Origin of the sequence: Pseudomonas sp. PB103 (genome assembly GCF_009764635.1) — a bacterium.
Classification (GTDB): Bacteria; Pseudomonadota; Gammaproteobacteria; order Pseudomonadales; family Pseudomonadaceae; genus Aquipseudomonas.
In genome coordinates this window covers 1-57,671 of record NZ_RWIL01000040.1, presented here as the reverse complement: position 1 = coordinate 57,671, position 57,671 = coordinate 1, and the positions used below count along the sequence as shown (strand labels likewise).

Below are 57,671 nucleotides of genomic sequence, written 5' to 3'. Positions count from 1 at the left end.
CCATCGGCTTGCTCACGGCGACGCTCAAGAAACACCGACAAGGTCATGCCCGGCGCTAGCGCCGGCACTTCGCAGAACACCTCTTCCCCGGCATTGAGCAGCAAACCCTGCAAACGGGCGGTCAGACTTTCCATGTTCAGCGGTTTGGTCAGATACGCCGTCGGCGCCAACGGAATGGCTTCGCGCACACTGGCGCTGTCATTGCGACTGCTCATCAGAATGAACGGCAGCGGCGGATTGCGTTTGCGCTGGCGCACGCTGCGCAGCACGTTCAAACCATCGACGCCGGGCAGCTCCCAATCGACGATAGCCAAGTCATACGGAATTTCGCTGAGCATCGACATGGCTTGCTGCCCATCGGCACACAGATCCAGCCGCGCATCACAACGCACGTTCAGCAATACTTGTTTGAGCAGGTCGCGCGACCACGGGTCAGCCTCGGCAATCAACACTCGCGGTACGGCGGGTAATTCAACGGCAGTCATGCGCGCTCTCCCTTGCAATGCCTGAACCTTAGCCAATGCTGGCCATTCGATACAGTGCTAAAGCGCTCGATGTGTTTCAAGGGGCGTAAAAAAACCCGCCGAAGCGGGTTTTTTGTCGATCAGGTCACACGGGGAGATCAGAGCTCGGAGAAGCACTCTTCGATGATCGCCAGACCTTTGTCCAGTTGCTCGTCCGGCGAAGTCAGCGGTACCAGTACGCGCAGAACGTTGCCGTAGGTGCCGCAGGACAGCAGGATCAGACCCTTGTCGCGCGCCTTGGCCACAACCGATGCCACAGCAGCAGCATTTGGCTTGTGGCTGTCGCCGTTTTCGAACAGCTCGACGGCGATCATCGCGCCCAGCGCACGTACTTCACCGATCACCGGGTACTTGGCCTGGATAGCCTTCAGACCAGTGACCAGACGCTCGCCGACTGCCTTGCAGCGATCCAGCAGGTTTTCTTCTTCGAACACTTCCATCACTGCCAGCGCAGCGGCGCAAGCGATCGGGCTACCGGCGTAGGTGCCACCGAGGCCGCCTGGAGCAATGGCGTCCATGTATTCGGCCTTGCCGCAGACACCGGCCAGCGGGAAGCCGCCCGCGATGGATTTGGCGAAGGTGGTCAGGTCGGCAGCAACGCCCATCTGTTCCATGGCGAAGAAAGTACCGGTGCGGCCAGCGCCGGTCTGTACTTCGTCAGCGATCAACAGGATGCCGTGCTGGTCGCACAGAGCGCGCAGGCGCTTCATGAATTCCTTCGGCGCGACGTAGAAACCACCTTCACCCTGTACAGGCTCGATGATGATCGCGGCGATGTCTTTCGGCTCGGCGTCGTTCTTGAAGATGCGTTCGATGGAAGCGATCGAGTCGTCGATGCTCACGCCGTGCAGTTCGTTCGGGTACAGCGCGCGGAAGATGCCGCCTGGCATCAGACCCATGCCGGCCGAGTAAGGCACGACTTTACCGGTCAGGCCCAAGGTCATCATGGTGCGACCGTGGTAAGCGCCGGTGAAGGCGATCACGCCGGCACGGCCAGTGGCGGCACGGGCAATTTTCACGGCGTTTTCGACGGCTTCGGAACCGGTAGTGACCAACAGGGTTTTCTTGGCGAAATCACCCGGGATCTTCGCGTTGATTTTTTCGCACACTTCTACGTACGGTTCGTAAGCCAGAACCTGGAAGCAAGTGTGGGTCAGCTTGTTCAGCTGTTCGGTCACGGCGGCGATGATTTTCGGGTGCACGTGGCCGGTGTTCAGTACAGCGATACCGCCGGCGAAGTCGATGAACTCACGACCTTCAACGTCAGTCACGGTAGCGTTTTTTGCCGACTCAGCGAAGATCGGGTGAATCTGGCCAACACCACGTGGAACAGCTGCGGTACGGCGGGCCATCAGTTCAGCGTTAGTCTTGCTCATTACAGTCCTCATTCGCCGCTCATCGGGCGGCGTGGTTCAAGGATTAAGCGGGAGGAAGCGACGGTGGCAGCATGCGATGATCGACTGCCACAGCGTTCCCGGCCGCAGAGAAAATTCCGGTTTTGAAACGACGCAAAGGGACAGCGCTCTCGTGCCCTTTGCGTTTGCAGCGATCCCTTTCTCGGCTTTAGATGCCCAGGCAGAGGTATTTGATTTCCAGGTAATCTTCGATGCCGTACTTGGAGCCTTCACGGCCCAGGCCCGAGGCCTTGATGCCGCCGAACGGCGCGACTTCGTTGGAGATCAGCCCGGTGTTGACGCCAACCATGCCGTATTCCAGCGCTTCAGCGACACGGAACACACGACCGAGGTCGCGCGCATAGAAGTACGAAGCCAGACCGAACTCGGTGTCGTTGGACATCGCGATCACTTCGGCTTCGTCTTTGAAGCGGAACAGCGGTGCCAGCGGGCCGAAGGTTTCTTCCTTGGCCACGGCAGCGTTTTTCGGCACGTTGGTGAGGATGGTCGGCTCGAAGAAGTTGCCTTCCATCGCCTTGCCGCCAGCCAGCACTGTGGCGCCTTTGGATACGGCGTCAGCAATGTGTTCTTTGACCTTGGCCACGGCTTTTTCGTCGATCAGCGGGCCAGTGGTGGTGCCGTCTTCCAGACCGTTGCCGATCTTCAGTTTGGCCACAGCCACTTTCAGCTTCTCGGCGAACGCGTCGTAGACCGAATCCTGAATGTACAGACGGTTGGCGCAGACGCAGGTCTGGCCGTTGTTGCGGTATTTGGAAATGATCGCGCCTTCGACGGCCTTATCCAGGTCCGCGTCGTCGAACACGATGAACGGCGCGTTGCCGCCCAGTTCCAGCGAGACTTTCTTGATGTCCTTGGCGCATTCAGCCATCAGCTGACGACCGATTTCGGTCGAACCGGTGAAGGACAGTTTGCGCACGATCGGGTTGCTGGTCAGCTCGCTGCCGATGTCGCCGGCGCTGCCGGACACCACGCTGAACACGCCAGCAGGAATGCCCGCACGCTGAGCCAGTTCGGCCAGGGCGAAAGCGGAAAACGGGGTTTGCGAAGCCGGCTTGAGCACCATCGTGCAACCGGCGGCCAGTGCCGGGCCGGCTTTACGGGTGATCATCGCGGCCGGGAAGTTCCACGGGGTGATCGCGGCGGTCACGCCGATTGGCTGCTTGATCACGATCAAGCGCTTGTCAGGCTGATGGCCTGGAATCACGTCGCCGTAGATGCGCTTGGCTTCTTCGGCGAACCACTCGATGAACGAAGCGGCGTAAACGATTTCGCCCTTGGCTTCGGCCAGCGGCTTGCCCTGCTCAAGGGTCATCAGGCGCGCGAGGTCGTCCTGGTTCTCGATCATCAGTTCGAACCAGCGACGCAGCTTGCCGGCACGCTCTTTGGCGGTCAGCGCACGCCAGGCTGGCAGCGCCTTGTCGGCCGCTTCAATGGCACGGCGGGTTTCGGCGGCGCCCATCTTTGGCACGGTACCGAGGATTTCGCCGGTGGCCGGGTTATTGACCTTGATCGTCTGACCGTTGTCCGCATCAACCCAAGCGCCATCAATAAAGGCTTGCTGGCGGAACAACTGGGTGTCTTTAAGCTGCATGTCGGCTTTCCTTAACAGCACCGCGGCCTGCGCGGAGCAAATTATGATTGTAGAAAGGCGCCTCGCAAGGCTGCCGTCAGGGAAATCAGTGACCGGGTGTGGCGCATCAAACGTGGACGTTTCGAACCACCAGCGCTGCAACACCCAGCCTAAGAGCGTTTGAAATCTCAAACGGATCGTAGGATCAAAGGGGGTAAAGGACAATAGGTCGTTCGAAAAAAAGAACAAAAACGCCGCGTTTGTGGAAATTTTCAGATCAACGAGCAAAAAGCCCTCGCGGCAACAGAACCATAGATCAGTCCCGTGAAAGCGCCAAGCGAGGGTTTTGCAGGACGTTACAGCTTTAAGGAATACAGTGATTTCAGCGGACACGCGCCCTGACAAACCCCAGCATGGACGCCCCGAGCCGACCTAGGTATGATGTCGCCCGCTGCACCAGTAGCTCAGCTGGATAGAGTACTGCCCTCCGAAGGCAGGGGTCGTGGGTTCGAATCCCGCCTGGTGCACCATTGATTTAAACGAGAAAGCCCCGGACTGTGATGGTCCGGGGCTTTTTTGTGGGCGATTGCATTTCAAGTTTACTGAGGCTCACGACCTACAGCTTCAAACAATCGGGCAAGATCTCGCGCACTGTGCAAAACCCGCTCTATCTGAACGTCTCCCTCCACGATCGAGTAAAAAATCAAATAACGAGCGTGAGTGATCATTTTCAGACCCTTGGCGCAATCCTCTCGCGAAATGCCTTGATTAGGCTGAGTGATCAAGTAATCACCACCGTACGCGTAACTCGCCAACGAAAGAACGTGCATGCCGGGGATTATCACGAGCGATAAAGCGGGCAATCTGCTGCAAATCCTCCCGTGAAAGCGCGGAAAAAAACAACTGCCTCATAAATGATTTTGCTCAGCTTCAACATCATCTATAAGCGCATCAAGCTCATCGAATACAGTGTCAGCGGCTATGGCCGGACGGGGATCATTGCGGCTTGCCGCAATCGCCTCGCGTAACTCGGCAGCTCGAAGGCGATCCAGCAACTCCTGATAAGTCGCATGCGCCAACAAATAGGCAGCGGGACGATTATGATTGAGAACGGCAATAGGTTCTGAGCCCGCCTGCTCAATCACCGTACTCGGGCTCCGTTTCAGTTCGGTAATACTTACCGAACGACTAGCAAGCAACTGCTCCATGGCGGCTCCAAAAGGTACATAAAAAAGTACTTTATAGTGCCCTTTTTAGAGAAGGGGGGGTCAATGCTTATGAATCTGCGTAAAGAAATCAGGACAGCGAGTGTGTTTACAAATTAAAGCCAGAGTCTGCCAGAGCGGTGCTACTCCGTCGTCCAGTCAAACTCATCATATTCATCGTCATCTTCTTCCCCCTCAACCTCCTCAAAAACCTCGTCTTCCTCAACGACATCTTCTTCCGGCTGGTTCAGCAGAAATTCCTTACGTGCTTCAGTAATCGCGCGGCGCATCTCTTCGCCCTTTTCCGGGCAGTTGAGGAGTTGGGCGATGCGGTCAATTTTCGATGCCACGTTGTCCTCCAGCGTATTGGCAATGGCCCGATAGTGCGCGTTTTTGCGGGGCAATGCCAAATGGCTGAGGGTTCAGGGGGTCATTTTTTCTGCAACTGTTCGAGTCGCGCGTCGAGGTCGGCGTTCGGGTAACGTTTGTGCAGGTTGTTGAACAGGCTGTCGGCCGCTTGCGACTGGCCGGATTCGCGCAGGCGCAGGACTTCGCGCAATTGTGCGTCGAGGCCATTGGCCGGTGCGGCGGCGCGCTTGCTCAGTTTGGCTTCATCGGCGCTGATCGCCTGGCTTTGCATCGGCGCGGCCATTTCCGCCATGGGTGCAGGAGCGGACATGGCGCCAGCCGGTGCGCTCATGGCTTCGGGCGCTTGTTTGCGCGCCAGTGGCGCCGGAGCTGGGGGAGCGTAGTCGAATTGCGGCTGCGGTTCGGGCGTGCGTTGCACCAGCGACAACATCAGCGCGACGCCGACCAGGCTGGCGAACGCGACTTGCCAGCGCGGCTGGCGGCAGGCGTCGAGCCAGCGTTGCCACAGGCCCGGCTTTGGCGTTGGAGTTTCGCCGCGTGCGGCATTGAGAATGTACGCATCGAGGTGCGCTGGCGGTTCAGCGTTGTGCTGTTCGCGCACATGTTTGATCAGCGGATCTTCGGGTGTCTGGCGGGCGTCAGTCATGTCAGTACCTCCTCGGCCAGCAGCCGACGCAGTTTTTGCTGGGCGTAGCGCAAGCGGCTTTTGACGGTTTCCAGCGGTGTGTCGGTGAGGCTGGCGATTTGTGCCAGGTCGAGGTCGCCGTGGGCGCGCAGCAGAAACACTTCGCGCTGGTCGGCCGGCAGGGTTTGCAGGGCGCTGTCCAGGCGCTGGCTGTCGCGGCTGAGGCTGAGCAATTGTGCAGGATCGTTGGTGTCGTCGCTGACCGCGTGGGCCTGCTCGTCGTAACTGTCGTGCAGCGGTTGTTGGGCGCCATGCTTGCGCCAGTGATCGATCAGACGATTGCGGGCAATCTGGAACAGCCACGTACGAAAAGTCGCCCTCCCTTGTGGCTGACTGCTGCTGCGAATCAGGCTCAACCAAGTCTCCTGAAATACTTCGTCAGCGAGTTCGGCTTTGCCGCTCAAGCCGAGCAGAAACCGGTACAAACCCTGACGATGACGGGCGTACAAAATCTCGAACGCCGCGCCGTCGCCCTCGCGATAACGCGCCAGCAGCGCTTCATCGCTGCTGGCGGTTGGGCTGTCTGCCGAGGCAAACAACTGGCTGATGAAACCCTTCAGACGACTCACTATTCAATCCGTCGCTCAGTGGGCAACGCATTCGCGACGGTCGAGGCGCGCAAGCTCTGCGCCAGTTCCACCAGTTGCACGAACTCGTTACGCAAGCCAAAGCGATCATCGCCCCGCGCGCCACGGGCCAGTGTTTCGGTGTCCTTCAGGCTGAAGTCGCCGGTGTAGCGGCCATCCTTGAGTTGCTGGGAAAACGCTGCGACCGCCGCGGCAAAACGCAGGTCTTCACTGGCGGTTACGACTTGATCAGAAATCGGCCGCTCGATCAGCAGACTTTTCCCACCGTCAGGCTGTTGATAACGCACACGCATCATCGCCAATTCTCCGTTTTTGCCGGAAACAACCGGGGCAGATTTACCGTAGCGCAGCGGCTCCAGCCACCCTTTTTCGCCCGCAGGGACAATTTCGTACAGCGCGGTCACCGTGTGCCCTGCGCCGATCTCGCCGGCATCGACTTTGTCATTGCTGAAATCCTCACGCTTCAAGGCACGATTTTCGTAGCCGAGCAGGCGATATTCACTGACCTGCGCAGGGTTGAACTCCACCTGCAACTTGACGTTTTTCGCCACCACGGCGAGGGTCGAGCCGAGTTGATCGACCAACACCTTGCGCGCCTCACGCAGGTTGTCGATGTAGGCGTAATTGCCATCGCCGGCATCGGCCAGTTGTTCCATCAAGTGTTCATTGTAGTTATCCACACCAAAACCCAGGGTGGTCAGGGAGATCCCGGTTTTGCGTTTATCCACAGCCATTTGCTTGAGGCTGTCGAAGTCGCTGACCCCGACGTTGAAATCACCGTCGGTGGCCAGCAGGATGCGGTTGATGCCCTTGGGGATAAAGGCTTGCTGGGCCATTTGATAAGCCAACTCGATGCCGGAGGCCCCAGCGGTCGAGCCGCCGGCGGTCAATTGCTCGATGGCTGTACGAATTTTGGCTTTCTCGCGTCCGGAAGTTGGCTCCAGTACCACCCTCGACTCACCGGCATACACCACCAGCGACACGCGATCCTGGTCGCGCAATTGATCGACCAGTAACTTCAGCGTGCTTTTGACCATCGGCAGTCCTTCGCGGCGATCCATCGAGCCGGAGACGTCGACCAGAAACACCAGGTTGGCCGGGGCCAGTTGCGCCACGGCCTGGTCGGAGGCTTTGATGCCGATGCGCAGCAGACGCGTGTGCGGGTTCCACGGTGACGCGGCCAGCTCAGTGGTCACGCCGAAGGGCGAGCCATCGCTGGGCAATGCGTAATCGTAGGGAAAGTAATTGACCATCTCCTCCAGGCGCACCGCGCCTTCCGGCGGCAGCCGCCCTTGATTGAGCAGGCGGCGCACGTTGGCGTAGGCACCGGTGTCGACGTCGGCACTGAAGGTTGAAACCGGCGTTTCGGCAACGCTGTGGATCGGGTTGTCAGCGAGTGTTTGATACTGCTCGCGCGACTCGTCGCGATAGCCCTGTGGATAACTGTCGGCGGCGGGCATCGCCGCGAAACTGGCGATCGGTGCCGGACGCGCCGAGCGCTTGGCCATCGAGCCTGCGGCCATGACCGCTTCGTGTTGAACCTGAGCTTCTTCAGGTTGCGCCGGTGCTGGCACGGCGGCCGACTCCGGATGCGAGGAAACGCCACAGCCACCGAGGGCCAGCAAAACACCGACCGCAAGGGGGCGCAGGAAAGGCAGAGGAAGGGACATGGGGGCTGACCTCGGGATGAAATTGAGCATTCATCCACTGAGACGGCCAGCCCTTGCGGTTCGGGTTAACTCTGCTGAAAAAATTTTCGCGGATTTTTCAGAACAGATTGAACGGCACATTCGCCACCAGCCGGAACTCGTCGTAGCTGCCGTCAATCTGCCCGCCACTGGCCCGATGGTTGTAGACAATGCTGCGCAACACGGTGTTTTTCAGGCTGCCGGACTGCACGACGTAGGCGACCATCAAGCCGTTTTCATTGTGTTTGGCGCCATCCAGCCCGCGCACGTTGTAGCCGGTGTTGTGGCCGTCGCGGTCGCCGCTGTAATGCGTGCCGTCGATGCCCCAGCCCTTGGCGTGCCAGAGGCTGGCGGTCAGGCCCGGCACGCCATAGCTGGCCAGGTCGAGGTCGTAGCGCAACTGCCAGGATTTTTCGTTGGGGCCGTTGTAGTCCGAGTACAGCGAGTTGGCCATGTAGTTGCCCGTGGACTCCCACACATAGTCAAAGTATTCGTCGCCGAACACTTGTTGCCACGCTGCGGTCAGGCCATGGGCACCGTGGGCGGCCGTCACCGCCAGGCTGTAGGCGTCGTTGTCGATGAAACCCAGGCGCTGTTCACCCTGATCGCGGGTGCGGTAATAGTTGAAACTGGTTTTCAGCGCCAGGTCTGCGCGATTGCCGACCAGATGCGTCGCGCCCAGATAATATTGTTGCCACATGTCTTCGAAGCGCGAGCCATAGGCGCTGAGTGTCAGCCCGGCCGGGGCTGTCGCCGTGCCGCCGGCGTAGCTGATGCGCGAGCCACTGTAGGCGCGATTACCGAACGTCGTGGTCAGCCGTTCGCTACCGCTGCCGGTGCGCGGGATGGCGCGTTCGAAGCTGCCCGCTTGCAGCGCCAGCCAGTCGAGTTCGTTGCTGTTGACCGCAACGCCTTGAAAGGTCGACGGCAAGGCGCGGTTGTCCTTGTAGCGCAGGATCGGGTTTTCCGTGAGCATCCGGCCGGCCTTGAGTTCGGTGCTCGAAACGCGCAGCTTCAGATCCCCCACGCCCAGGCGGCTCCAGGTCGGCACGGCGTCGCCATCACTGTCGACCAGCACACGATCGCCACCGTTGGCCACTGCACCATGGCCGCGCTCCAGCGTGACCGCGCTGAACAATGCCGCATCAATCCCTACGCCCAGCCAACCCTGGGTGTAGCCGGAGCTGTAATTGAGCATGCCGGTCTGCACCCAGGTGATGCGCTCGCGGGTCGGCTCGGCGACGCCGTTTTTCTTGATCACCAGGTGCGTGCTGCGCTGGGTGTGCTGATTGGAATAGTAGTGGCGCAAGTTGAGGTTCAGGTGGCTGCCGTCCAGCAGCCCCGTGGCCTGATCCTGCGCAGTGACCGCTTCGGCGGCCCAGCCGGGCGGAGCAACCGCCAGCATCGCGACCATCGCGCGAAGTGCATGTGATTTCATCGGAACGCCTGCAAAAAGAAGGTGCACCGCCGCAAGCGCCAGAGGCTTGCGCGGTGTACCACAACCATCGGGATTCAGCGGGGTGGCGCGGACGGCCAGTGTTTGATCGGACCGCGCCAGTTTTCATAGGCCTTGGCGCACTTCAGCAACCACTGATCGGAGAAGCGTGGGGCAATCATCTGCAGGCCGATCGGCATGCCCTCAGACGTGAAACCACAGTTGATCGACAGGGCCGGTTGCTCGCCCATGTTCCACGGCACCGTGAACACGATGTGTTCGAAAGGCTGGCGCGGATCGTTGCCCGGCGAAGGCCATTCGGCCGGGAAACTGCTGACCTGATTGGTCGGTGACAACACCAGATCGAGATCCTCGAACACCGCCGCGCAGCGTCGGCGAATCTCGAACGTCTGGTTGAAACCTTCGACCGCTTGCACCGCGCTCATCTTCGCCGCCGGCGCCGCCCAATCCTCGATGTATGGCAAGACTTTGGCGCGTTGCTCCGTGCTCAGGGCTTGCAGTTGCGACAACTGCCGGGCCCGCCAGAAATCATCGAGGCCGTCGAGCAAACGGCGATCCATCACCGGTCCGATCAACTCCACGTGCGCACCATTGGCCTCGAACAGCCGTGCAGCCTGCCGCACCGCCTCACACACTTCGTTGTCGGGCTGGAAGCCGCAACCGGGGTCGAGCATCAAGCCGATTTTCAAGCCCTGCATCGACGGTGCTTGCAGATTCCACTCCAGCGCCTGCGGGGCGAGGCTGGTCGCATCGCGAGCGTCCGGTTGCGCCAGATACCCCATCATCAAGGCGCAGTCATCCACCGTGCGGGTCATCGGCCCGGCACAGCGGCCGGTGTAATACGGGTCTATCGGAATTCGCCCCAGCGTTGGCTTGAACCCTACCAGGCCACACCAGCCCGCCGGCAGCCGTACCGATCCGCCGATGTCGGTACCGACATGCAGCGGGCCATAACCGGCTGCCGCCGCTGCTGCCGCACCGGAACTCGAACCGCCCGGGTTGCAGCGGATGTCCCAGGGGTTGCGTGTGATGCCATGAAAGCTCGACAGTCCCGACGACAGCATGCCGAAGTCCGGCACCGTGGTTTTGCCGAGGATGATTGCCCCGCTCTCGCGCATGCGGGCGGCCGGCGGCGCGTCTGCGGTTGCCGCAATCAGGCTGCTGGCGCGCGAGCCTTGAGGAATGCAGTCGCCTTGGGTGGCGATCAGTTCCTTGAGTGTCACCGGCACACCATCGAGCCAGCCGCGCGGCGCGCCTTTGCTCCAGCGCTCGCTCGACGCCCGCGCCTGCTCGCGCACACGCTGCGGATTGAACGCATACAGCGCACCGATGCTCGGCTCCCACCGTTCGATGTGGGCCAGCAGGTGATCGTAATACTCCAGCGGAGACAACTCGCGACTGGCGAACAGGGCCAGCAGTTGGGTCGCCGGTAATTCGTGTAATTCCATCATCCAGTAGCCATCCGTGCCAAGTCCAAGGTGCGCACTCTGCATCGTTTGCCTCAACGCTCCGCGACCATTGCCGACGCGGTCTGGGCAGGCTCACGCCCGCCAAACCAGGTCGCACAGCCGACACCCACCGCGCCCATCACCACGCAGTACGCCACGCACACCCAAGGGCTCCATGGCATCAACGCGATCAGCAGCAACGGCGTGGTACTCGCCCACAGGGCATAGGCAATGTTGTAGGTAAAGGAAATGCCCGACACGCGGATGTGCGCCGGAAACAGGCTGACCATCACTGACGGTATTGCGCCGACCACACCACAGCTCAAGCCCGCCAACGCGTACGCCAGCCCCAGCCAGTTGCCGCCGCTGATCAGGCAGCCATAAAGCACGGCAATGCCCATCGGCAGCAGCACGCTGTACAGCTTGACCGTGCGCCAGGCGCCGATGCGGTCAACAATCAGGCCGGCAATCACGCAGCCGATGTTGAGAAAGACGATGCCCAGGCTGCTCAGGCCAAAGGTATGGCTGGGGGTCATGCCAAAACTCTTTTGCATGACGGTCGGGGTGATCACCACCAACACCACCACGGCCGAGGTCAGTACACAGGTCAAAATGAACGCCGGCAGCAACATCCCGCGGTGTTCACGCAGCACGGTGCGCAACGGCAGTTCGGCATCGGCATCACGGCGTGCCTGCAAGGCCATGAACACTGGCGTTTCGCTCAACCAGCGACGCAACCACACGCCGATCACACCGAACAATCCGCCGAGCAGGAACGGCAGGCGCCAGGCGTAATCGAGAATTTCCGCCGGGGTAAACAGTTGCGCCAGCAGGGTCGCGGTCAGCGCCCCCAGCAAATAGCCGAAGGTCAGACCGGCCTGGAGAAAACCCAAGGCGTAACCGCGATGCCCGGCAGGTGCATGCTCGGCGACGAACACCCAGGCACTCGGCACTTCGCCCCCCACCGCAGCGCCTTGCAGCACGCGCAAGAGCAGCAGCAACAGCGGGGCGAAATAACCGATGTGTTCGTAGGTCGGCATGATGCCGATCAGCAGGCACGGCAACGCCATCATCAGAATGCTCAGGCTGAACACGCGCTTGCGACCCAACTGATCGGCGAAGTGCGCCATCAGGATCCCGCCCAGCGGCCGCGCCAGATAACCGGTGACAAAAATGCCGAAGCTTTGCAGCAGCCTCAGCCATTCCGGCATCTCTGGCGGAAAGAACAGCTGGCTTAAGGTCAGGGCAAAAAACACGAAGATGATGAAGTCGTAGATTTCCAGCGCGCCACCGAGCGCAGCGAGGCCCAGGGTCTTGTAGTCAGACCTGGAAAACTGGTGGGGCCGCGAGCCATTTAGGGCAGTCATGGGCGAACTCTGAATAGACGAATTGGAGAGCGGCGGCGGCTGGCGAAGTCTGTAGGAAATCTGCCCACTGGTGCGCCACCCGATCAATTTCAGCAGCGCGATATCGTCCATGCAAAAGCGTCGTCGGACAACCAAACCCGAGCTCTGTGCTGCTTTTTAGTCGAAATCTGTACATTGAGTTTTCGTTCGATTAAACAATAATCAGGGCCTCCCTAACTCCCTGAATATCTGGCCAATCATGGAAGAAATTACCCGTAACTTCGTCGATTTTGCTAATCCAGACATAGAATCCATTGCCATCATCCGGGGCCGCGTCCTACAAGCTTTGCAGCAATATTTGCTGGAGCGCGACTTCAAACAGTTGATGCCGATCCTGATGTCGCCGATCACCGATCCGCTGAACCACGCGGTGTATCCGGCCGAGATCCAGTACGAAGAACGACGCCTGAAACTGACGGCGAGCATGATCTTCCACAAGCAGCTGGCATTGACCGCCAAGGGTCACGAAAAGATCTTTATCGTGGCGCCGAACATTCGCCTGGAAAAAGCCGAGATCAAGGATTCCGAAAACCACTTGCTGGAGTTTTCGCAGTTCGATTTCGAGATCCGCGACGGCGACATGCACCAGGTCATGGCCCTGATCGAAGGCCTGATCAAGCACGTGTTCAGCGAAGTCAGCCAACACTGCGCCGCCGAACTGGCGCAGCTCGGCCGGCAACTGCCGCACTTCGCCACAGCCTTCCCGATCTACAGCTCCGACGCGTTGCGCGCCGAGCATGGTGACGACTTCGAGAAGATCATGTCGGCGCAAGCGCACACGCCGTTCTTCGTCACCAACTACCGCCGCGAATTCTACGATCGCGAAACCCCGGGCAAGCGCGGCACCTACAACAACTATGACCTGATCTATCCCGATGGCTACGGCGAAGCCCTGTCGGGCGCCGAGCGCGAATTCGAATACGAACAGATCGTCTACCGCATGAACGAACTGTCGATGGACCTTGAGCCGTTCGCCAACTACCTGGAAGTCGCCCGTCGCGGCTTGCTGCACCCAAGCGCCGGTGGCGGCCTGGGCATCGAGCGTCTGCTCAAGTTCATCTGCGGCAAACGCCGCATCCGCGACGTCGCGCTGTTCGACCGCACCGTCGGTACCAGCTTCCTGTTCTGACCCGCACTGATTGCCCACGCCTGCTCCCGCTCCGGCGGCGGCAGGCTGTGCCATGGAGAAACACAATGTCTGCACCACTGCGCATTCACTGGTGCTCACCGCTGGACAGCGGTCAGCAAAAGGCCTCGGAAAAATACAACACCGGCGCTCTCGATTTTGCCGGCATCGTCGACTTTGCCCAGGAAGCCGATGAGTTGGGCATCGACTCGCTGTTGATGGGCATCAGTTATCACATGCCCGATCCGCTGCCGATGATTGGCGCGCTGGTGCGTGAAACCGAGCGGGTCAAATTCATCCTCGCCTACCGTCCCGGCCTGGTGCCGCCGACGTTGTTCACGCAGATCGTCAACACGGTTTCGTGGATGTCCGACAAGCGCATTTCGCTCAACCTGGTGGCCGGCATTTCGCCGGACGAGCAAGCTTATTACGGCGACTTCGTGGCCCACGACGGACGCTATGAACGCACCGGCGAATTCCTCGACATCCTGCATCGGTTCTGGAACGGCGAATCGCCGCTGACCTATCACGGCGCGCACTACCGCATCGAAAAAGCCCAGTTGGGCCTGCCGTTCAAAGACGCTGAGCGCCCGCGTATTTACCTCAGCGGCGCTTCGGACATCGCCCAACAGATTGCCATTAAACACAGCGATTGCTGGCTGCGTTACGGCGATACGCCTGAAGGTATTGCCGAGGCCAGCCGCACTGTTCTGGAATCGGGCTGCTCGGTCGGCATCCGCATGCACGTACTGGCTCGCGAAACCCGCGAAGAAGCGCTGGCGGCTGTCGAAAGCATGATGGAAAACCCCGACGAACAGCATCGTGAATGGGTCCGTGAATTTGTCGGACGCTGCGATTCCGAAGCAGTGAAAACCTCGTTCCGCCTGGCAGAAAAAGCGCAGCACGACTGGTTGTCGCCGATGCTCTGGTCGGGGGCGGTGGCGTATCGCGGCGGCCCTGCGCTGTGCGTGGTCGGCAGTTATCAGGAAGTCGCCGAGTACTTGTTCGAATACAAAAAGGTCGGCGTCAGCGAGTTCATTTTCTCCGGCTGGCCAACCCGCGACGAAATGCGCCGTTTCTGCAAGTACGTGCTGCCTTACCTGCGCGAACTGGAAACGATCTGGGATCGCGATCATGCCTGAGGCCCGCGCCGATGCCCGCCATAGCGCCATCCGCTGGTTCGGCGCCGGCCTGTTGTGCGCTTTGCTGGCGGAACAGACCGTGCTGTTTGCCGTGCCGCTGATGATTTATCAACTGACCGGCAACGTGCGCTATTCCGGCGTCGCGTTTGCCCTTGAATGGCTGCCGGCACTGATTGCCTATCCGTTTGCCGGGTTATTGGCCGACCGTTTTGGCGGCCGTCTGCTGTTTCGCACGGCCAACACGGCGCGCGCGCTGAGCCTGGGCGTCACGCTGTGGATCTGCTGGTATCAGCCGCAGTGGATGATCTGGGCGTTGATCGGCAACGGCATCGTGCTTTCGGTGTTGATGGCGCCGGTGCGCATGGCGGTTGAAAAAAGCGTGCCACTGATCGCCGGTCCCGAGCGTCTCGCGCACTGTCAGTCGCTGGTGCAGAACATGGAATTGCTCGCGATGGCGCTCGGTCCGGCACTCGCCGCTGGCCTGGCGATGTACACCGACAAGCGCTGGCTGCTAGGCCTGGCGGCGGTGGCACTGTTTGCCGCGGCGCTGTTCTGGCGCGGACTGCCCACGGCGCGCACGGCGGCCAGCGGCCCGAGCAGCGTGTTCAAGGATCTGGCCCTGGGCTGGCGCCTGCTGCTCGGCAATCCACCGGTGCTGACCCTGGCCGGACTGAATTTCACCATTAACCTGGCCTTCGCCGCGGTGCTGAGCGCCAACGCGTTTGTCATCAGTGGGGTGTTCAGTGCCGCCGACGGTGTCTTTGGCCTGATGAACGCCGGGGCCGGCGCGCTCGGGCTGCTGAACTTCATTCTGGTGCCGCGTCTGCTGGCGCGCATGTCGATTTATCGACTCGGCGCGCTGGGTTTTGCCTTGCTGTGTCTGGGCCTGATCTGCATGGGCGTGGCCAACGGCGTGTTGCTGTATGCCCTGAGCTTTCTGCTGGCAATGGCTGGTTGTGCGTTGTTCAACGTGTTCAACCGTACGCAGCGCATCAAAGCGATCGACCGCGCCCACCTGGGCAAAGTCATGGGACCGTTTTACCTGGTCAACCTGCTGTCCTACCCGCTGGGCGGCCTGTTGACCGCCAGTGTCGGCCACGTCTACGGCGCGCAGGTGCTGATTCTGGTACTGGCGCTGGTGCTGACCATTCCCGGCACTTTGCTGTTCATCCTGACCACCCGGCGCTTTCAACTGGCCCTGGGTGGTCCGTCGCTCGCCATGGAGGCGTCTCAATGAAAGCCCTGCCGCACTGCGTGCTTGCCACGGTCGAGTCCGACTCGCACATGTGGAACCTGGTGTATTTGCAACTGTGGCTCGCCGAGCATGGTTTGAACGTGAAAAACCTTGGCAGCTGCACCCCGATCGACGCCGTACTCAATGCGCTCGAACAGCGCCGCACTCAACTGCTGGTGGTCAGCAGCGTCAATGGCCACGGCTACTCGCAAGGCCTGGAGCTGATTCGCCAGGTACGCCAGAAGCACCCGCACCTGCCCTGCGTGATCGGCGGCAAGTTGACCACCTCCGAGGATGAAACCCTGGCGGTTCGCCAACCGTTGATCGAGGCCGGCTACCAACAGGTGTTTGTCGGCCCCGACGCGATCGAATCCTTCAGCGGTTACCTGGCCACGCTGCATGCGCCAGCCGACGCCGAACCTGCACCCGCCGTTAGCGTGCCGTCCTGGGGCTGATCCCCACCACGGCTGACTTCGCTCAATCAAGGATATCCACGATGCACATCGTTATCGTCAACCGCTGGCCGCGCTTTCGTGATGAGCGCCGCTGGGACAACGAACTGACTCGCTACGAAGACTTCTTCGATCATCAACAACACCGCATCAGCTACGTGGTCGATGCCCCCGGCGCCGAAGGCGTGCTTGCCCCGGCGCAGCACATCGCCCATCAGGTGCAGGTCAGCGACGTCAATCAATACGAGCAGCTGCTGGGTGCGGTTCAGCAAGTCATCGAGCGGGTGGGCCCGGTCGATCAGTTGATCGCACTGTCGGAGTTCACCCTGGAAATCGCCGCGCGGGTGCGCCAGACCCTGAACATTCCAGGTGACGGGCCGGACGAAGTGGCGGTGTACCGCGACAAGGCCCGCATGAAGGAAATTCTTCAGGCCCAGGGCCTGCCGGTGCCGGCATTTGCGCGCTGCCAATCGGCGGAACAGGCCCTGCACTTTGCCCGCGAGATCGGTTTTCCGCTGATCGTCAAACCGGTCGACGGTGCCGCCAGCATGGGCGTGGAAAAGGTCGAAAACGAAGCGGCGCTGCGCAACCTGCTCGACACCCTCGACCTCTCGCGTTACGAGATCGAAGCGTTCATGCACGGCCAGACCTACCACATCGACGGCTTCGCCGATGTCGACGGCAGCGTGCCGTTTCAAGTGGTCTCGCGCTACATCAACAGTTGCCTGGATTTTGCCAAGGCGCAGCCGCTGGGTTCGGTGATTGTCCAGGCGTCGCCCCTGCGCACGCGGATCGAGGCGTTCAGCCAACAGATCCTGCGGGCGCTGAATTTGCGCTGCACCGCGTTTCACCTGGAGATTTTCGTCGAGCCGGACGACTCGCTGGTGTTCCTCGAAATCGGTGCACGGGTCGGCGGCAGTGAAGTCCCGCACCTGATCAACAAGGTCTTCGGGGTCAATCTGTACGAGCACTGGCTACGCCGCCTCGCTGGCGAGCAAGTGCCATTGCCGGCGAACGACGAAGATCCGAGTGGCGGCTGGCTGGTCATCCCCAAACCGGCACAGTTGCCCTGCCGCGTCGTGCAGGCGCAATCGCTGCGCGACACCCTGCCCAATCTATGGCGCGAGTTGCTCCCCGAACCCGGGCAGATCCTCGAAGCCGGCGGCAGCTACGACGCGCTGCACAGCGGCCGCTTCATTTTTGTCGGTGGCAGTGAAGACGCAACTGAACGCGACATCCACCACACCACCCAGACGTTCCAATTCCAGGCAGAACCGCTATGAACGCCAATACCTCCCAAGCCTGGAACGACGAGCCGTTGCTGGGTCAGCTCAATCATTACCTGCGCGCCGATGAACGCCGCGCCGTCGCAACCATTGGCGAACGCCTGATCGATGCGGCGGGTGGTCTCGAAGGGCTGACCGATTACAAACTGATGGTCGCCTACGGCGGCGGCAAGGACAGCTCCTACACCGTGGCCATGCTGCGTGCCACGCAGTTGCACCTGTCGGTGCTGCATGGCCGCACGTTCCAGTTGCGCATCGCCAACATGCGCCACGCCGGTGTGCCGGATGCGGTGATGGCAAACATCGATCGGGTCTACCGCGCCTTGCACCTGTTCAATGATCCGCGCGTGGAAATGCTGGTGGTCGATCATCAGCAGATCCGGCCGTTCGAGCGCCACCTGCCATTCCCGGACGATGTGCAGGCGATGAACCGTTTCGACGTGTTGATGAACGGCCATCGCACCGCCGGTGACGGGCGACCGACCTTCTGCAACAGCTGCAACCTGGCCGTGGCCGATTTCTATGGGCGGGCGGCATGGTGGCAGGGCGGCGTCGATGCCGTCGTCACCGGCGACTCGCGCAAGGAACAGAAGCACTATTTCACCTGGATCATGCGCCTGGCGCAGCGTTTGGGCCTGAATGTCGATGAATGCCGCCGCCAGGGTTTTCGCGGCCTGCTGCAAGCGCTGGACGGCGTGGCGCAAAGCTATTTTGTCGAGCTGTTCGGTGAAGGTTTCGATCAACAGCGTGAGGAACGACGCGTCGCGTGCGGTGATGAGCATGCTGATCCTGAGTTCGTCAGCATCTACGATCTGGTCAGCTACAAGGTTGAGGATCACTGGGAACTGATCACCGAGTTTCTCGATTTCCGCTTCGAAGAACTGGCGTTCAGTTTCACCGAATCGGACTGTGCCAACCCGATGTTGATGGCGCACTTTCGCGGCCTCAAGGCCGAGTACGTACAGGGCCGCCCTTACAACCAGGGCATTGCCGAATACCTCGAACTGGCGCAGGCATTGATGCGCAAGAAAGAGATGCCCCAGCGCCTGATCGATCTGGCCATGGCCGCGTATGCCGACGAACAGGGCATGCAGGCTCGCCGCGATCTCGCCGCACGCTTCGCCGTGCAGGCGTTCGGCCTCGATGAGGCGCAACTGGTGTGCATGCAGTTTGCCCCGTTCGTTGACCGTGGCCGTGAGCTTTCAAGCTTTCTCGGGCTGTGCCACGCACAGCACCTGGGCAACCTCGATGCCCTGCACCGGATCCTCGCCGGCGAACACAACGAGCCGGCCCTCAGCCAGTGGCTGACCGAGGTCAGTGGCTTGCCGTTGCCGGCCTTGCGCAGCCTGTACGCGCATCAACGGATCGATTTCGACAGCGACGCGACGCTGATTGCCCGGGTTCGTGCCGGCGATCCGCACAAGGGCCGAATCAGTCGCTACGACCCGGCCACCGGCGAAACCGTGGTCGAACTGGTCTCGGGACGCTGACGCATGACAGCGTTCAGCGGTGGCCATTTTCAACAATTCATCGAGCGTGCCCGCGCCCGCGACGAGCTGGTGGTGCAGCCGCGCATGGGCTTTGGCGCACTGGGCCAGATGCGCGCCGGGCTGGCCAGTGTCGCCGCCCTGCCCTGCGCGGCCATCGGCACCATCACCCTCGACAGCTACACGCGGGTCGGCGATTACCAGAGCGCGCTGCAGTGCCTCAACAGCTCGGCGCCAATGAACGGTTTCCCGATCATCAGCCACCCGATCGAAGCGGTGCGCAGCATGCTCGCCGGGCTGTATGGCGCAGACTTTCCGATCCAGATCCGCCACGGCACCGCCAAACCGCAGAATGTGTTCCAGCGCCTGGCCGCTTTGGGCCTCGACGCTACCGAAGGCGGCCCGGTGTCGTATTGCATGCCGTACAGCCGCTTGCCGCTGGCCGAGGCGGTCAGCGCCTGGGCCGAAAGTTGTCAGCTGCTGGCGGGCGCGACCGAGCATGCGCATATCGAGAGTTTTGGTGGCTGCCTGTTGGGGCAGTTGTGCCCGCCCTCTTTACTGATAGCGATGACACTGCTCGAAGCGCTGTTTTTCCGCCAGCACGGGGTTCGCGGGGTTTCGCTCAGTTATGCCCAGGGCACCTCGATGGAGCAGGATTTCGGCGCCTTGCAGGCCCTGCGCGAATTGGCCGCCGAGTATCTGGACGGCGATCACTGGCATGTCGTGGTGTATTCCTACATGGGCGTGTTTCCGACGACCAACCATGGCGCGCGGCGCTTGATTTGCGACAGCGCGCGCCTGACCCGCGCCGCCGGTTGCGAGCGGCTGATCGTCAAGACTGTCGCCGAGTCGCGGCAGATTCCGTCCGTCGAGGACAACCTCGACGCCCTGCGCATGGCCGCCGACGTGGCCGCCGGCGACCTGCCGACGATCGACGCGAGCAGCGCCGGTTACTACCAGGAAACCCTCTTCGAAGCGCGGCAACTGGTAGACACCGTGCGCAATCTGCACGCCGACATCGGCCTGGCATTGATCCAGGCGTTCGCGCGCGGCTTGCTCGACATCCCTTACTGCCTGCACCCGGACAACCCCGGCCGCGCCACCACCCGCATCGACGACAAGGGCGCGCTGCGCTGGGGCAATACCGGCAGCCTGCCGTTGCCCCGCAGCAGCGGCTGGTCGCTGAATGGCCCCGGCGTCAGCTCCAGCGAACTGTTTCAGATGTTGCATTACACGGTGAATCGTTATGACCAACCCTTGCATTGATTTAAGCCTGGCGCCGTTGATTCTGGTCGACGCCTATTCCACCGGCGCGCTGTTGGCGCGCTCACTCGCCGGGCAACGCCGCTTGCTGCATGTACGCTCGCGCGCGCACATGCCCGATGCCTTTGCGGCGAGCTGCCCGAAAGAGCTGTTTGCCGAGGACTACAGCGTCGCCGACGCAGGCCTCGATGCACTGGTCGCGACACTCGCCGCGCAACAACCGGCGGCGGTGCTGACCGGCAGTGAATTCGGCGTGGAACTGGCCGATTTGCTGGCCGCGCGGCTGGGCCTGCCCGGCAACGATCCGGCCACCTCCGCCGCGCGTCGTGACAAATCGCTGATGGCCGAGCACGTGGCGCAGGCCGGCCTGCCCGTGGCGGCGCAACTGCGCACCCGATCGATGGCTGAGGCACTGGCCTGGTTCAAGGCACGCGGCGGCACCCGCGTGGTCGCCAAGCCGCTGGACAGCGCCGGTTCCGACAACGTGTTCATCTGCGACGATGCGCGGCAATTGCAGGCGGCCGTCGAGTCGATCCTCGGTGCGACCAACCTGATGATGCTCAACAACGAAGCCCTGCTGTTGCAGGAATACCTGAGCGGCGATGAATACGTGATCAACAGCGTGAGCCATCAGGGCGAGCACTGGATCACCGACGTCTGGAAATGCTCGAAAACCTTCGCCGCCGATGGCCGCAAAATCTACGACCGCGAAGACCTGGTGCCGGCCGAAGCTGCGCAGCTGCCAGCATTGATCGAGTACGTGCAAGGCGTGCTCGATGCCTTGGGCATCGTGCACGGCCCTGCGCACACCGAACTGATTCTGACCGCCGACGGCCCGCGCCTGCTGGAAAGCGGCGCGCGGCTCTCCGGCCTGGCTTGCCCGCCCGCGCTGCAAGCCGCCACTGGCAACGATCAAGTGGCGCTGACGTGCCTGAGCTATCTCGACCCGTTGCGCCTGGCGCAATGGCCCAAGCGTTATCGGCTGCTGCAACACGCCAAGTGCCTGAACCTGATTGCCCATCGCCCGGGCCTGTTCGCGCAGAGCCAGGCGCGCCAGCGCCTGGAAAGCCTGCCGAGTTTTCATAACGTCAGGTTTCGTTTCGCCGAGGGGGCAAGGATGGCCCCCACCATTGACCTGAACAGCTCCCCGGGCGCGGTGTTTTTGCTGCACCCGTTGCTCGAACGCATCGACGCCGATTACGCCGCGTGGCGTGGATGGGAAAGGGACTGGTTGTAACCACAGACACCCCTGACAACGGGGTTTAACAAGGAAGAGAGCCATGAGCCTGCATACCCGAACCAAACGACTGAGCGTTCCTCAACTGGTCGCGATGAAGGGGCAACAGAAAATTGTCTCCCTGACTGCATACACAAGCCATATCGCCAAGTTGATGGACCCCATCGTCGACTTCATCCTGGTGGGGGATTCCACCGCCATGGTCGGTTATGGCCGCACGTCGACCCTCGACATGAGCCTGGAGGAAATCATCGCGCACACCCGCGCCGTCGTCAGCAGCACACGGCTGGCCTGTGTGATCGCCGACATGCCGTTTGGCAGCTATCAGGAATCGCCCCAGCAGGCCTATCGCAATTGTGCGCAGGTGATGGCGCGCACTGGCTGCGACGCCATCAAGCTGGAGGGTGGCGCGGTGCTCGCCGACACGGTGGAGTTCCTGGTCAAACGGGGCATCCCGGTAATGGCGCATATCGGCCTGATGCCGCAGTACGTCAACGCCATGGGCGGCTTCAAGGCCCAAGGCATGAACGAGGCTGCCGCGCTGGCGATTGAAGCCGATGCACGCGCGCACCTTGAAGCCGGTGCTTTCAGCCTGCTGCTTGAAGGGGTGGCCGAAGGGGTCGCACGCCGGGTCACCGACTTCTCGCCAATGCCGACCATTGGCATTGGCGCTTCACCGGCGTGCGACGGCCAAGTGCTGGTGACAGAGGACATGCTCGGGCTCGGTGGCGATCATGTGCCACGCTTCGTCAAACAGTACGCCGATGTCGGCGCGCTGATCACGCAGGCGTGCGAAGCGTTTGCTGCGGAAGTTCGCGACGGTACCTTCCCCGAGCCCAAGCACTGCTACGGCATCAATTGAACGTCAGGGCCTCAGCTTTCATCCTGAATGGCCTGAGTGAGCATCTTCAACGCCTGGGTAATGTCCTTGCTCCAGTCGATGGTGTAGCTCAGGCGCAGGTGATGCTGCCAGGCCCCTTGCTGGCTGAATATTTCGCCGGGAGCGATAACGATGCGTTTGGCCAACAGACGCTCGAACACCCGGCGCATGTTCACCGGCCGCGTCGCCTCGACCCAGAACGCCGCACCGCCCAGCGGCGCGACGATGCGCAACTGGCCTTCGGTGTGCTCGTGCAGCATGCCTTGCATGCGCTGCATGCGCCCGATCAACAGGCTGCGCAACATCTGCGTGTGCTGATCGATGCGTCGCGTGGTGAACAAGCGGGCAATCGCCTTCTGCCGAATCGGCGACAGGCGAAAGGCTCGCTCGAGAAAAAGACGATGCAGCTCGGGCCCCTGAAACCGGCTCAACACATAGCCATAAGGGGCTTCCGAGCCGATGATCTTGTCGAACGTCGAAAACACCACGAGGCGCTCGGGGTCGGCAAAATCACGATAACGGGTAGCGCCCGGCTCGAAACAGAACTCGCCGTAGCTGTCATTTTCAAACAGCCAGATACGCCGCTCGGCCAACCAGCGGCAGATCAGTTTTTTATCTTCGCCAGGCATCAGGCTGCCGTGGGGAATACTCACCGTCGACGACAACACGGCCAGGCTGATGGGCTCGCGCTGCAACAACAGTTGCAGCTGCGGCAAGTCGAAGCGGCCATCGTCACCCAACGGCACTTCGATCACGCGGATCTTCGCCGCATGCAACTGGCGCAAAATCGCCCAGGAACACGGCGACTCCACCAGCGCCACGGTGCCCGTCAATTGCAGGGCTTCGAGGGACAATTCCAGCACGCTGCGCAAATCGGAGCCGATATACACGTGTTCGGCACGCCAGTAGCAGCGCGTCGAACGGGTGTAGCGATCAGCCAGAACACTGCGCAGCTCGGTTTCGCCAAACGGTTGATAAAGCGGCGCATGGCTGCGTGGATATTGGCGCGTCAGCTCGCGCTCGGTCATCAGCAATGGATTTTCCAGCGACAACAACATGGCCGGGGCATCACTGCTCAGCGCCAGCATGCCGGGTTGCCGGGCACTGGCGAAAACGCTGTCGAGCAGGTTCGGCGAACCCTCGCTGACCAGTGCCGAAGGCATTGCCCGGGTGTAGTAACCGAGCTTCGGTCGGGCGTAGATCCGCCCCTGGTCTTCCAGGAGTGAATAGGCGTATTTGGTGGTGGACACCGACACGTTCAAACGCTGCGCCAGTTGACGCAGTGACGGCAGTTTCTGCTCTCCCTCGGGACTCGCGGCTTCGATCAGTTCGACGAGATAGCGGTAAACAGCCTGGTAGGCAAATGTCGAATCTTTACTTGGGTTCATGCTCAATCGCTTTAAATCCTGGTGCGTTAGGTACTGCGCTCGCCCCTCGAGGTCAAGACCACGGGGCAAACACTTGCACTCGGCCATCCATGCCAACGCTCGGACATCGTACAGATGCCAGTCGGTCTAAAAGCGTTTTCAGCAGTGGGCGTTTTCGATAGTCACACATGTGCCCGAAGATGATCGGCACGGCATTCTCCCCGGACCCGCATCGAGTGCCAGACACATGGCATCTTCGACAGTCCCGGTGACCATTTCCAGCGTTCAGGGTTAACCCGTTTGCAAAGGGTAGCGTACACCCGCATCGGCGCGAGGCGAGGAACAGACCGTCAGCACGAGCCTGCGAATGGGCCTGCAGCGCGAAGGGGGGGCGCTGGGATAGTGCTCGCTTTCAGCGGCCGACGCCAACCGTTAGCGCGCGCCCCGAACGGAGCGCGCACTTTTTTCAGCGTTTCATCAGCGGTGATAACGCCGCACGGCACTGCTGTTGCGCAGGACATGGCCTTTGATTTTTTCCATCAACTCGGCGCGGGTCAGGCCGGCGGGCAAGGCGTCCGGGGCCAGGTCCAGGGCGTAGATCTGAATGATGTAGTGGTGCGCACTGTCGCCTACCGGCGGGCAAGGCCCCATGTAATGCGTGTTGCCTTTGCTGTTGGTACCGCCGACGCCTTCCAACGCCGACTTGGCGCCGACACCTGCCGCAATCTGCCGGGTGGTGGCCTTGATGCCGTAGTGAATCCAGTGATCGACGCCCAGGCCTTTCTGCCCGTCCGGATCATGCATGACGATCGCGTAGCTCTGGGTCGCTGCAGGGCCGGCGTTCCAGCTCAGCGCCGGCGACTGGTTCTTGCCGCCGCAACCGGCGGCATCACTGGCAGCCGCTGAGGTGAACAAGCGGTTATCGGACACGCCAGGGATGCTCAGGGTGAAACGCTCCTGGGCCTGCGCCGGAAACTGCACGCAAAGGGTGACAGCGAGCGCCGCCAGCCATGGGTTGAGAGAGGTCAATCGGGTCATTCCGGGAGCACCTTGTGCAGTTGGGCCATCGTCGGCCTGCAAACTATAGCTGTACCGTTCGTGCCGTGGCAGTGGCAAATGGCTGAACCTCACACGGTGGCGCAAACTCGTAAGAGAAATGCCTGCGAGGAAGCCGAACATGTCCCTGCATCGAGTCGCCCGTGTCGCCGATGTTCCTGAAGACCGTGGTCTGCAAGTCGAAATCGCCGATTGCAAGATCGTCCTGCTGCGCACCGCCGGCCAATTGCGGGCGTTTCAAGGCGAATGCCCGCATGCCGGCGCGCCACTGGCGGAGGGCGCGTTGTGCCGTGGACGGCTGATCTGTCCATGGCATAAAGCGGCTTTTCGTGCGGAGGACGGCGCGCTGTGCGAACCGCCGGCCCTCGACAGCCTCAAGCGCTACCCGCTGGAGCTGCGCGGCGAGGAGGTCTGGGTCGACGACCAACCGCTGCCGGATCCGCACACACCGCCGGCGGACGACCCACGGACGTTCGTGATTGTCGGCGCCGGAGCGGCGGGCACGGCGTGCGCGGCAGCCCTGCGGGAGAAAGGGTTTGGTGGGCGCATCCTGATGATCGACCGCGAGCCTGCTGCCGGTTACGACCGCACGGTGCTGAGCAAATTTGTCCTCGCCGGAGAAATGTCGCCGCAGGAAACCCCAGCGCTGCGAGATGAAACTTTCTATAGAGAGCAACGTATCGAGCGCCAGCACGGTGAAGTCGTCTCACTCGACGCCACAGCAAAAACCCTGCATCTCGATGATGGCCAGACGTTGAGTTATGACGCCGCCGTGCTGGCCACGGGTGGCGAGCCCAATCCCTTGAAGCTGCCCGGCGCCGACCTGCCACAAGTGTTTTTACTGCGCTCAAAAGCCCAGGCCGAGCAGATCATGAAAGCGGCCAGCCCCGATCAGCGCGCGGTCATTATCGGCGACAGCTTCATCGCCCTCGAATGCGCCTCGGCGTTGCGCCAGCATGGTCTCGACGTCACGGTACTGGCGCGCCACGATATTCCTTTCGCGGCGCAATTCGGCGAGGCGGTGGGTAAAGCAATCCGCGCACTGCACGAAGGAAAAGGCGTGAAATTCATCACCGATCACCAAGCGACAGAGATCATCGGCGACGGCAAAGTAGAGGCCGTGCTGCTGGACAATGGCCTGCGGTTGTCGGCGGATCTGGTGTTGGCGGGGGTCGGCGTACACCCGGCCACGCAGGCGTTTGCGTCGCTGCCGAGAGAAGAAGATCAATCATTGCGCGTCGATGACGGCATGCGTGTAAGCGAAGGACTGTGGGCTATCGGCGACATCGCCACCTTCCCGTTGAACGGCCTGCCGCAACGCATCGAACACTGGCGCCTGGCCCAGCAGCACGCGCGCATCGCCGCCGCGAACATGCTCGGCGGTGAGGAACATTATCTGGACGTGCCGTTTTTCTGGACCTGGCATTTCGGCAAGAACTACGACTACCTCGGTTATGCCGAACACTGGGATGAGGTCGAATTTCTCGGCGAGCCGGAGCACCCGCCGTTTATTGGGCTGTTCGGCAGAAAGGGTGTGCTAGTCGCAGCAGTCGCCTGCGAAAAAGAACGCGCCATGGCTTTGCTCGCCGAACGCATGAAACAACCATTGCCGATGGCAGAAGCCCGAACACTGATCATCCACCTGTAGGAGCTGCCGCAGGCTGCGATCTTTTGACGTTAAAGATCAAAAGATCGCAGCCTGCGGCAGCTCCTACAGGGGTTGGATTGTTCGTGCGGTTAGCGGGGCAGAGGCTCGCGGTTGTCGTCGTCTTCGGCATGCAGAAAGATCACCCGCGGATGCTCCAGCGGTGCCAGCGGCGGTGGCAGTTCCTGCTGCTGCACTGGCCAGAAATGCGTCACCACATGGCTGATATCGCCTTCCTGATCGTTGTGAATGGTCATCACCCCGGGGGTGCGCAATTTCTGAAAGCGGTCATCGCACAGCTTGAAGCTCTTGCTCAGCCCTTCATCGTCGATCACTGGCGAAGGCAAACGGCGCTGGGCGAAGCTGCGACTTTTGCGCTGCTGGTAACGCGCCCAACTGATAAGAATCACCGCGTTGACCAACGCCACCCACAGGTAAATCTGCAAGGTACCCAGCGCATCGAACGCCGAGTTGTCGATGCGCGGCCCGCCCGCGTGCGTTTCGATCAACGGCCATAAGCCGCGAATCAGCAGAAACAACAGGCCAACCCAGGCAATGACCGTAAGGATCACGTCGACCACAACCAGGAAGGGCCGTTGGCGAGTCCGGATGATTTTCATTTGATGACCTCCTCTTCGTCGTCGCCAATCGGTTTGATACCCCGATCCGGGCTGACCCAACGCGCACGTTTCTGATGTTGGCCGAACAGCACTTTCGGGAAGCTGACCAGCGTGGTCAGCAGGCTGATAAGCCAGAACACCAATGGATACCAGACCACCCAGAACATGGTCTTGCCCAGCCCCGGCTCATAGCGCCGGTCGATGATGATGCTGACCGCGAACTGCACCAGGCAGACGAAGGCCAGCAGCAGACCGGTAAACGCCGGCGGCATCAGGTGATCCACCGCAATCGCTTCAGGCATGACCACGAATTTGCCGACGCCCCAGAAGATCACCGACAGCAGGAAGGTGAACGCCCAACCGGTCGACAGGCAGTATTCGAACAACAGCGGCCACAGGTAACGATGGCGGTACTGCCAGATGCCGCGAATGTTCTTGAACAGTACTTCGGCGCCGCCCTGAGCCCAGCGCAGACGCTGCTTCCACAGGCCGCCGAGGGTTTCCGGCATGAGAATCCAGCACAGCGCGCGCGGCTCGTAAAAAATGCTCCAGTGATCGAGTTGCAGCTTCCAGCTGATGTCGATGTCTTCGGTGATCATGTCCGGGCTCCAGTAACCGACCCGGTTCAGCGCGGTACGGCGGAACGCGACGATCACCCCGGACACGGTGAAGATCCGCCCGAACACCCGTTGCGTGCGCTTGATCAGGCCGATGATCGAGGAGAACTCGCCGACCTGTACCCGCCCGACCAGCGTCGAACGTGTACGAATCCGAGGGTTGCCGGTCACCGCGCCAAGGCGCGCGTTATCCAGCATCGGTGCGACCAGATACGCCGCCGTGTTCGGCGCCAGCAACGCGTCGCCGTCGATGCACACCAGATATTCGCTGCGCGCGGCAATCGCGCCCATGCGCAGGGCCACTGCCTTGCCCTGGTTTTCCGCCAGATGCAGCACGCGCAACCGAGGGTCTTCCTTGGCCAGTGCGTCGAGCACTTGGGCGGTGTTGTCCTTGGAGCCGTCGTTGATCGCGATGACTTCGATGTTCGGGTAATGCTGGGCCAGCGCCGCGTGGATGGTGTCGGCGGCGTTGTCCCCTTCGTTGTAGCAAGGGATCAGGATCGAAATCAGCGGCTCGCCTTCCAGCGGCGGCGGCAAGGTGTCGTCCTTCCACGGCCAATGCCGCTCCCAGTGCAGCCAGAAATACAGGCCACCGGCAATCCACAACCCGGACATGAACAACGGGTAGAAGAACACGAAGTCCATCAGGAACTGCCCGGTCACCAGGAAGATCAGCCCCAGCGGAACGCCGAGGACAATCGCCAGAACAAGCAGGGCTAACAGTCTATCCAGCATGTTATGGATTCCATTTGTTGGAGAGCGCAGGCCTTACGGTTTTCAGGTCCGGCAGGTTGTCGAGGAAGTTGTCCGGGTAGTAACCGAAACTGGTCGCGCCCTGACGCTTGAGACGGCCCATCCAGTCCGCCAGATGCGCACCGTCGATGTCGGCTTGATCCTTTTTCGTCCAGTCACGTGCCTGCAATTCGAACACTGTGCGATCCAGCGCCCCCGGGCGTTTCTTGACCGTGGCCACCAAGGCTTCGAGCCAGGGGCCGGACTCTGCCTGGGTCTGTTTCTCCATCAGCGGCATGGCCATCGGCGCCGTCCAGTCGTAGGTCGCGAGGAAGTCGTCGAGGTTCTGCGCAAACCACGCTTCACTCTGCGGATTGAGGATCGGCTCGGCGAAAATGTTGCGTGCGGTCAGCACCTGCGGACCACGAATCGCGCGGACTTTGGCGGTCAGCTCATTGGTGAAATCGATGAGGTATTTGCTCTTGAAGCGCGTCCAGCGCTGCATCGCGGCAGGATCGTCGCGCAGGGCGGCGATTGAGCTTGGCAAGCCTTGGGCGGCGTAGGTTTTCAAGGCTTCAGGGCTGGCGTCCTCGAAATCCGAGAGCACCGCATCATCGTGGTAAAGAATGCCGTCGACCGAGGTCAGGCGCGCGACGTCTTCGTAGATTTCGCCAATGATCCGCCGTACTTCCGGATCGAACGGCGACAGGCGTTTGTACTGGTCCGGGTCGACCGATGTGGTGCCGGTTTTCGGGTCCCAACGGGTGACGCGCGGCAGCTTCGAATCGAGACCGAAACTCAGCACCGGCATCCACGCGAAGACTTTCACGTGGGCACGGGTGCGCAGTTGCCAGGCGACCCGGTCGAAAATATCGGCGCGCACCGGCAAGTGGCGGTTGGGGAAGTACAGCGAATGCACCAGGCCGTCGCCCTGCGGATCGGCGAAGGCCTGCAGGAACACCGTGTTGGCGCCCATGTCAGCCATGCGCTGCACCAGCTTGCCGAGGTTGATGTCCTGTTGCGCCGGGTCCGGGTCGTAGACATTGTCCAGATCGACATGCACCACGCGCATGGTGAAATCCGACTGCACCCCGACGACACTGTTGGCGAAATGTTCGCCGTCAGGATCGGAAGCGACGAGGAAGCGCGGGCTGCTCATCAGGTTGTCGAGGGCATCGAGGCCGTCGTCCAGCGTCAGGGCCATTTCGTAGCCCTGTTCGCCGACCACGGTCAGCGAAGTACCGTCCGCCGTGCCGTAAGGCCAGACCCAGACACGCGGTTTCTTGCCGGTGACCTTGCGGATTTTCTCCGAGATGTTGTTCACGTCAGTGCGAATACGCGCCTGGAAATCGGCCTCGGATTCATAGCGTTTAGTGACGGGATCGTAGCGCCGTGTCGCGGCGGCAGGCTGCATGTTGCCTTGCGGGTTGGCCAGAATCCCTTTGTGATTGGCGTCGGTGTGCGCGGCAATTTCCACCAGACCCGATTGCGAGATTTCACGCACCTGATCCCAGGTCAGGAAGTCGGAACGCGCACGCGGCGCACCGGCAAAATCCACCGGTTGATTGAGCGGTGTGTCGATCCAGCTGCCGACCGGCGCCAGCAGCGCATGCCAGTTGTAGGCGCGCAGCACTGGCAGCACGCGGGTGTAAAAACTCGAATAGCCGTCGTCGAAGCTGAGCAGAATCGCTTTCGCCGGCAGCTCCGGGCCGCCTTTGCGCGCGGCCATGATCTGGTCGACCGTGACCGGCTTGTAGCCGTTTTCGCGCAGCCACGCGAGTTGCTCGATCATGCGTTCGGTGCGCACCGCCACCACGGCCTGATCGGGGTCGCGATCCTCGATGTCGTGATAGGCGATGCCGAGCACGTGATTTTTCGGCCACGGTTTTTCACTGGCCGCCAGCGGCCGCTCGGACGGCGGTGCGAAGGCCGGGGCTTGCTGGGCGCAGGCGCTGATCAGCAGCACTCCCAGCAGAAGGATGAAACGCGAAATCAAAGGCATCTTCAAACTCTTCTAGAAGCGGAAAGTGAGGTCGACGAGCAGACGCAGATCGGTCTCCCGATCACCGTCGTAGGGCCGGTTGATCACACTGAACAAACCGCCCACCTCGAACACGTCGTTCCAGGCATAGCGTTGCCCGTAACCGAGCAGGGCCATGCCGCCGGTGCCGTGATCACGCTGGCTGTACGTCCCCGCGCCGGCCTGGAATTGCTGACTCCAGGAAGTTTCGTAGCGGTGGTAGAGCACGTGATTGACGTTGACCAGCGGCATCACGCTGAAGTCGGATTTGGGGTTGAAGTACGGCACGTCATCCGACTTGGAGTTGTGGCTGGTGCCGACCTCCAGACCGGCGTCGACCTGCACATTCGGCGCGCTGTAAACGCCTTCGCGACCCGTGAGCAAAGCTTCGACGCGGTTGTTGCCGTCACTGAAATGCGACGGGCTCACCGCCAGACGCCACTCGCGGCTTTCGTTGGCGCGCCAGCGAATGAAACCGCTGCCGCCGTTGGCCTTGATGTCGCTGTTGAGCGCGCGTAGTGGGGTCTCAGCCGAGAGGTATTCAAGACTGCCGCCGTACTGCCAGTGGTCGTTGATGTCGCGGGCGATCGCCAGACGCGCGCCCTGTTTGTCGCCGTAGCCGTAATCGTGATTGGAGACTTCGGCTTCGAGGGTCATGTCGCGGGTGCGCCGCTCCAGGCCGACACGCTGGAAGCGATGGTTGCCGGTGCCTTCGGCAAAGTCGCCGGTGGCGTATCCGACGCCGGCAAACACGCGCCAGTCTTCATCGATTGGCGGGCTGTATAGCGTGCTTTGAATGCCGAAATCGCGGCTGCCGCTGACCGCCCCGGCACCGCTGCTGCCGCCACCGTTGGCCTTGCCGCCGTAAGCTTCGACGCGCAGCTCGGACATGTCATGGACTTCGCGCTCACGCGCCAGACGCTGCACTTGACGGTTGTCCGGGTAACGCGCGACGACGTCGTCGGTCAGCGCATCCATTTGCCGCCATTCCTGCAACTCCATGGCCGTGTGCGCCTGGCCAATTTCCAGACCCATGTCGCGCGGCACGATGCTCTCGGTTTCCTTGAGCTGCATTTCTGCGCGGCGCGGCCAGTTGCGGGCCAGGTACAAATCGGCCTGGGCCAGGCGCAAGCCGATATTGCCCGGGGCCTGATCGACCAGGGTCTGCAAGCGCTCTTCACCGTGCGGCAAGTCGGAACCGTAGGTGCCGGCCTGTGCCGCCAGTTGCTGGGCGTCCATCCATTCATCGTTGGGGTTGCCGATCGGCAAGCCCTTGAGCTCGATACGCGGGCGCTGCGACTTGGCGGCGTCTTCCGCCACTTTACGTGCCTCGTCGGCGCGGTCGCTTTCCAGCAACGCGTAATACAGCGCGGTGGTGTCTTCGAGGCGGTCGCCGACATCGGCGTCCGGTGCAGCCAGCACCTGGCGATAGAGGTCGGTGGCGATTTCCGGTTCGCGCTGATCCAGATAAGACGCCGCCACCCAACGCAAGGCATAGGTCGGAATCTTCACGCCTTCGGCTTGCAGCTTCTGGTACTCCGTGATGACGTCGGCGGTGCGCGCGCGGGCCTTGAGTGCGCCCATGCGGTCGATGCGCCAGCGGGTGACGTCGTCATGCGCGGTCGCGTCCGGTGTCCAGGTGGCGAGCAGTTTGTCGTAGTCGGCCAGCGCGCGGTCGGCGATGACGTAGCGTTCTTTTTCACTGCGGGTAGCGAGTTCGGCGAGGCGCACGCGTTCGGCGGCCAGGTCGCCTTCGAGGCGGCGCAGCGTGACCGGATCAATCAGCCCCGGGCGTTGATTGGCCAGGCGCAGTGCTGGCTCCGGCAGTCGCGCTTTTTGCAAAGCGACCACGTATTCGCGGGCGACTTCCGGTTTGCTGCCGGCGCGTTTGAAGGCCTGATCGTATTCGAACAGCGCGTCGTATTGCTTGCCCGCGCGGGTCAGTGCATAGCCCAGCGCGAGGCGACGGGAAGGATCATCGGGTTTGGCTGCGACCAGCGCCTTGGCGCGGGTCACCGCTTCGTCGGGCTTGCCGGCATCCGCCTGCGTCAGGGCCAGGCCCAGTTGCAGGTCGGCGTTGTCCGGTTCCAGCGCCAGGGCCTTGTTATAGACCTGGGTCGCCTGATCCCAGCGCTTGAGGTTGCGATAGGCGCGCGCCGTTGCAGTCAGCGCCTGCACCGGCAAGACGCGATCGCGACCCTGGGTTTCATAGACCTGCACCACTTCAGCGTCGAGCCCGGCCCAACTGGCGATTTGCAGGTGATCGCTGATCTGCCCGGTGGTCGACTGGCCCGGCGGCACCTGACGCAGCACCGTCAGCGCAGGCGTGGTTTGCCCGGCACGGGCGTCGCGCACCATCTGATCGTAGGGTGTGTCGGCAAACGCCAGCGCCGGCCAGAGCAACTGGCTGCACAGCGCAACACGGAACAAAGGGCGTAAACCACGATGCAATACAGGAACATCAATACGCGGCATTCGTCAGCATCCTTACATGGCCAGCCGGGTCGCAATGCCCTCCTTGCCCATTCGTAACGGTGGCCGCCAATGCACATCCAACGGCCAAGCTTAGTCAGGCAGTCTTGCACGCAAGCGTAGACCAGAATTCAGAACACAACAATTGTTCAGAATCGTCACGACGGTTGCGCCGCAACAGCCAAAACCCGAACGCCAGACAGCAAAACGCCCGGCGTCTGTTCAACACAGAGGCCGGGCGTTGCTATTAAGAGCGCAGGATTACTGCACTTGCGTGACGCCGGCGAACTTGCTCATCAGGAAGCCGACGAACTGCTCGACGGTCATCTTCTGGCCGTTGAATTCGACCTGATTGGCGGCGTAATGCAGTTTGGTCACGACGTTGCTACCGTCGACCACGGCCAACTGCGAACCGACTGCCATACCGGCGAACATGTCCGCCGCTTCCTTGGACTGGTCGACGATGGCTTTGGCGTCAGTCTGGCCATCCAGTTGCGCCTGCACGCTGAGCAAATCGACCAGCATCGGCTTGGACACCTGAATATTCAGATCAAGCAATGCGATCAGCTGTTTGCCCAACTGATCCGGCGGCAAATCCATCGATTGCGGTTTGGTCAGGTCGATGACCAGATTGGCTTTGCTCTCGCCGTTGGCAGTGTTGAACGAGAGGTTTTCCAGCGCGAACTGTGGGCCGGCGGCCAGCAGTTTCTGCAGATCGGCTTTGACCTGGGCGTTTTCAGCTTCGGTAAGGTTCAGCTCCGGAGCCGGCAAGCCTTGAGCTGCAGCCTCGGCGGCGGCTTTTTCGTACGGCTGCAGTTTGGTCTGGTAGATCTGCATCAGCGACATCGTCGACGGGATGTCGAGGTTTTTCAGGCTCATGGCCATGTTCGCCGAACCGATTTTCTTGTCGTTGAGCGACACTTCGCCAACTTTGTAGTCCGCGCGGCCGGAGGCATTGCTGCCGTTTTCTTCGGTGAGGTTCTTCATTTCGAAGTTCTTCACACCGAGCACCGATTGCTTGGTGCCGAAGGTGGTTTTGCTGTTGGTCAGCACCAGGGTGTTTTCCCCGGTGTAATAGCCGTAGCTGCTCTTGGCGAGGTTGCTGGCCAGGGTCAGACCGTTGAGTTCAACCTGCACCGGCGCCTGATCTTCGGCCACAGTGACCAGTTTCAGGTTGTCCATGTAACCGTCCGCCTTGACCTTCTGCGCCTGGGCGCTGGCGGAGATGTTCATGGTCAGGCCGGAGAATTTCAGGCTCGATTGCTCATCCAGCGCGGTTTCGAACGGCAGCAGATCAAGGGTGCTGGTGGTGGATTCATCGTAGCCAATGTTGGTCACGCCTTTAAGCGGCGAGGCGCCTTTGGTCGCGGCGAACCACTTCTCGGTGGCGGCGTTCTTTTCCAGCTCGTAGTTGCTGGTGGCCATGACCGGCAGCCATTTCAGCGACACCAGACGCGAGAACGGCAGCGGGCCGTGTTCGATGTGATCGACGAACAGCAATTCGACCGGCTTGTCGCCAAACATCTCGCCTTCACCTTTGAGGCGATAGTGCGCGGTGCTGGTGAAGGTGTGGCGTTCCAGCGACACCAGTTCCAGCGACGCGGTGCCGTTGGAGCCGGCCATGGCGGTCTGCAGCTCTTTGTTGGCGTTGCTGACGGCGTTGTTCAACACGCCTTCGATCTTGGTCCCGGTGTACCAGGCCCCGCCTGCGCTGATCGCGCCGATGGCAACAACAATTCCGAGAAGCACGCCTGCTGATTTATTCATGAATGACCTGATCGATTTCCGTGGCTGTGAGTGTGGTCGTCTTCCCTGAACCCGTGACCGGGTCGCGGCTCGACTGCGCTGAATTCAGCGATGGAGATTAGCACCGGGCGCGCAAGACGGCCCAACGTTTAAAGGTGAAAGAGTGTCTATGGGGAGAATGGACAACCGACAGGCAGTGAGAGTTTCGCAGTTAGCAAAACTGCCATCGCTGGCAAGCCAGCTCCCACAGGGATCTTCAGCGAACACAAAATTTGTGCACACCACGTCAACCTGTGGGAGCTGGCTTGCCAGCGATGAGGCCAGATGATTCAGCCGAGAATCAGGAATACTGAACCTCGATCTCATCCAGCTGATGATCAAAGCTTTTCAGTCGCGCGGTCCAGGTGTAGACCAGCACTTCGAAATCCCGATCAATCACCGCCCCACCCGGCCCATCAGCGCGCGGGTCACAGAAATCCAGCTGATAACGCTCACGGGCCATGGCTGTGGCGACATCCGACAATTCACGGGCATTGTTCAGCCAGTGCCAGCCCTCGTCATCAATCTGCTTGTCGAGTTCCAGGCATTGTTTTTTCAGCGCTTCGAGGCTTTTTTCCAGCGGTGTACCGGTGAGTTCGCCCATGACTTCGGCGAACGTTCGTCCCGGCTGCCAGTAGCTGCCCCAGAAATACCGGTCGAACACGGTTTCGACCCGACGCAGGGCGACTTTGGTGTCCCAGATCAGCACGAGGGTCTTGCCCTGTTCAAGCTGCCGTTTCTTGACGCGCTGAACCTGAATCGAAGCCCAGGCCACCACGACGATCGCCATAACCGCGATCAGCGCGACAGTGCTGTCGAGAAAGATCATGGCCTTGTCGATCTGGTGGGCCAGCATGATGCCGTAGAAATAGGTGGCCGAAAGCAGCACCAGCGCTGCGAGGGCGCACCAGAAGCCGAGAGCGTAAGGGTTTTTCATTATTGGTTTCCCCTAGACCAGCGCTAGCAATGTGCGCTGGAAGGGTGCTTTGCACGGGGCGCCCTTCCAACACTTCAAAGCATAGCAACGGCCTCAGGGTTTGCCGGGGCTTGGAGCGTGCGTTCGTCCGCTTTCCCAACCGCCGCCGAGGGCGAGGAACAAATCGACTTGGCTCATCGCAACCTGGGTGTTGGCAGCGGCCAGTTGCGCGGTGACATCGGTGTAGGTGCGGGTCGCTTGCAGATCAGCCAGGAACGACTCGCGGCCGGCCTGGAAGAAGCGGTGCGTCTGGTCTGCCGCGAGTTTCGCCGACTGCTCGGCATCGGCCAGCGCGTCGCGACGTTGCAGCAGCGCGCTGTACTGGGCGAGGCCAGTCTGGGTTTCGCGAATGGCGTTGAGCACCACGCCATCGAAATGCGCCAGCGCGCCTTGGGTGGTCGCTTCAGCTTCACGGATGCGCGCGCGGGCGCCGTTGGTCGGCACTTTCCAGCTCAGCGACGGGCCGAAGCCCCAGCGGTTGGTCGATGGATCACCCAAGTCGTCTATCAGACCGACCGTACCGATCGTCGCGCCAATGCTGATGTCCGGATACAACTCGCCCGTGGCGACACCGATCCCGGCAGTCGCGGCGGCCAGCCGCCGTTCGGCCTGACGGATATCGGGGCGACGCTTGAGCAGCGCGGCGCCATCACCGACCGGCACCAGTTGGGCGATTTTCGGCAGTTCAGCGCAAGTCGCCGTGCCGACCGGCAATTGATCGACCGGTTTCGCCAGCAGCATCGACAAACGGTACAACCCGGCCTGACGCGCGGCTTCATAGCGCGGCATGTCGGCGCGCAGGGATTTGAATTGGGTTTGCGAACGGGTGACCTGGGTTTCATCGCCACGCCCGGCGTCGCGCAGACGCTGAATCAGCGTGGTGCCTTGCGATTGCAGGTCGAGAGAGTGCTGGGCGATTTCGCGCTCTTCGTTGGCGGCGCAGACTTGGGTGTAGGCGCGAACCACGTCGGCCACCAAGGTGATGCGTGCGGTGTCGGCAGCGGCCTGGGTCGCGTCGGCGTTGGCTTTGGCGCCTTCGATGCCGCGCTGCAACGTGCCCCACAGATCGAACTGATACGAAGCGCTGATACCGATATCGCCAACGTTGTCCACCGGCACTTTCTCCGGCAACAAGAACGCCTGTCCGGACTCCTGCAAACGCTGGGCGCCCATTTTCACGCCAGCACTCCAGCCACCGGCCGCTTCGGCTTCGTCGACCTGAGCGCGGGCGCGTTGCAGGTTAGCCGCCGCAACACGCAGATCGGTGTTGGAGGCCATCGCTTGCTGCACCAGTTGATCGAGGCGCAGGTCTTTATACAGTCGCCACCAATCCGCCGGCACCGGCGCCGAGACCACAGGCTTACCGTCGACGGCCAGTTCGCCCTGAAAATCCTTGCGCTGAACCGCCGAATTCTCAGGCACGTGATAGTCCGGCCCGACCATCTGACACGCCGACAGCATCACGCCCAACCCGGCGATCATCAGGGCCCTGCTCATTGCGCGGGCTCCTGCTTTTTATCGTCGACTTTCGAGTCTTCGATGATGGATACCGTGGCAGTGCGCCCGGCGATCATGCGGAAATCTTCCGGCACATCGTCAAAGGCAATCCGCACCGGAATCCGCTGCGCCAGCCGCACCCAACTGAACGCCGGGTTGACGTTGGGCAGCAGGTTGCTGCCGCTGGTACGGTCGCGGTCTTCGATACCGGCGACGATGCTTTCGACATGCCCGCGCAGTTTGGCGCGGTCGCCGATCACGCGGATATCCACCGACTGACCGACATGAATGCCGTCGAGTTTGGTCTCTTCGAAATAGCCGTCGATGTGGAACGAATTGCTGTCGACCACCGACAACACCGGACGCCCGGCGGTGACGAACTCCTGCGGACGCGGCGCGCGGTCGTTGACGTAGCCGTCGACCGGGCTGCGAATCACCGAGCGATCGAGGTTGAGTTGGGCGCTGTCCACCGCAACCGTGGCTTCGGCCAGTGCCGATTGCGCCCGGGCGACCTTCGACTGGCTTTCTTCCAATTGCTCGGCTGGCACCAGGTTACCGAGGCCACGGTTACGTTTGGCTTCGCGCTGAGCCTGAGCGAGGGTTTCTTCGCGATCAGCCACAGCCGCTTTGGCCTGACGCAACGCCAGCTTGAAGCGATCCTGATCGATGCTGAACAGCACCTGACCGCGCTTGATCAACTGGTTGTCTTTCACTTCAACCTGTTGGATCAACCCGGACACGTCCGGGGCGATCTGGATGATGTCGGCGCGAATGTGGCCGTCGCGGGTCCACGGCGCAAACATGTAATACATCACCATGCGCCAGACGAGGACAACGGCAAAAGTCACGATCAGCAGGGTCAGTACCACGCGACCGATGGTCAAAAACGGTTTTTTCATGTCATCAGGTATCGACTGAGTGAGTCCACGCCGTACAGAAGTACCGCGTAGAGCGCCACGTTGAACAATGCCCGGTGCCAGACCAGACGGTAAAAGTGCACGCGCGTAAGCACGGCATGCACCAACAAAAACAGCACATAAGTGATGCCCATCAACACCAGCAAGGTCGGCAGGAAAATGCCGCTGATGTCCAGATCACCGATCATAGGGGCGCTCCATCGGGCAGCGGTTCTTCGGGCTCGGCGCTGGAAACGAAGTCAACGCCGGGCAGCAACGCCAGACGCAAACCGCTCAAGGCGTGCAACAGGTTCAGACGGGTTTCATCGTCGCCGTGGCCATTGAGCGCACGGCGGGTGCGATCCAGGGTCATCAGTAGCGGGGCCGGCGCCGGCAAGCGTTCGCCGGCCTTGAGGCAAGCGCGGAAATACTCACCGACTTCACTGACCACCTGCTGCAACAAAGCGTTCGGCGCGCCGGTGACCCGTGGGGTGTAGGCGAGCAAATCGAGCAGGTTCAGACCGACGCGCACTTCGCGCATGGCGATGCCGGTGTCCTGGCCGGTCAGGGCCAGACGCGGCAGGTGCTGCATCAGCCGATCGAGCAACTGCACACCCAATTTGCGGTGCTCGGCAAGGTTGGCCGGCTCGGTCATGTGGACGATGTCTTTCCAGCTGAAACGGGTCAGGCGTTTCGCTGCCAATTCGGCACCAAACGGGCGCGCCACCAGCGTCCAGATAAACGCGAACAACAGACCGATCGGCCCCGCCAGGTTGGAGTTCACGAAGGCGAAAAAGTCCGCATCGTAAGCGCCCTGAATACTGATAAACGACGAGGTATTGACCAGCGTCAGCAGCATGCCGAGGTAGAAGCGCGGCTGCACCGTCAACGTGCCAACGCAGATAAACGGGATGGAAAACGCCAGCACCAGCATCGGGAAGTCGTGCAGGTTGGGCAGAATCAAAAACAGATAAAGGCTGGCGAACAGCACGGACATGCCGGTCCAGAAAAAGAACCGATAAATCTGCGGCGCCGGGTCGTCCATCGAGGCGAAGAAACTGCATGCCACCGCTGCCAGAATCACCGCACTGCCGCCGTCCGGCCAGCCGAGCAGAATCCACAGCACAGAGGCGGTGATGATCGCCAGAATGGTCGAGGCCACCGAGTAAAGCATCAGCCCACGGTCGATAAACGGTGTCAGCCGACCCAGTCGCCAATGACGGTAAACCGCGCGCCAGTTGTCCTGGCGCTCGCAGACAATCGCGTCCTGCAGGCTGCGGCAGTCCTGCCACAAATCAATGAATTCACCGAGGCGATAAATCGAGTTGGAGAACAGCAGTTGCCGGCGATCTTCCAACGCTTCGGCGCTCGGCTGCAGGGCTTCGAGCTGATCTTTCAGCGCTTGCCAACGGTCGAGATCGGCGTCTTCATGACCGAGCCATTCGCGGGTCGCGACCAGCAGTGGTTCGAATTTTTCCACCAGCTCAGGCGTGCGCCGTTCGAGGGCGTAGAGCGAATCTTCCAGCGCATCAATCACTGGCAACAGATGAATCATCCGCCCGCGCAATTCTTTGGTGTTGCGCACGGTTTGCGGTCGCGAGCCTTCGTGGGGCAACTGGCCGATCATCAATTCGAGGCTGTTGAAGTTGGCGACCATGGCCATGCGCAGCGCGGTGACTTCTTCGGGCTGCACGTCGCGGCTGAGGAATTTCAGGCTGTAGGTGGTTGCGTCGGCGAACCACTTGCTCACGGCGTCGTTGAACACCGGCGCCAAGCGTCGCGGCCAGAACATCGCACCGACCACGGCGGCAACAGCAATGCCGAGGAAAATTTCCTCAGTGCGCGCCTCGGCCACGTCCCACACCGCCAGCGGGTTATCCACCACCGGCAAGGCAATCAGCGGCAGGGTGTAACCGGCGAGCATCAATGCGTAGCTGTTGGCTGTGCGCAAATGCAGGGACATGAACAACAGAATCCCCGTCCACAGCGCGATGACCACCACCAATACATACGGGCTCTGCACGAACATCGGCACAAAAAACACCGCCGCGGCCGCACCGAGAAAGGTGCCAATCGCACGGTATAGCGCTTTCGAACTGGTAGGGCCGAGGAACGGGCTGGAGACGATGTACACCGTCGCCATCGCCCAATACGGACGCGGCATCTGCATGAGCAAGGCGATGTACAGCGCGATCATCGACGCTGCAAAAGTCCGCACCCCGTAGAACCAGTCCCGGGCCGGCGGAATGCCGGAGAAAAAACCGTTCAAGAATTAACCACCAATGGCGGGTTGGCCGCCTCAAAAGCTCTGAGTACCCGAAGCGTAGCCTCCAGATCGCTCTGGTCGATGCCCTCAAGCACTTCATGACGCAGACGCACCAGTTCGATCTCCACCGCTTGCACCAGTTCACGACCGGTGTCGGTCAGGCTCAGACACTTGGCGCGGCGATCGTGGGCATCTTCGGTACGGCAGACGTAACCCGAATGACACAACTGATCGAGCAGACGCACCAGCGACGGACTCTCCATCCCGGCCGCCTGCGCTACCTGCACCTGCCGCACACCCTCGCCCAAACGGCCGATCATCAACAGCGGCACGGCGCAGGCTTCGGAGATTCCATAGTTGACCAGCGTGGTCTGGCAGATCTTCCGCCAATGCCTGGCGGCCACCACCATGGCACTGCTGATGTTCATCTGGAGAGCGTCGAGGGAATCGGACACGGGAAAATGCACACTGTTAGTTTGCTAACTATCAATATCGCATTGGAGGGGAATTTCAGTCAAGTTTTGAAACAAAATGCTCCACTGGTCGCTCGCACAAACAGAAGCTTTCTAAACCATGTGATGACGATGTATATACCTCGTCAGTACCGAAAACCTTGAAGGAATCTGCAGATGTCAAAACAAGCCGTTTTTACAATGAAGCTCGAGCCGGAGCTGCGTGAGCAATTCATGGCTGAGGCGGAGGCATCCCATCGTCCTGCTTCGCAGATCATGCGAGAAATGATGCGCCAGTTTGTTCGCACACAGCAGGAAGCCCGGGAATACGAAGTCTTCCTGCAACGAAAAGTCGACCTTGCAAGAGAATCGATGGCAGCCGGTGAAGGCGTTTCCAACGAGGAAGTTGAAGCGCAATTCGCCGCCAGGCGCAGGCAGGTAGAAAATCAAGGATGAAGATTATCTGGAGTAAAAATGCCGTACAGGATCGCGAAAAAATCTGGGACTACCTTCACGCAGAAAATCCAGGCGCAGCGCTCGACATGGATCGCCGCTTCACCGAAGCGGCTTCACGCCTGGCCCAAAACCCCAAAATTGGCCCGGTTGGTATCATTGCCGGCACTCGCGAATTAATTCCCCACCCCAGCTACCGTCTTGTCTACCAGCCAGATCAGGATGTGATCTGGATTATGGCGCTGGTTCATACGGCACGGGCCTGGCCTTTCCCAAAGTAGCGATTAGCCCGCCCGCCCCTTGCGCAACAACACATTCAACTGATCCACCACCTCCGCCCAATCGGCATCATCCAGAATCTCGTCACGCAAAAACTGCGACTGGCTCTCCGTCCAGAAAAACGCATCGGCCAAGTGCAGCTCGGGTTTAAGCGGGGAATGCGTGGCGATGAATTGGTCGATGCTGACCGGGTCGTTGTCCAGGCCGAGTTGTTTGAAGAGAGATGGGAGGCTGTGGTTTGGGTTTTCCATTGCAGTGATCCTTGGAATTAGCGGTGAATGGAAGATCATTCGCGGGCAAGCCCGCTCCCACATGAGTACGAGGTGATCACAGATTTTGTGCCCACCTGAGAACCCCTGTGGGAGCGGGCTTGCCCGCGAAGGCGTCAATGAAAATGCCACAAAAGCCTAATGACTCAACTCCCGCACCTCGGCATGCGGCACCATTTTCAGAAACTCCGGCATGCTCATGTGCAGCAGGTAATTGTGGTTGCCCGCCTCCAGATAAATATCCTTCTGCCGCGTCAGCAACGGGTCGATGACCATGTCCAGCCCGTAGGAATCGCCCAACGGCGGCACCGCGCCGCGTTCACAGTCGTCGAAAATATGCGCCAGATTGCTTTCGCGGGTCAGTTGCCATTCGCCGCTGTTGCGCACCTTGCTCAGATCCAGATGACGGCTGGCCGGCAGCACGGCCATCAGGTAATGCCCGTGGTGGTCGTCGAGGATGATCGATTTGGCCACCCGTTCCGCTGGCACCCCGGCGACGCGCGCGGTTTCCAGGCTGCTGGATGAATGTCGATGAGCAACGACGTCATATTCGCAATGCGCCCGGGTCAGGCTGCTTTGCACCTTTTTTGCCATTCGCATGATGCACCTCGGTGTCGCGCGGAAGGTTGTTGCTGCGTCTTTGAGTCTAGTTCGGCGGGCCGCTGGTGAAGGGAAATCCGCTCATCGGACACATCCGCACATTGATCAAAATTCATACAGCCCAACCCTGAACTAGACTGAAAGAACCCGCCACTGACGCTCATGGAGAGTCACGTGAACAGCCGATGTTGTGTCTTTGCCTTGCTCCTGCTGAGCAGCGCGTCCGCTTTCGCCGCCGAGAGCTCGTTGCCAGCGATGAGCCCGGTCGGCCTATGGCTGATCACCCTCGGCATCGTGTTTCTGATCGCCGAAGCCGCTCTGCTCAATTACGGCGTGATCGGCCTGGGCGGGATCATCATGTTCGTCATCGGCGCGCTGATTCTGAGCAACGCCGAATTGCCGGTGCCGATGATGATCGGCCTTGGCTTGGTCAGCGCGCTGCTGTTGGTAGCGTTAGTGATCCGGGCCTTGAAAACCCGCCCGCGCCAAGCCGTCAGCGGTGATGCCGGCCTGCTCGGCAGCGTCACCGCGATCACCACCGTGCAACCGGGCGATGCGCGCAATGGCTGGATTCAACTGCAAGGCGAACGCTGGCAAGTGCTCAGCGCCACCCCTTTGCACACCGGCCAAACGGTGCGCGTGGTGGCTCGCAAGGGATTGTTGCTGCAAGTGGCCGCGGCTGACGCGGCGCCGCTCGGAGAGTGATCATGGGTCTGCAAATCGGTTTTGTTGCGCTGCTGTTGTTGGTGATTGCCCTCGCCGGTTCGACGTTCCGCATCCTGCGTGAATACGAGCGCGGCGTGGTGTTCCAGCTCGGACGTTTCTGGCAGGTCAAAGGCCCGGGGCTGATCCTGCTGATTCCGGTGGTGCAGCAAATGGTTCGGGTGGATCTGCGCACCGTTGTTCTCGACGTACCGCCGCAGGACGTGATCACCCGTGACAACGTTTCGGTGAAGGTCAACGCCGTGCTGTATTTCCGCGTGCTCGACCCACAGAAGGCGATCATTCAGGTCGAGGATTTTCTCTCGGCCACCAGTCAGTTGGCGCAGACCACGTTGCGCGCGGTGCTCGGCAAGCATGAACTCGATGAGTTATTGGCCGAGCGCGAGCAGTTGAACATCGACATCCAGCAAGTACTCGATGCGCAGACTGATGCATGGGGCATCAAGGTCGCCAACGTCGAGATCAAACATGTCGACCTCAACGAATCGATGGTCCGCGCCATCGCCAAGCAAGCAGAAGCCGAACGCGAACGACGGGCAAAAGTCATCCACGCCGAAGGCGAATTGCAGGCCTCGGAAAAACTGATGCAGGCTGCCGAGATGCTCGGTCGTCAGCCTGGGGCGATGCAGTTGCGTTATATGCAGACCTTGAGTTCGATTGCCGGCGACAAGAGTTCAACGATTGTTTTTCCGTTGCCGATCGAGTTGCTCAAGGGCATGGCGGATTTGTCCGGCAAGTCCTGAGGAGCAAAAGATCGCAGCCTGCGGCAGCTCCTACAGGGGATCACATTCCAATGCAGGAGCTGCCGAAGGCTGCGATCTTTTCAGGCACCACGCAATTTTTCCAAAGCTTCGTAGGGCGCTCGCGCACACGTCTGCACACGCGCCTGCAACAGCGCCGAAGCCTCGCGGCGCTTGTCTTCAGCATCGGCAACAAACGTCTCTGAGGGTTGCTTCGCATGCCGCGCGGCGGCCGTGAAAACCTGCTGACGCTGCAAATCATTCAATCGAAAGAACCGCGCCAAACGCCCAGCCATCGCATCGGGCAACTCGCCGTAATTCACCGCCAAACCGGCCGAATCCCGACAATGCAGCAACCCCGCCTCCAACAACCGCCCCAAACGCCGCGCGATAAAATCTTCACGGCCCTCGAACTGCAACCCATCCTCCAATACGCAATCACCGAGCATGCCCGGCACCATGTGCATGCCCGGACGGCGCAGATGGGAAACAGCAATTTCCAGCGGATCACGATAGAGAAACAGCCACGGCGTGTCCGGGAAACAGGTCTGCAACAGCGGCCATTCACCGATGTTCCAGGCATCAAGTTTGACCACTAAACGCTGTTCAACACCGCGTCGGCGCTGACCATACGCCGAGAGCAAGCCGACGATGGCGGCCCGGCGTTCGGCATCAGGCAAATCACCGCGCAGCAACGCATCCAGCGGTGGCGGTTCCGACACCACGATGTGATCGTCGAGTTGCGCGAGCATCTGACTGAGCAAGGTCGAACCGCAGCGCGAAGCGTGCAGAATGAATGCACTCGGTGCGAGCCCAGGGCTCTGCGCTTGCCATTCGGTCAGCGCCGACAGCGGCGTCTGCCGTCGAAACGCCTGATTGAAGGGCAGCCGCAGTGCATCGTCCACCGCCTCACGGAAAAACGGCTGATGCAACGGCGTGTCACCGAACCAGCACCAATCCACCCGCCACTGCCCGTCGACCGGCCAGACACGAATGGGCAACCAGCCGTCGAAGCTCAAGCACTCCATTGTTCGTGCCATTGCCGACGACCATTGCGCATCGCCGCACGCAGTTCCTCGCGAGAAAACCTCAAGCCACGTTCAGCAGCGAGTGCCCGTGCCTGACTGATGAATACCTCAGGATCGTCCAGCGTGCGCAAGGCCAGAGCCAGCGCGACGTCCTCGCTCACCAGCCGCTGAAAACGTTGCAACGCAGTATCCGCCACACCGGGTTGAGGCGTGCTCGACAGGCCTTGGTCGATCATCTGATCAAGCCAGGCGCCCGGCCGGCAATCAATGACCAGATGCACCCGCGCCGACGTGTCACGGTTATCCACACGGTGCCGACGGGCAAGGTCGAGAAACCAGCATTCGCCCGCCCGCATGGGCATGCGCTGACCGTCGAGCCAGAAGTCGACATGCGGCGGGCTGAGCAATGGAATGTGCAGGCGCCGATCGGCGTCGGGGCCATCGAGGTCATAATCGCGATGCTCGTGAATCTGTCCACCGGGGCCTAGGCGCAGCAAGCGCGCGCTGACGATCTCCAGCGGCAAATCGCGCAGGCCTTGTCGCCAGCGATCATCGTCCAGCCACGGGGCGCGTTGCTGCGGAGCACCGCGCCCGGGCGACAGCTCGGTCAGCGCATTTGCGGCCGAAATCAGCGCAACGCCACTCCAGTCACCGGAGAAATATTCGCTGTTGAAATGGCTGCGCCAGGCGTCGTCGGCAATCGCCGCCAGCGCATGCAAAAGCACCGGCAAATCCACCGTCACCGGCAGACGGGAAAACGTCGGCCGGCTCATGGTTGAGCCCTGGCCTCACTGCGCCGGAGCATGCGCCACCACTGGCGTCGAGATATCCCCCGCCGCCCAAGCCGATTCACGGTTGGCCAGCGCGGTGGCAATCGACTGCACTTCGGTCGACTGCACCTGATCCGGCAGCGGATCGAGGCCGGCACTGGCGAAGATCTGGCCATAAGCATTGCGCAGATCAGCGTACGACAGGTCGCGGCGCAGATCCGCTTGCAGGTTGTTCAGCTCGCCCTGAATCAGTTCCAGCTCACCGATCCCAGCCGCCTGATGACGGTTGCGCAACTGGCCGACGATTTGTCCGTCGATGTCCGACAGTTGCTGATTGGTCTTGAACTGGCGCAACGCTTCTTGATAGTTGGCGTTGGCCACATAGAGCTGCGCGAGCACCGCGATCGACATCGCCTGACGCCGCGCGGTGGCGACTTCTTCTCCGGCCTTGGCGACGTTGATTGCAGCGGGTGCGGAGATCACGTTGAACAGGTTCCAGGTGATTTTCACGCCGTAATCGGCCCAGCCCTGTTCGACGAGGAACGAGTTGCTGTCGTAATGGCCACCGGCGGAAAACTCCAGGCCTGGCAGCAGGCGCAGCATGGCCTTGCGGGTTTCGGCAGCGCTGATGCGCGTCTGGTAGTCCTGCTCGCGCAGTTCCGGGCGACTGGTCAGGGCTTCCTGCTCCAGTTTCGCCAGATCGACCTTGAGCTCGGGAATCTGATAACCGTCATCAGTGGCCAAGGTCAGGTTGGTGCCCAGCGGCAGGTTGATCAGGGTGGCCAGTTCGGTTTTCGCCAGCGACAACGCGCGGCGCTGCTCTTCCAGTTGGCGGGTCGCTTCGATCAGCGAACGCTGATATCCCAGCGATTGCACCGGATCACCAATACGCTGATCACTCAGGGTCTGGCTGTTGTCGCGGGCGGTCTGCACGCGCGCCATCAGGCTGTCGATTTGTTTGAGCAGACGCTCGGCGGCCATCGCTCGCCAATAGGCCGAACGTACGTCCTGGACGATGGTGTTGATCACCTTGCGGCGCCGTTCCTGAACGATCAGGCGCTGGTCACCCTGCTGCTTGGCGCTGATGTAGCTGACGCCGAAGTCGAGGACGTTCCAGACCATGGTCAGGTCGGCAACGTCGCGGTCACGGTCCTGCGAGGTCGATGGTTCAAGAGACTGGGTGCCGGTGCGCACACTCTGGCTGCTGGAGGCGTTGACGTTGTTGCGCCCGACGTACCCGGCGTCCAGCGCCATGCGCGGCAGCATGTCGAAACTGGCGAGGTCGAGCTGCCGCTTGGCCAGCGCTTCCTCCATGATCTTCAAGCGACCTTCGAGGTTGTATTTCACCGCGCGGGCCATGGCCTGGTGCAGGGTCAACGGGCCGCGCAGCGGTTCCTGATCCTTGTACATGCCTTGCAGATCGCTTTTGGCGCGCTGCTCGCTGACGCTGCGTTCAATCGGGTCACTGGTCACTGCACATCCGCTGATCGCCAGCGCCAGCAGGCTGGCGCCGAACAACTTCTGACTTTTCTTCATCCCTGGATCGCCCCTAGGTCCTGCACAGTGTTGAGTAATGGTGAGTTCAGGCTGACATTTCGCTGATGCCGACCTGTTGCAGCGCTGCCGCCAGGTCGTCGACCCGGTGCTGCTCGCTGTCTTTGAGCTGTTGTAGTTGTTGCCCCAGTGTCGGCGCGCCAAACACACCGCGCAGGCCTTGGGAAATATCGCCGGCCTTGAGCGACTGGCTGCCGAATGCGTTCAGCGTATCCCGCTCGGCGGAACGGTCCTGACTGAACAGGCTCGCCAGTGTGCTGCTGGCGAATACGCCGCCATCACCACCGCCAAAACCGAGGAACCCGTGGCCGGAGCCATCGCCGCTGCTGTCACTGCTGCTGAACACTTGCGCGATGTAACTGCGGCTGAGAGCACCGTGATTGATGAAAATATCGCCAAGCGGACGAATGCCGTTGCCGATCACCCGTTGTTCAAACAGCGGCGCAAAGGTCAGCGGTGAACCGAGTTCGCCGGTTGGCGGAGTGAAGATGAACGGCTGCAGCGGCACGTTTGATGGCGGTGCCGGCACCACCGGGTCGCTGCTGCGAATCAACGGATCCGGGATCACGACACTGGTCGGCGTGGTCGGCACAGTGGGCACGGTGGGCGGCACGACCACCGGCACCGTATTGATCGCGTAGTTGTTGGAACTGCTGACACCGCTGCCGCTGTTGCCGGACGCATCACTGACCCCGGCACTGTTGACGCTGATCGCGTTGTTCGCACTGTTGACGTTGGCGTTTGGTGTCAGGGTGGCGGTCCAGGTCTTGCCGCCGTCGCTGCTGCTCAGGTTGGACAAGATGCCGTTCGCCACCGCGATGTCTGACAGATCGAAACCGCTGACCGCCTCATTGAAAGTAATGGTCACCTGCGAGGTCTGACCGATGCCGATGTTCGGGTTGGCAATGACGACCGTCGCACTCGGCCGCTCGCTGTCGAGCGCGTAGTTGTTCGACACCGCCACTGTGCTGCCGACGTTGCCGGCCAGATCGGTGACATTGCTGGTGTCGAGCGCAATGAAATTGCTCGGGTCGGTGACATTGGCCGTCGGCGTGAAGGTCGCGGTCCAGGTCTTGCCGCCATCGCTGCTGCTCAGGTTGCTCAAATCGCCATTGGTCACGCTCAGGTCGGACAAGTCGAAGTTGCTCACCGCCTCGCTGAAGGTGAACGTCACCGTGGTGGTCTGGCCGATGCCCAAGTGGGGATTGGCGACCACGATATTCACCGTCGGCCGGGTCGCGTCGAGCGCGTAGTTGTTGGAAATCGCGATGCTCGCGCCGAGGTTGCCGGCCAGGTCCTGCACACCGGCCGTGTCGACGATGATCAGGTTGGTCGTGTCGTTGACGTTGGCCGTCGGTGTCAGCGTGGCGGTCCAGGTGATGCCGCCATCGCTGCTGGTCAGGTTCGCCAGCGTGCCGTTGGCGACGCTGATGTCCGACAGGTCAAAACCGCTGACCGCTTCACTGAAGGTGATGGTCACCGTGGTGGTTGCACCGATGCCCAGGCGATTGTCGGCGACCACGATGGTCGCGGTCGGCAGCGCCGTGTCGATGGCGAAATTGTTCGAAGCGGTGGTGCCGACGCCGCTGTTGCCGGAGGCGTTGGTCACGCCACTGTTGTCGAGGGTAATCAGGTTGGTGGTGTCGGTGATGTTGGCGGTCGGCGTGAGTGTCGCCGTCCAGGTGATGCCGCCATCACTGGAGGCGACGTTGCTCAGGGTGCCATTGGCGATGGTCAGGTCCGCATTGGTGAAACCGCTGACGGCCTCGCTGAAGGTGATGGTCACCGTCGAGGTTTCGCCGGCCTTGAGCGCGGTATCGGCGACGACGATGGTCGCGGTCGGCACTTCGGTCTGCACCGCATAGTTGGCCGAGTTGGTGATGCCGCTGCCGGCATTGCCCGCCAGATCGCTGATGCCAGCGTTGTTCAGCACGATCAGGTTGGTGGCGTCACTGACGCCGATGGTCGGCGTGAAGGTGGCCGTCCAGGTGATGCCGCCGTCGCTCGACGAGACATTGCTCAGCGTACCGTTCGCAACGCTCAGGTCGCTGTTGTCGAAGCCGCTGACCGCCTCGGAGAAGGTGATGGTGACGAGCGCGGTTTCACCGGGACGCAGATCGGTATCACTGATGACGATGGTGGCGGTCGGGCGCTGACTGTCGATCACGTAGTTGGCCGAATCGGTGGTGCCGCTGCCGGAATTGCCCGCGATGTCAGTGATGCCGGTGTTGTCCAGGGTGATGATGTTGCTGGTGTCGGTGATGCCCGCCGATGGCGTAAACGTCGCCGTGAAGGTGATGTTGTCCGAGGTGCTCAGCCCGGAGAGCGTGCCGTTGGCCACGGTCAGGTCGGCGAGGGTCAAACCGCTGACAGCCTCGCTGAAAGTGATGGTCACGGTGGTAGTCTGGCCGACGCCCAGCGCCGAGTCGGCAAGCACCACGGTAGCGGTCGGGCGCTGGGTGTCGATGGCGTAATTGTTGGAGTTGGTGGTGCCATTGCCGGCGTTGCCGACGGCGTTCTGCACACCGCTGTTGTCGAGGGTGATCAGGTTGCTCGCGTCGGTGATGTTGCTGGTCGGGGTGAAAGTCGCCGTCCAGGTGATCCCGCCGTCGCTGCTGCTCACCGCCGTCAGCGTGCCGTTGGCAATCGTCAGGTCGGCGTTGTTGAAACCGGTGACGGCTTCGCTGAAGGTGATGGTCACCAGCGACGTTTCGCCGATGGTCAGGCTGTTGTCCGCGACGACGATGGTCGCGGTTGGCGCCACGGTGTTGATGGTGAAGTTGCCGGAGTTGGTCGTGCCCGTGCCGGCGTTCCCGGCCAGGTCAGCGATACCGGTGTTGGCCAGGGTGATGATGTTGCTGGTGTCGTTGATCCCGCCGGTCGGCGTGAAGGTCGCCGTCCAGGTGATGCCGCCATCGGCGCTGCTGAGCGCCGTGAGCGTGCCGTTGGGGACGGTCAGGTCGGCGTTGGTGAAACCGCTGACCGCTTCGCTGAAGGTAATGGTCACCAGTGTCGTTTCGCCGGCGCTCAGCGCGGGATCGGCGATGACGATGGTCGCGGTCGGCCGCTGGGTGTCGATGCTGTAGTTGTTCGAATCGGTGGTGCCACTGCCGGCATTGCCGGCCAGGTCGGCGACGCCGGTGTTGTCCAGCGTCACCAGGTTGGAGGCGTCGGTGATGTTCGCGCTCGGTGTGAACGTTGCCGTCCAGGTGATGCCGCCGTCCGCGCTGCTGACCGCCGTCAGGGAGCCGTTGGCGATGGTCAGGTCGGCATTGGTAAAACCGCTGACCGCTTCGCTGAAGGTGATGGTCACCAGCGAGGTGTCGCCGATTTTCAAGGTGCTTTGCGTGAACACCACGGTGGCGGTCGGCCGCACGGTGTCGACCGCGTAATTGTTGGAATCAGTGGTGCCGCTGCCGGCATTGCCCGCCAGATCCGCGACCCCGGTGTTATTCAGGGTGATCAGGTTGGTAGCGTCAGTGATGCTGCTGGTCGGCGTGAACGTCGCCGTCCAGGTGATGCCGCCATCCGCGCTGCTGACAGCGCTCAACGTGCCGTTGGCAATGCTCAGGTCGGCGTTGGTGAAGCCGCTCACCGCCTCGCTGAAGGTGATGGTCACCAGCGAGGTTTCACCGATTTTCAGCGCGGTATCGGCGACCACGATGGTCGCGGTCGGCCGTGCGGTGTCGATCGCGTAGTTGTTGGAGTTGGTGCTGCCAGTGCCGGCATTGCCAGACAGGTCATTGACGCCGGTATTGTCCAGAGTGATCAGGTTGGTGGTGTCGGTGACGCTGGTGGTTGGCGTCAGCGTGGCGGTCCAGGTGATGCCGCCGTCGCTGCTGCTCAGTCCGGTCAAGGTGCCGTTGGCCACCGTCAGGTCGGCGGCGGTGAAACCGCTCACCGCTTCGCTGAAGGTGATGGTCACCAGCGACGTTTCACCGACTGTCAGCGCCGTGTCGGCAACCACGATGGTGGCGGTCGGACGCACTGTGTCGATGGCGTAGTTGGACGAATCGGTGGTGCCGCTGCCGGCGTTGCCGGCCAGATCCGCCACCCCGGTGTTGTCCAGGGTAATCAGGTTGGTGGCATCGTTGATGCTGCTGGTCGGCGTAAAGGTCGCCGTCCAAGTGATGCCGCCGTCAGCACTGGACACGTTGGTCAGCGTGCCATTGGCAATGGTCAGGTCGGCGTTGGTGAAACCGCTCACTGCCTCGCTGAAGGTGATGGTCACCAGCGAGGTGTCGCCGATTTTCAGGGCGGTGTCCGTCATCACAATGGTGGCGGTCGGACGTTGGGTATCGATTGCGTAATTGTTGGAATTGGTGGTGCCGACGCCTGCCACGCTGTCGGACACCGCCGTCACCCCGGTGTTGTCGAGGGTGATGAGGTTGGTGGTGTCGGTAATGTTGTTGGTAGGCGTAAAGGTTGCCGTCCAGGTGATACCGCCGTCGGCGCTGGACACATTGGTCAGCGTGCCGTTGGCAATGGTCAGGTCGGCGTTGGTAAAACCGTTTACGGCGCGGCTGAAGGTGATGGTCACCAGCGAGGTTTCGCCGATTTTCAGCGCGGTGTCGGCGACCACGATGGTGGCGGTCGGTGGTTCCACGTAAGCGGTGTTGAGCGTACCGCCGTTGTTGTAGATGCCCACCAGCGCACTCGGCGTTGTGCCCGTCGAGCCACCGTTCGACAGACCGCCGCCGCCGCTGGCAGCGCCGTTGCCACTGATCGCGGCAAAGTTGCTCGCGGTGATCAGCACCACGCCGCCATTGTTCCAGATCGCGCCGACGCCGCGACCGCCAGCCCCGCCATCGGCACCGTTGCTGCCGACCCCACCGCCACCGCCACCGCCGCCACCGGCAGCAATGTTATTGCTGATGACCGAGGTGCCGATGACTTTCAGGGTGCCGCTCGCAGCGTTGTAGATACCGCCGGCCGCATTGCCGCCGACGCCGCCGACTTTGTCCCAGCCGGAACCACCGCCGCCGCCACCAATGGACAGCGTGCCGTTGCTGGCCGAACCGCCGTTGCCGCCATGGCTGTAACCGGCTCCGGCGCTGCCGCCATTGCCGCCGACGCCACCGGTGCTGGTGCCGCCGCGGCCGCCCATGTCGGTCGGACTGTAACCACCGCCATAACCGCCGGCATTGGCACTGCCCGCGCCGCCGGCATAGGTGCCGGTGCCCGGGCCAGAAGTACCGCCATGGCCACCGGTCTGGCCACCGATACCGGCACCGCCGCCACCGCCACCGCCGACATAACCGCCGGTCACACCACCGCCGCCACCACCGCCGGAAGCGGCGTTCGCGGTCACAGTGACGTTGTTCAGGGTCAGAATGCCGGCGTTGAAAATGCCGCCGCCCATGGCGCCCGCCGCCGCCGAGCCGCCGTTACCTCCGTTGCCGGCCACCAGGCCTTTGGTGATTACCAGGCCGTCGAGGGTCACGGTGCTGCCGGAGGTGACTTCCACCACGCGGGTTTTGTATTGGCCATCGAGGGTCACGTCGGCCACGCCGTCGTTGTTCAGGTCGCCATCGACGGTGATGTTCTTGTTGATCAGCAGCTCCGAAGTGAGCTGAACGGTCATGCCCGAACTGAACGTGACAATATCGCCGTTCTGCGCCGAAGCCAGCGCCGCGCGCAGCGAGCCGACACCCGAGTTGAGGTTGTTGGTCGCCGTCCACGTGGCCAGCCCCCACTGGTATTCGCTCATGGCTTTGCTCGACAGCACATTGGCGCTCTCGATGGTGCCGGTGGCGATCTCCAGATCCCAGTCGCCACCCACGCCGGTGCGGTTGTTCGATGCCGCCACATCACGCCCGGTCAACTGCGCCAGCGAGTCGACGAAACTCAAGCCGCGATCGCCCTCGGCGGTGTAGCAACCGTAGATCAGGATGTCGCCGCCGACGTTCATGTCCTTGCCGATCTCGCCAAGAATCGCGCTGCGTTGCGCGACGTTGTCGGCGGACAGATAGCTGTTGCCCAGCCACAAATCACCGGCATTGCCGTGGGCAATGATCTGCACCGAACTGACGCCGTGATGTTGATCAAGGTAATCGGCGATCTGCTGCAGGCCGTCCTTGGTAGCGTCGAGCTTGACCACTTGCGTGCCGGGCGCGATCCCTTGCAGCAGGGCGTCAGCATCCTTCACTCGTGAGTCGACGAAGACCACGCTCTGGCCCGGTACGGCAACAGGACTGGCAGCGGGTGCGGCATCAGCCTGACCGTGGGTGTCTTTGCTCGCGACCGGGTGATCGGCCGTCGGCGCCTTGGCCGCATCGGCGGCGGTAGGGGCATGGCTGTCCGCCTGCGCGGCCGTGTCGGCCACGGTGGCGGCGACCGCACCGTCGAACAGCATGCGCGGCTCCAGCGACATGATCAGCGGCGAGGCCAGCGGACGCTGACCTGCGGTTGCCTGAGACTTGACCTTTGCCCCACCAAAAAGGGTCCACCACATGTTGCTCACCCGAACTCGAACGAAGGTACGTGACGCATCAATGAAAAACGCCGCGATCAACTGATCGCGGCGTCGGACTTCATACGAATGACATTGGCGGCGCTGGCTGAGCCATCGAGCCAAAAAGACAAATCGGCGTATTGCTTGAACAGATCCGGCGGCAGAATCGTGCGCCGTGATTGCAAGGCAACCTTGGGTTTGACCGTGTGCAGGCCGGCCAGGCCAAGGCCCTGGTCGAACGCTGGCGCGTCATAGGCCAGGTGTTCGAAATCGTGCTCGAACCACGGCTCGCCAATAAAGTCGTAGACCAGTCGCAGGACCCGTTCCGGGGCCTGGCTGAGCAGGTCGTAATCGACGATCAGCAACGATTCGGCATGCTCGCCGTAATAGGCTTCCTTGAGCGCCGCCCAGGCAAAACCCACCAGGCGATTGCGCTGGGCCAGGGTTTCGCAGCGGCTGTAAACGGTGTTGCGTTCGGCAGCGTCGCTGAACAGTTTGGTGTTTTCGTAGGGATTGGCGCGATACAGGCGTTCGAGGCTGTCCATCACCCAAGCCACGTTGCGCACGCAGGCGATGACTTTGGCCTGGGGAAACAGATCGCGGATCGCCGGCAGACGCGAGCTCCACTGGCGGTTGGTGTCGAACACCAGCGGCTTGTCAGCCTTGTCGGCATAGAAGGATTCGAACAGGCCGCGCAGCAGGCGGCGACGCATGGCAGTGTCGATCACCGCGCCGTACTCACTGCCGGCGCTGCATTGTTCAAGGACACTGGAGAACAGAGAACCGACCGGGCTGGTCATGCCGGCATGAAAGCGCGGATTCTGCAAAAGGATCGCAGAAAGCAGGGTCGAGCCTGAGCGCGGCAAGCCGGAGATAAAGTGGAACTGCTGCAATCCCTTCACCGTAATCGGAAGTCCTTTTGTCCGACAGAGCGTAGTTCAACTAGTAACCCTGCGACTAGTAGTGTTTTGATATCACTCAGAGCAAAAAGAACTAACTGGTTAACTTTTAATCGCGAATAAGCAGATGAATCGTTTTAGTCGCGTTACGACTCAGCTGGCCGGCGATCTGGCCACGAACAATCGTGCTTGTACGCCACCCGCGTGAACCTCTGCGCCGACGGTCCAGGCGGGCGGCAGCGGCAGAAATTCCGCCGGATCATCGAACGACCCGACCAGCCAGACCCGGCCATTGCCGTTCAGCTCGGCAAGGCTGTCGAGGTATACATCGGGCGTCACCAACGTGCCAAAACCGTACTCGTTCGGCCGCGTCGGACGGCCATCGGCAGTCGGCGGCGTGTAGAGGCGCACCAAGGCGCCGGTGCGATCATAGTAGACGTAGCTCAAGTACCAGAGCATGTCGCTGGTGACGATGCGATCGCCGGGCTGGAAATGCTGATTGACGTAGTTCACCACCCGGTCGAGCTGGTCATTGCTGTCGACCGTGGCGTTATTGCTCACGCCCACCAGTTCAACCGCCACCAGTGACACCAGCACCGCCAGCGCCAACACCCGCACGCGGCTGTACAAACGGTCGATGGCCAGCGCCGCCAACAGCGGCAGGCCCAGCGCATAAGCGGTCAAGTAGCGTTCGATGAACACCGGCGTGATGAACGACACCGCAAACACCAGCAACAGCGGCACGCCGGTGTACAAGGCTAGCAAGACACTGCCCCGTGAAACGCTGCGATCACGGATCACCGCCACCGCTGCCAGCGTCAACAGTGCCAGGGGCAAGGCGCCGAACACCGGCAGCGGCAGGTTTTCGCCATCGTCCTGAATCAGCCAGGACCAGATCATCGACGGCAACGAGCCGAGGCTCACCGGCGGCTCCCAGCCCACGTCCCCGCCCACCTTCAGTTGCTCCATGTGCTGGGTCAGATCGAGCAGATGGGGCAACCACGGCAGGTACAACACAACGATGGCCAGATTCGCCAGCCACCACGCCGGGCGCTGGATATGCCGGAAGCGATAGCCACGCTGGACCCGGATCAGCGCCAGATAAATCCAGTGGCACAGCGCCGCCAGCACGGCGAAGTAATGGGTGTAGAACGCTGCCGTCATCAACAGCAGGTAAAACAGCAGATAAGCATGACGCTGCGGGCGCCGGATCCAGTAGACCAGCGCCAGCGTCGCGGCCATCAGCAACAGCCCGAGCAGCGCATACATGCGCACTTCCTGGCTGTAGCGCACCGCCGTCGGCAACAGCGCCAGCAGCAGGCCGGCGAAGATCGCGGCGCGGCGGGTGGCCAGTCGATCCACCAGCCAGATGCCCAACCCGACGGCGGCGATCCCGGCGAGGGCGCTGAAACTGCGCAGGGCAAAAATGCCATCGCCGAATAAACCGATCCAGCCGTGCAGCAGCATGAAGTACAGCGGCGGGTGCACATCATAGGCCGCGTGGCGCCAGATCTCGCCCAGCGAGTAACGCGCCAGCAGCAGACTGGATCCCTCATCGCCCCAGATCGCCGCAGCCGTCAGATCGTAAAAACGCACGGCCGCCGCCAACAACAGGATCGGCAGCAGCCAGTGTTCTCTGGCCCAACGAAGCAAGCGCAAACCGGCAAACCACGGCCCTGGTGTCGCGTGCGGATCCTGGGTGTCGCCCACCGGGGTTACTCTGTTCAGCGCCATCGTTTCCTCTCGCCGCACCACATCGCCACGACCGTATGAACCGCAAAAACCTGCCAGTTACTTTAGGTCAGCCGCACAAGCACCGTCGATGCCGGTTTGCGTTTTCACGACATCCGGCAACCTTGCCAATCCGCGTCTACGCTCTGGCGTGGCGTGACCTGGCCACGGAGTGCCAAGGCAACTGCAGCAGCCTGAATTCACTAGCGGCCCGCCGACAACCAATCAGAAGGATGAGGACTTTATGGACGTTTACATGGGCACTGTTCTGACGTTTGCCTTCAACTATGCGCCCAGCGGCTGGGCCTTGTGCAACGGTCAGATCATCGGAATCAACCAGAACCAGGCGCTGTTTGCACTGCTGGGGACGGTGTATGGAGGCAACGGCCAGCAGACGTTCGGGTTGCCCAACCTGCAAAGCCGCCTGCCGGTCTGCCAAGGCAACGGCCCCGGCCTGACACCGAGGGTGATGGGGGAAGTCTCCGGCGCCGAGCAAGTCACCGCCACCCTCAACAATTTGCCGAACCACACCCACACCCTGGCGGGGCTCACGGCCACCACCACCGTGCAACTGGCCAACCCGGCCAGTAACCCGGCGGGCGCGCCGACTGCGACCAACGCCTACATCGGCGCTTCGGGCACCGGGCCGGGCCTGGCGAATATTTTTTCCGACGCTCAAGGCGCATCGCCGGTACCGCTCAAAGGCGCAGCCACCACCATCAGCGGGACCATCACGCCGACCGGCAATGGCCTGCCCCTGCCGATCATGAACCCGTATCTGGTGCTCAACTTCAGCATCGCGCTGAACGGCATTTTTCCTTCGCGCAACTGACCGAACGCCGGGGGAGCCACCTCCCCCGACACCTCACCTTGCTGGAGCGAGACCATGCTGCAATCGGTTCATAGCCAACATTTCCAGGCACTGTTGGGTCGCGTTGGCACCCTGCACCTGCCCGATGGCAGTGCGCTGCAGATCCACATCGGAGAACTCGAAGAAAAACCGCTGGCGAAAATGCGCTACAGCGAACGCATGCCATTCTGCGTCGAATTGAGCAGCCTGGAACCGACTGAATTCATCGACGGTTTGTGTGCCCTGGAGCTGCCGGAACTGGGGCGGGTCGAAGGGATCTTCGTCTCGCGTGTACCCGCGATGGGGCGCGACCCGGCACTGGCTTACTTCCACGTCACCTTCAACTGATACGGCACTCGTTACACCAACATCAAAATCATCGTTGACCTGTAGGAGCTGCCGCAGGCTGCGATCTTTTGATCTTGAGTTTCAGTTTGAAAAAACAGGATCAAAAGATCGC

At 61.4% G+C, this 57,671-nt stretch carries 49 protein-coding genes and 1 tRNA gene (1 of these 50 running past the window's edge); 17 read left to right on the top strand and 33 right to left on the bottom strand.

Features of this window, described 5'->3' with window-relative positions; translation table 11 throughout:
* The 3 genes from EJA70_RS07275 to gabD all read right to left on the bottom strand — a co-directional run.
* Positions 1 to 485: the beginning of a response regulator gene (locus EJA70_RS07275; protein ID WP_008080001.1), read on the bottom strand. The gene continues 727 nt to the left of window position 1, outside the view; only the first 485 of its 1,212 coding nucleotides appear in the window; the start codon lies at positions 483 to 485; its stop codon lies off the left edge, out of view.
* 137 nt (positions 486 to 622) lie between these two features.
* Positions 623 to 1,900 carry a 4-aminobutyrate--2-oxoglutarate transaminase gene (gene gabT, locus EJA70_RS07270; protein WP_008080000.1) on the bottom strand — a complete coding sequence of 426 codons (1,278 nt, stop codon included), beginning with the start codon at positions 1,898 to 1,900 and terminating at the stop codon, positions 623 to 625.
* Positions 1,901 to 2,087: 187 nt separating this feature from the next.
* Entirely contained in the window at positions 2,088 to 3,530 is a 1,443-nt protein-coding gene (gabD, locus tag EJA70_RS07265) for an NADP-dependent succinate-semialdehyde dehydrogenase (RefSeq protein ID WP_008079999.1), read from the bottom strand.
* A gap of 432 nt (positions 3,531 to 3,962) precedes the next feature.
* On the opposite strand from gabD, the gene EJA70_RS07260 reads away from it, so the two are divergent.
* Positions 3,963 to 4,039 (top strand) — tRNA-Arg (locus EJA70_RS07260).
* A gap of 69 nt (positions 4,040 to 4,108) precedes the next feature.
* Here EJA70_RS07260 and EJA70_RS31060 read toward each other — a convergent pair.
* From EJA70_RS31060 to EJA70_RS07215, 9 genes are all read right to left on the bottom strand, one after another.
* The gene (locus EJA70_RS31060; protein ID WP_256677635.1) at positions 4,109 to 4,237 is read right to left on the bottom strand and encodes a hypothetical protein; all 129 of its coding nucleotides are present in this window, start codon (positions 4,235 to 4,237) and stop codon (positions 4,109 to 4,111) included.
* A 180-nt stretch (positions 4,238 to 4,417) separates the two neighbouring features.
* Positions 4,418 to 4,717, bottom strand: coding sequence for a type II toxin-antitoxin system Phd/YefM family antitoxin (locus EJA70_RS07250; protein ID WP_158830305.1), 300 nt, complete (start codon positions 4,715 to 4,717; stop codon positions 4,418 to 4,420).
* A gap of 140 nt (positions 4,718 to 4,857) precedes the next feature.
* Positions 4,858 to 5,124, bottom strand: coding sequence for a hypothetical protein (locus tag EJA70_RS07245; RefSeq protein WP_177323302.1), 267 nt, complete (start codon positions 5,122 to 5,124; stop codon positions 4,858 to 4,860).
* 20 nt (positions 5,125 to 5,144) lie between these two features.
* On the bottom strand, positions 5,145 to 5,729 hold the full coding sequence (locus EJA70_RS07240) for a hypothetical protein (RefSeq protein WP_158830304.1): 585 nt from the start codon (positions 5,727 to 5,729) through the stop codon (positions 5,145 to 5,147).
* The gene (locus EJA70_RS07235) at positions 5,726 to 6,307 is read right to left on the bottom strand and encodes an RNA polymerase sigma factor (protein WP_178116839.1); all 582 of its coding nucleotides are present in this window, start codon (positions 6,305 to 6,307) and stop codon (positions 5,726 to 5,728) included. Before EJA70_RS07235 ends, EJA70_RS07240 begins: the two co-directional genes overlap by 4 nt.
* A gap of 29 nt (positions 6,308 to 6,336) precedes the next feature.
* Positions 6,337 to 8,025: a VWA domain-containing protein gene (locus EJA70_RS07230; RefSeq protein WP_158830302.1), complete on the bottom strand. Its 1,689-nt coding sequence runs from the start codon at positions 8,023 to 8,025 to the stop codon at positions 6,337 to 6,339.
* A 97-nt stretch (positions 8,026 to 8,122) separates the two neighbouring features.
* A complete protein-coding gene (locus EJA70_RS07225) occupies positions 8,123 to 9,457 on the bottom strand; it encodes an OprD family outer membrane porin (protein ID WP_371924529.1) in 1,335 nt (444 codons plus the stop codon).
* 98 nt (positions 9,458 to 9,555) lie between these two features.
* A complete protein-coding gene (locus tag EJA70_RS07220; RefSeq protein WP_158830300.1) occupies positions 9,556 to 10,950 on the bottom strand; it encodes an amidase in 1,395 nt (464 codons plus the stop codon).
* A 50-nt stretch (positions 10,951 to 11,000) separates the two neighbouring features.
* Positions 11,001 to 12,314, bottom strand: coding sequence for an MFS transporter (locus EJA70_RS07215; protein ID WP_158830299.1), 1,314 nt, complete (start codon positions 12,312 to 12,314; stop codon positions 11,001 to 11,003).
* 238 nt (positions 12,315 to 12,552) lie between these two features.
* On the opposite strand from EJA70_RS07215, the gene EJA70_RS07210 reads away from it, so the two are divergent.
* From EJA70_RS07210 to panB, 9 genes are all read left to right on the top strand, one after another.
* Complete coding sequence (locus EJA70_RS07210) at positions 12,553 to 13,482, top strand: asparagine synthetase A (protein ID WP_158830298.1); 930 nt, start codon at positions 12,553 to 12,555, stop codon at positions 13,480 to 13,482.
* Positions 13,483 to 13,547: 65 nt separating this feature from the next.
* Entirely contained in the window at positions 13,548 to 14,621 is a 1,074-nt protein-coding gene (locus EJA70_RS07205) for an LLM class flavin-dependent oxidoreductase (RefSeq protein ID WP_158830297.1), read from the top strand.
* Positions 14,614 to 15,858 (top strand): MFS transporter, encoded by a 1,245-nt coding sequence (locus EJA70_RS07200; protein ID WP_158830296.1) that lies wholly within the window; start codon positions 14,614 to 14,616, stop codon positions 15,856 to 15,858. The genes EJA70_RS07205 and EJA70_RS07200 overlap by 8 nt, the downstream gene beginning before the upstream one ends.
* Positions 15,855 to 16,310: a cobalamin B12-binding domain-containing protein gene (locus tag EJA70_RS07195; protein ID WP_158830295.1), complete on the top strand. Its 456-nt coding sequence runs from the start codon at positions 15,855 to 15,857 to the stop codon at positions 16,308 to 16,310. The genes EJA70_RS07200 and EJA70_RS07195 overlap by 4 nt, the downstream gene beginning before the upstream one ends.
* Before the next feature lie 41 nt (positions 16,311 to 16,351).
* Positions 16,352 to 17,590, top strand: a complete 1,239-nt coding sequence (locus EJA70_RS07190) for an acetyl-CoA carboxylase biotin carboxylase subunit family protein (RefSeq protein WP_158830294.1) — start codon at positions 16,352 to 16,354, stop codon at positions 17,588 to 17,590.
* A complete protein-coding gene (locus EJA70_RS07185) occupies positions 17,587 to 19,083 on the top strand; it encodes a hypothetical protein (RefSeq protein ID WP_158830293.1) in 1,497 nt (498 codons plus the stop codon). Before EJA70_RS07190 ends, EJA70_RS07185 begins: the two co-directional genes overlap by 4 nt.
* A gap of 3 nt (positions 19,084 to 19,086) precedes the next feature.
* Entirely contained in the window at positions 19,087 to 20,346 is a 1,260-nt protein-coding gene (locus EJA70_RS07180; protein ID WP_158830292.1) for a methylaspartate mutase, read from the top strand.
* Positions 20,327 to 21,580: an ATP-grasp domain-containing protein gene (locus EJA70_RS07175; protein WP_158830291.1), complete on the top strand. Its 1,254-nt coding sequence runs from the start codon at positions 20,327 to 20,329 to the stop codon at positions 21,578 to 21,580. The genes EJA70_RS07180 and EJA70_RS07175 overlap by 20 nt, the downstream gene beginning before the upstream one ends.
* Before the next feature lie 43 nt (positions 21,581 to 21,623).
* The gene (gene panB, locus EJA70_RS07170; protein WP_158830290.1) at positions 21,624 to 22,442 is read left to right on the top strand and encodes a 3-methyl-2-oxobutanoate hydroxymethyltransferase; all 819 of its coding nucleotides are present in this window, start codon (positions 21,624 to 21,626) and stop codon (positions 22,440 to 22,442) included.
* Positions 22,443 to 22,453: 11 nt separating this feature from the next.
* Here the strand turns inward: panB and EJA70_RS07165 are convergent, their stop codons facing one another.
* Both EJA70_RS07165 and EJA70_RS07160 read right to left on the bottom strand, forming a co-directional pair.
* The gene (locus tag EJA70_RS07165) at positions 22,454 to 23,848 is read right to left on the bottom strand and encodes a PLP-dependent aminotransferase family protein (RefSeq protein ID WP_045123082.1); all 1,395 of its coding nucleotides are present in this window, start codon (positions 23,846 to 23,848) and stop codon (positions 22,454 to 22,456) included.
* Positions 23,849 to 24,304: 456 nt separating this feature from the next.
* Positions 24,305 to 24,865 carry a YbhB/YbcL family Raf kinase inhibitor-like protein gene (locus EJA70_RS07160; RefSeq protein ID WP_158830289.1) on the bottom strand — a complete coding sequence of 187 codons (561 nt, stop codon included), beginning with the start codon at positions 24,863 to 24,865 and terminating at the stop codon, positions 24,305 to 24,307.
* Positions 24,866 to 25,004: 139 nt separating this feature from the next.
* Between EJA70_RS07160 and EJA70_RS07155 the strand changes: the two genes are divergently transcribed.
* A complete protein-coding gene (locus tag EJA70_RS07155) occupies positions 25,005 to 26,531 on the top strand; it encodes an FAD-dependent oxidoreductase (protein ID WP_158830288.1) in 1,527 nt (508 codons plus the stop codon).
* 89 nt (positions 26,532 to 26,620) lie between these two features.
* Here EJA70_RS07155 and pgaD read toward each other — a convergent pair whose 3' ends face one another.
* The 11 genes from pgaD to EJA70_RS07100 form a co-directional block, all read right to left on the bottom strand.
* Positions 26,621 to 27,148, bottom strand: coding sequence for a poly-beta-1,6-N-acetyl-D-glucosamine biosynthesis protein PgaD (gene pgaD / locus EJA70_RS07150; protein ID WP_158830287.1), 528 nt, complete (start codon positions 27,146 to 27,148; stop codon positions 26,621 to 26,623).
* Positions 27,145 to 28,500 (bottom strand): poly-beta-1,6-N-acetyl-D-glucosamine synthase, encoded by a 1,356-nt coding sequence (pgaC, locus tag EJA70_RS07145; protein ID WP_008080296.1) that lies wholly within the window; start codon positions 28,498 to 28,500, stop codon positions 27,145 to 27,147. Before pgaC ends, pgaD begins: the two co-directional genes overlap by 4 nt.
* Before the next feature lies 1 nt (position 28,501).
* Complete coding sequence (gene pgaB, locus EJA70_RS07140) at positions 28,502 to 30,499, bottom strand: poly-beta-1,6-N-acetyl-D-glucosamine N-deacetylase PgaB (RefSeq protein ID WP_158830286.1); 1,998 nt, start codon at positions 30,497 to 30,499, stop codon at positions 28,502 to 28,504.
* Positions 30,500 to 30,511: 12 nt separating this feature from the next.
* Positions 30,512 to 32,992 carry a poly-beta-1,6 N-acetyl-D-glucosamine export porin PgaA gene (pgaA, locus tag EJA70_RS07135; RefSeq protein WP_158830285.1) on the bottom strand — a complete coding sequence of 827 codons (2,481 nt, stop codon included), beginning with the start codon at positions 32,990 to 32,992 and terminating at the stop codon, positions 30,512 to 30,514.
* Positions 32,993 to 33,250: 258 nt separating this feature from the next.
* Complete coding sequence (locus EJA70_RS07130; protein WP_158830284.1) at positions 33,251 to 34,756, bottom strand: YdgA family protein; 1,506 nt, start codon at positions 34,754 to 34,756, stop codon at positions 33,251 to 33,253.
* Between the two features lie 319 nt (positions 34,757 to 35,075).
* Positions 35,076 to 35,711 carry an NADH:ubiquinone oxidoreductase subunit N gene (locus EJA70_RS07125; protein WP_158830283.1) on the bottom strand — a complete coding sequence of 212 codons (636 nt, stop codon included), beginning with the start codon at positions 35,709 to 35,711 and terminating at the stop codon, positions 35,076 to 35,078.
* Positions 35,712 to 35,804: 93 nt separating this feature from the next.
* Complete coding sequence (locus tag EJA70_RS07120; protein ID WP_158830282.1) at positions 35,805 to 37,247, bottom strand: efflux transporter outer membrane subunit; 1,443 nt, start codon at positions 37,245 to 37,247, stop codon at positions 35,805 to 35,807.
* Entirely contained in the window at positions 37,244 to 38,146 is a 903-nt protein-coding gene (locus EJA70_RS07115) for an HlyD family secretion protein (protein WP_158830281.1), read from the bottom strand. The genes EJA70_RS07120 and EJA70_RS07115 overlap by 4 nt, the downstream gene beginning before the upstream one ends.
* Positions 38,143 to 38,352, bottom strand: a complete 210-nt coding sequence (locus tag EJA70_RS07110; RefSeq protein ID WP_007917703.1) for a DUF1656 domain-containing protein — start codon at positions 38,350 to 38,352, stop codon at positions 38,143 to 38,145. The genes EJA70_RS07115 and EJA70_RS07110 overlap by 4 nt, the downstream gene beginning before the upstream one ends.
* Positions 38,349 to 40,412: an FUSC family protein gene (locus EJA70_RS07105; protein WP_158830280.1), complete on the bottom strand. Its 2,064-nt coding sequence runs from the start codon at positions 40,410 to 40,412 to the stop codon at positions 38,349 to 38,351. Before EJA70_RS07105 ends, EJA70_RS07110 begins: the two co-directional genes overlap by 4 nt.
* A complete protein-coding gene (locus tag EJA70_RS07100; protein WP_008080307.1) occupies positions 40,409 to 40,837 on the bottom strand; it encodes a MarR family winged helix-turn-helix transcriptional regulator in 429 nt (142 codons plus the stop codon). Before EJA70_RS07100 ends, EJA70_RS07105 begins: the two co-directional genes overlap by 4 nt.
* 201 nt (positions 40,838 to 41,038) lie before the next feature.
* On the opposite strand from EJA70_RS07100, the gene EJA70_RS07095 reads away from it, so the two are divergent.
* Both EJA70_RS07095 and EJA70_RS07090 read left to right on the top strand, forming a co-directional pair.
* A complete protein-coding gene (locus EJA70_RS07095) occupies positions 41,039 to 41,317 on the top strand; it encodes a CopG family ribbon-helix-helix protein (protein ID WP_158830279.1) in 279 nt (92 codons plus the stop codon).
* On the top strand, positions 41,314 to 41,595 hold the full coding sequence (locus EJA70_RS07090) for a type II toxin-antitoxin system RelE/ParE family toxin (RefSeq protein ID WP_158830278.1): 282 nt from the start codon (positions 41,314 to 41,316) through the stop codon (positions 41,593 to 41,595). Before EJA70_RS07095 ends, EJA70_RS07090 begins: the two co-directional genes overlap by 4 nt.
* Before the next feature lie 3 nt (positions 41,596 to 41,598).
* Here the strand turns inward: EJA70_RS07090 and EJA70_RS07085 are convergent, their stop codons facing one another.
* Together EJA70_RS07085 and EJA70_RS07080 are read right to left on the bottom strand one after the other, a co-directional pair.
* Positions 41,599 to 41,844: a DUF2789 domain-containing protein gene (locus EJA70_RS07085; RefSeq protein ID WP_158830277.1), complete on the bottom strand. Its 246-nt coding sequence runs from the start codon at positions 41,842 to 41,844 to the stop codon at positions 41,599 to 41,601.
* Positions 41,845 to 42,000: 156 nt separating this feature from the next.
* Positions 42,001 to 42,462 (bottom strand): aminoacyl-tRNA deacylase, encoded by a 462-nt coding sequence (locus EJA70_RS07080; protein ID WP_053116446.1) that lies wholly within the window; start codon positions 42,460 to 42,462, stop codon positions 42,001 to 42,003.
* Between the two features lie 174 nt (positions 42,463 to 42,636).
* Between EJA70_RS07080 and EJA70_RS07075 the strand changes: the two genes are divergently transcribed.
* On the top strand, positions 42,637 to 43,167 hold the full coding sequence (locus EJA70_RS07075; RefSeq protein WP_158830276.1) for an NfeD family protein: 531 nt from the start codon (positions 42,637 to 42,639) through the stop codon (positions 43,165 to 43,167).
* 2 nt (positions 43,168 to 43,169) lie between these two features.
* Positions 43,170 to 43,928 carry a slipin family protein gene (locus EJA70_RS07070; RefSeq protein ID WP_003220464.1) on the top strand — a complete coding sequence of 253 codons (759 nt, stop codon included), beginning with the start codon at positions 43,170 to 43,172 and terminating at the stop codon, positions 43,926 to 43,928.
* Between the two features lie 80 nt (positions 43,929 to 44,008).
* On the opposite strand, the gene EJA70_RS07065 is transcribed toward EJA70_RS07070, so the two are convergent.
* The 6 genes from EJA70_RS07065 to EJA70_RS07040 all read right to left on the bottom strand — a co-directional run bounded on the left by EJA70_RS07065 (position 44,009) and on the right by EJA70_RS07040 (position 56,364).
* Positions 44,009 to 44,953 (bottom strand): sulfotransferase family protein, encoded by a 945-nt coding sequence (locus tag EJA70_RS07065; protein ID WP_158830333.1) that lies wholly within the window; start codon positions 44,951 to 44,953, stop codon positions 44,009 to 44,011.
* On the bottom strand, positions 44,941 to 45,726 hold the full coding sequence (locus tag EJA70_RS07060; protein ID WP_158830275.1) for an aspartyl/asparaginyl beta-hydroxylase domain-containing protein: 786 nt from the start codon (positions 45,724 to 45,726) through the stop codon (positions 44,941 to 44,943). Before EJA70_RS07060 ends, EJA70_RS07065 begins: the two co-directional genes overlap by 13 nt.
* Before the next feature lie 15 nt (positions 45,727 to 45,741).
* Positions 45,742 to 47,259, bottom strand: a complete 1,518-nt coding sequence (locus EJA70_RS07055) for a TolC family protein (protein ID WP_158830274.1) — start codon at positions 47,257 to 47,259, stop codon at positions 45,742 to 45,744.
* A 46-nt stretch (positions 47,260 to 47,305) separates the two neighbouring features.
* The gene (locus EJA70_RS07050) at positions 47,306 to 53,731 is read right to left on the bottom strand and encodes an Ig-like domain-containing protein (protein ID WP_158830273.1); all 6,426 of its coding nucleotides are present in this window, start codon (positions 53,729 to 53,731) and stop codon (positions 47,306 to 47,308) included.
* Positions 53,732 to 53,787: 56 nt separating this feature from the next.
* The gene (locus EJA70_RS07045; protein ID WP_008080322.1) at positions 53,788 to 54,633 is read right to left on the bottom strand and encodes a sulfotransferase; all 846 of its coding nucleotides are present in this window, start codon (positions 54,631 to 54,633) and stop codon (positions 53,788 to 53,790) included.
* A 150-nt stretch (positions 54,634 to 54,783) separates the two neighbouring features.
* Positions 54,784 to 56,364, bottom strand: a complete 1,581-nt coding sequence (locus tag EJA70_RS07040) for a glycosyltransferase family 39 protein (RefSeq protein ID WP_158830272.1) — start codon at positions 56,362 to 56,364, stop codon at positions 54,784 to 54,786.
* A gap of 241 nt (positions 56,365 to 56,605) precedes the next feature.
* On the opposite strand from EJA70_RS07040, the gene EJA70_RS07035 reads away from it, so the two are divergent.
* Positions 56,606 to 57,193 carry a phage tail protein gene (locus EJA70_RS07035; protein WP_158830271.1) on the top strand — a complete coding sequence of 196 codons (588 nt, stop codon included), beginning with the start codon at positions 56,606 to 56,608 and terminating at the stop codon, positions 57,191 to 57,193.
* 54 nt (positions 57,194 to 57,247) lie between these two features.
* Positions 57,248 to 57,559: a hypothetical protein gene (locus tag EJA70_RS07030; RefSeq protein WP_008080325.1), complete on the top strand. Its 312-nt coding sequence runs from the start codon at positions 57,248 to 57,250 to the stop codon at positions 57,557 to 57,559.
* Positions 57,560 to 57,671: the final 112 nt, after the last annotated feature.

Bases quoted from the DNA above. Each gene is read 5' to 3' on its own strand.
- gabT (WP_008080000.1), bottom strand. From the start codon at position 1,900: ATGAGCAAGACTAACGCTGAACTGATGGCCCGCCGTACCGCAGCTGTT.
- gabD (WP_008079999.1), bottom strand. From the start codon at position 3,530: ATGCAGCTTAAAGACACCCAGTTGTTCCGCCAGCAAGCCTTTATTGAT.
- EJA70_RS31060 (WP_256677635.1), bottom strand. From the start codon at position 4,237: ATGATCACTCACGCTCGTTATTTGATTTTTTACTCGATCGTGGAGGGA.
- EJA70_RS07250 (WP_158830305.1), bottom strand. From the start codon at position 4,717: ATGGAGCAGTTGCTTGCTAGTCGTTCGGTAAGTATTACCGAACTGAAA.
- EJA70_RS07240 (WP_158830304.1), bottom strand. From the start codon at position 5,729: ATGACTGACGCCCGCCAGACACCCGAAGATCCGCTGATCAAACATGTG.
- EJA70_RS07230 (WP_158830302.1), bottom strand. From the start codon at position 8,025: ATGTCCCTTCCTCTGCCTTTCCTGCGCCCCCTTGCGGTCGGTGTTTTG.
- EJA70_RS07225 (WP_371924529.1), bottom strand. From the start codon at position 9,457: ATGGTCGCGATGCTGGCGGTTGCTCCGCCCGGCTGGGCCGCCGAAGCG.
- EJA70_RS07220 (WP_158830300.1), bottom strand. From the start codon at position 10,950: ATGATGGAATTACACGAATTACCGGCGACCCAACTGCTGGCCCTGTTC.
- EJA70_RS07215 (WP_158830299.1), bottom strand. From the start codon at position 12,314: ATGACTGCCCTAAATGGCTCGCGGCCCCACCAGTTTTCCAGGTCTGAC.
- EJA70_RS07210 (WP_158830298.1), top strand. From the start codon at position 12,553: ATGGAAGAAATTACCCGTAACTTCGTCGATTTTGCTAATCCAGACATA.
- EJA70_RS07205 (WP_158830297.1), top strand. From the start codon at position 13,548: ATGTCTGCACCACTGCGCATTCACTGGTGCTCACCGCTGGACAGCGGT.
- EJA70_RS07200 (WP_158830296.1), top strand. From the start codon at position 14,614: ATGCCTGAGGCCCGCGCCGATGCCCGCCATAGCGCCATCCGCTGGTTC.
- EJA70_RS07195 (WP_158830295.1), top strand. From the start codon at position 15,855: ATGAAAGCCCTGCCGCACTGCGTGCTTGCCACGGTCGAGTCCGACTCG.
- EJA70_RS07190 (WP_158830294.1), top strand. From the start codon at position 16,352: ATGCACATCGTTATCGTCAACCGCTGGCCGCGCTTTCGTGATGAGCGC.
- EJA70_RS07185 (WP_158830293.1), top strand. From the start codon at position 17,587: ATGAACGCCAATACCTCCCAAGCCTGGAACGACGAGCCGTTGCTGGGT.
- EJA70_RS07180 (WP_158830292.1), top strand. From the start codon at position 19,087: ATGACAGCGTTCAGCGGTGGCCATTTTCAACAATTCATCGAGCGTGCC.
- EJA70_RS07175 (WP_158830291.1), top strand. From the start codon at position 20,327: ATGACCAACCCTTGCATTGATTTAAGCCTGGCGCCGTTGATTCTGGTC.
- panB (WP_158830290.1), top strand. From the start codon at position 21,624: ATGAGCCTGCATACCCGAACCAAACGACTGAGCGTTCCTCAACTGGTC.
- EJA70_RS07165 (WP_045123082.1), bottom strand. From the start codon at position 23,848: ATGAACCCAAGTAAAGATTCGACATTTGCCTACCAGGCTGTTTACCGC.
- EJA70_RS07160 (WP_158830289.1), bottom strand. From the start codon at position 24,865: ATGACCCGATTGACCTCTCTCAACCCATGGCTGGCGGCGCTCGCTGTC.
- EJA70_RS07155 (WP_158830288.1), top strand. From the start codon at position 25,005: ATGTCCCTGCATCGAGTCGCCCGTGTCGCCGATGTTCCTGAAGACCGT.
- pgaD (WP_158830287.1), bottom strand. From the start codon at position 27,148: ATGAAAATCATCCGGACTCGCCAACGGCCCTTCCTGGTTGTGGTCGAC.
- pgaC (WP_008080296.1), bottom strand. From the start codon at position 28,500: ATGCTGGATAGACTGTTAGCCCTGCTTGTTCTGGCGATTGTCCTCGGC.
- pgaB (WP_158830286.1), bottom strand. From the start codon at position 30,499: ATGCCTTTGATTTCGCGTTTCATCCTTCTGCTGGGAGTGCTGCTGATC.
- pgaA (WP_158830285.1), bottom strand. From the start codon at position 32,992: ATGCCGCGTATTGATGTTCCTGTATTGCATCGTGGTTTACGCCCTTTG.
- EJA70_RS07130 (WP_158830284.1), bottom strand. From the start codon at position 34,756: ATGAATAAATCAGCAGGCGTGCTTCTCGGAATTGTTGTTGCCATCGGC.
- EJA70_RS07125 (WP_158830283.1), bottom strand. From the start codon at position 35,711: ATGAAAAACCCTTACGCTCTCGGCTTCTGGTGCGCCCTCGCAGCGCTG.
- EJA70_RS07120 (WP_158830282.1), bottom strand. From the start codon at position 37,247: ATGAGCAGGGCCCTGATGATCGCCGGGTTGGGCGTGATGCTGTCGGCG.
- EJA70_RS07115 (WP_158830281.1), bottom strand. From the start codon at position 38,146: ATGAAAAAACCGTTTTTGACCATCGGTCGCGTGGTACTGACCCTGCTG.
- EJA70_RS07110 (WP_007917703.1), bottom strand. From the start codon at position 38,352: ATGATCGGTGATCTGGACATCAGCGGCATTTTCCTGCCGACCTTGCTG.
- EJA70_RS07100 (WP_008080307.1), bottom strand. From the start codon at position 40,837: ATGAACATCAGCAGTGCCATGGTGGTGGCCGCCAGGCATTGGCGGAAG.
- EJA70_RS07095 (WP_158830279.1), top strand. From the start codon at position 41,039: ATGTCAAAACAAGCCGTTTTTACAATGAAGCTCGAGCCGGAGCTGCGT.
- EJA70_RS07090 (WP_158830278.1), top strand. From the start codon at position 41,314: ATGAAGATTATCTGGAGTAAAAATGCCGTACAGGATCGCGAAAAAATC.
- EJA70_RS07085 (WP_158830277.1), bottom strand. From the start codon at position 41,844: ATGGAAAACCCAAACCACAGCCTCCCATCTCTCTTCAAACAACTCGGC.
- EJA70_RS07080 (WP_053116446.1), bottom strand. From the start codon at position 42,462: ATGCGAATGGCAAAAAAGGTGCAAAGCAGCCTGACCCGGGCGCATTGC.
- EJA70_RS07070 (WP_003220464.1), top strand. From the start codon at position 43,170: ATGGGTCTGCAAATCGGTTTTGTTGCGCTGCTGTTGTTGGTGATTGCC.
- EJA70_RS07065 (WP_158830333.1), bottom strand. From the start codon at position 44,953: ATGGAGTGCTTGAGCTTCGACGGCTGGTTGCCCATTCGTGTCTGGCCG.
- EJA70_RS07060 (WP_158830275.1), bottom strand. From the start codon at position 45,726: ATGAGCCGGCCGACGTTTTCCCGTCTGCCGGTGACGGTGGATTTGCCG.
- EJA70_RS07055 (WP_158830274.1), bottom strand. From the start codon at position 47,259: ATGAAGAAAAGTCAGAAGTTGTTCGGCGCCAGCCTGCTGGCGCTGGCG.
- EJA70_RS07050 (WP_158830273.1), bottom strand. From the start codon at position 53,731: ATGTGGTGGACCCTTTTTGGTGGGGCAAAGGTCAAGTCTCAGGCAACC.
- EJA70_RS07040 (WP_158830272.1), bottom strand. From the start codon at position 56,364: ATGGCGCTGAACAGAGTAACCCCGGTGGGCGACACCCAGGATCCGCAC.
- EJA70_RS07035 (WP_158830271.1), top strand. From the start codon at position 56,606: ATGGACGTTTACATGGGCACTGTTCTGACGTTTGCCTTCAACTATGCG.
- EJA70_RS07030 (WP_008080325.1), top strand. From the start codon at position 57,248: ATGCTGCAATCGGTTCATAGCCAACATTTCCAGGCACTGTTGGGTCGC.